Origin of the sequence: Ekhidna lutea (assembly GCF_900188325.1) — a bacterium.
Lineage (GTDB): Bacteria > Bacteroidota > Bacteroidia > Cytophagales > Cyclobacteriaceae > Ekhidna > Ekhidna lutea.
In genome coordinates this window covers 173,015-230,685 of record NZ_FZPD01000006.1, presented here as the reverse complement: position 1 = coordinate 230,685, position 57,671 = coordinate 173,015, and the positions used below count along the sequence as shown (strand labels likewise).

The 57,671-nt window shown below is 40.9% G+C and carries 53 protein-coding genes (2 of these 53 running past the window's edge); 23 read left to right on the top strand and 30 right to left on the bottom strand.

Annotation, left to right across the window (positions count from 1 at the left end; all coding sequences use genetic code 11):
- From CHB71_RS17510 to CHB71_RS17500, 3 genes are all read left to right on the top strand, one after another.
- Positions 1-556 carry the 3' portion of a LytR/AlgR family response regulator transcription factor gene (locus CHB71_RS17510; protein WP_089358253.1) on the top strand. The gene continues 140 nt to the left of window position 1, outside the view, so the window shows 556 of its 696 coding nt (coding positions 141-696); the start codon falls outside the window, past its left edge; the stop codon is at positions 554-556.
- A gap of 112 nt (positions 557-668) precedes the next feature.
- Positions 669-7,688 carry a T9SS type A sorting domain-containing protein gene (locus tag CHB71_RS17505; protein WP_089358252.1) on the top strand — a complete coding sequence of 2,340 codons (7,020 nt, stop codon included), beginning with the start codon at positions 669-671 and terminating at the stop codon, positions 7,686-7,688.
- Positions 7,689-7,767: 79 nt separating this feature from the next.
- Entirely contained in the window at positions 7,768-8,220 is a 453-nt protein-coding gene (locus tag CHB71_RS17500) for a methyltransferase family protein (RefSeq protein ID WP_089358251.1), read from the top strand.
- A gap of 190 nt (positions 8,221-8,410) precedes the next feature.
- Here the strand turns inward: CHB71_RS17500 and CHB71_RS17495 are convergent, their stop codons facing one another.
- The 5 genes from CHB71_RS17495 to CHB71_RS17475 form a co-directional block, all read right to left on the bottom strand.
- Complete coding sequence (locus tag CHB71_RS17495) at positions 8,411-9,073, bottom strand: CPBP family intramembrane glutamic endopeptidase (protein ID WP_089358287.1); 663 nt, start codon at positions 9,071-9,073, stop codon at positions 8,411-8,413.
- A 153-nt stretch (positions 9,074-9,226) separates the two neighbouring features.
- On the bottom strand, positions 9,227-9,967 hold the full coding sequence (locus CHB71_RS17490) for a LytTR family DNA-binding domain-containing protein (RefSeq protein WP_089358250.1): 741 nt from the start codon (positions 9,965-9,967) through the stop codon (positions 9,227-9,229).
- 290 nt (positions 9,968-10,257) lie between these two features.
- The gene (locus CHB71_RS17485) at positions 10,258-11,616 is read right to left on the bottom strand and encodes a M20/M25/M40 family metallo-hydrolase (protein ID WP_089358249.1); all 1,359 of its coding nucleotides are present in this window, start codon (positions 11,614-11,616) and stop codon (positions 10,258-10,260) included.
- 109 nt (positions 11,617-11,725) lie between these two features.
- A complete protein-coding gene (locus tag CHB71_RS17480) occupies positions 11,726-12,358 on the bottom strand; it encodes an alpha/beta hydrolase (protein ID WP_089358248.1) in 633 nt (210 codons plus the stop codon).
- 63 nt (positions 12,359-12,421) lie between these two features.
- The gene (locus CHB71_RS17475) at positions 12,422-13,663 is read right to left on the bottom strand and encodes a DUF819 family protein (RefSeq protein WP_089358247.1); all 1,242 of its coding nucleotides are present in this window, start codon (positions 13,661-13,663) and stop codon (positions 12,422-12,424) included.
- Positions 13,664-13,741: 78 nt separating this feature from the next.
- Here CHB71_RS17475 and CHB71_RS17470 point away from each other — a divergent pair, with 78 nt between their 5' ends.
- From CHB71_RS17470 to CHB71_RS17460, 3 genes are read left to right on the top strand one after another with little or no spacing between them, the layout of a single operon-like run.
- Complete coding sequence (locus tag CHB71_RS17470) at positions 13,742-13,885, top strand: 30S ribosomal protein THX (RefSeq protein ID WP_089358246.1); 144 nt, start codon at positions 13,742-13,744, stop codon at positions 13,883-13,885.
- A gap of 3 nt (positions 13,886-13,888) precedes the next feature.
- On the top strand, positions 13,889-14,572 hold the full coding sequence (locus tag CHB71_RS17465; RefSeq protein ID WP_089358245.1) for an outer membrane beta-barrel protein: 684 nt from the start codon (positions 13,889-13,891) through the stop codon (positions 14,570-14,572).
- Complete coding sequence (locus CHB71_RS17460) at positions 14,569-15,633, top strand: alkane 1-monooxygenase (protein ID WP_089358244.1); 1,065 nt, start codon at positions 14,569-14,571, stop codon at positions 15,631-15,633. Before CHB71_RS17465 ends, CHB71_RS17460 begins: the two co-directional genes overlap by 4 nt.
- Here CHB71_RS17460 and CHB71_RS17455 read toward each other — a convergent pair.
- Entirely contained in the window at positions 15,630-17,906 is a 2,277-nt protein-coding gene (locus tag CHB71_RS17455; RefSeq protein ID WP_089358243.1) for a DUF5916 domain-containing protein, read from the bottom strand. The two genes, CHB71_RS17460 and CHB71_RS17455, sit on opposite strands and share 4 nt — an antisense overlap.
- A complete protein-coding gene (locus tag CHB71_RS17450) occupies positions 17,893-18,309 on the bottom strand; it encodes a tellurite resistance TerB family protein (protein WP_089358242.1) in 417 nt (138 codons plus the stop codon). Before CHB71_RS17450 ends, CHB71_RS17455 begins: the two co-directional genes overlap by 14 nt.
- 256 nt (positions 18,310-18,565) lie before the next feature.
- Here CHB71_RS17450 and CHB71_RS17445 point away from each other — a divergent pair, with 256 nt between their 5' ends.
- The 9 genes from CHB71_RS17445 (at position 18,566) to CHB71_RS17405 (ending at position 26,869) form a co-directional block, all read left to right on the top strand.
- On the top strand, positions 18,566-19,945 hold the full coding sequence (locus CHB71_RS17445; RefSeq protein WP_089358241.1) for an anthranilate synthase component I family protein: 1,380 nt from the start codon (positions 18,566-18,568) through the stop codon (positions 19,943-19,945).
- Between the two features lie 96 nt (positions 19,946-20,041).
- Positions 20,042-20,614: an anthranilate synthase component II gene (locus tag CHB71_RS17440; protein WP_089358286.1), complete on the top strand. Its 573-nt coding sequence runs from the start codon at positions 20,042-20,044 to the stop codon at positions 20,612-20,614.
- Positions 20,611-21,603, top strand: coding sequence for an anthranilate phosphoribosyltransferase (trpD, locus tag CHB71_RS17435; RefSeq protein WP_089358240.1), 993 nt, complete (start codon positions 20,611-20,613; stop codon positions 21,601-21,603). The genes CHB71_RS17440 and trpD overlap by 4 nt, the downstream gene beginning before the upstream one ends.
- On the top strand, positions 21,603-22,394 hold the full coding sequence (trpC, locus tag CHB71_RS17430; protein ID WP_089358239.1) for an indole-3-glycerol phosphate synthase TrpC: 792 nt from the start codon (positions 21,603-21,605) through the stop codon (positions 22,392-22,394). Before trpD ends, trpC begins: the two co-directional genes overlap by 1 nt.
- Before the next feature lie 103 nt (positions 22,395-22,497).
- Complete coding sequence (locus CHB71_RS17425; protein WP_089358238.1) at positions 22,498-23,118, top strand: phosphoribosylanthranilate isomerase; 621 nt, start codon at positions 22,498-22,500, stop codon at positions 23,116-23,118.
- A complete protein-coding gene (trpB, locus tag CHB71_RS17420; RefSeq protein ID WP_089358237.1) occupies positions 23,115-24,299 on the top strand; it encodes a tryptophan synthase subunit beta in 1,185 nt (394 codons plus the stop codon). Before CHB71_RS17425 ends, trpB begins: the two co-directional genes overlap by 4 nt.
- A 3-nt stretch (positions 24,300-24,302) precedes the next feature.
- Positions 24,303-25,088, top strand: a complete 786-nt coding sequence (gene trpA / locus CHB71_RS17415) for a tryptophan synthase subunit alpha (RefSeq protein ID WP_317043996.1) — start codon at positions 24,303-24,305, stop codon at positions 25,086-25,088.
- Positions 25,089-25,136: 48 nt separating this feature from the next.
- Complete coding sequence (aroF, locus tag CHB71_RS17410; RefSeq protein WP_089358235.1) at positions 25,137-26,141, top strand: 3-deoxy-7-phosphoheptulonate synthase; 1,005 nt, start codon at positions 25,137-25,139, stop codon at positions 26,139-26,141.
- A gap of 2 nt (positions 26,142-26,143) precedes the next feature.
- Positions 26,144-26,869 carry a phenylalanine 4-monooxygenase gene (locus CHB71_RS17405; RefSeq protein WP_089358234.1) on the top strand — a complete coding sequence of 242 codons (726 nt, stop codon included), beginning with the start codon at positions 26,144-26,146 and terminating at the stop codon, positions 26,867-26,869.
- 349 nt (positions 26,870-27,218) lie between these two features.
- Here CHB71_RS17405 and CHB71_RS17400 read toward each other — a convergent pair whose 3' ends face one another.
- Positions 27,219-28,628, bottom strand: coding sequence for a M48 family metallopeptidase (locus CHB71_RS17400; RefSeq protein WP_089358233.1), 1,410 nt, complete (start codon positions 28,626-28,628; stop codon positions 27,219-27,221).
- A gap of 426 nt (positions 28,629-29,054) precedes the next feature.
- Between CHB71_RS17400 and CHB71_RS17395 the strand changes: the two genes are divergently transcribed.
- Positions 29,055-30,536, top strand: a complete 1,482-nt coding sequence (locus tag CHB71_RS17395) for a dihydrolipoyl dehydrogenase family protein (RefSeq protein ID WP_089358232.1) — start codon at positions 29,055-29,057, stop codon at positions 30,534-30,536.
- Between the two features lie 38 nt (positions 30,537-30,574).
- On the opposite strand, the gene CHB71_RS17390 is transcribed toward CHB71_RS17395, so the two are convergent.
- Positions 30,575-31,930, bottom strand: a complete 1,356-nt coding sequence (locus tag CHB71_RS17390) for a cell envelope integrity protein TolA (RefSeq protein ID WP_089358231.1) — start codon at positions 31,928-31,930, stop codon at positions 30,575-30,577.
- A gap of 318 nt (positions 31,931-32,248) precedes the next feature.
- On the opposite strand from CHB71_RS17390, the gene CHB71_RS17385 reads away from it, so the two are divergent.
- The gene (locus tag CHB71_RS17385; protein ID WP_089358230.1) at positions 32,249-33,289 is read left to right on the top strand and encodes an endonuclease/exonuclease/phosphatase family protein; all 1,041 of its coding nucleotides are present in this window, start codon (positions 32,249-32,251) and stop codon (positions 33,287-33,289) included.
- An 88-nt stretch (positions 33,290-33,377) separates the two neighbouring features.
- Here CHB71_RS17385 and CHB71_RS17380 read toward each other — a convergent pair whose 3' ends face one another.
- From CHB71_RS17380 to CHB71_RS17325, 12 genes are all read right to left on the bottom strand, one after another.
- A complete protein-coding gene (locus CHB71_RS17380) occupies positions 33,378-33,719 on the bottom strand; it encodes a hypothetical protein (protein WP_089358229.1) in 342 nt (113 codons plus the stop codon).
- A 111-nt stretch (positions 33,720-33,830) separates the two neighbouring features.
- Positions 33,831-34,670: an ABC transporter permease gene (locus CHB71_RS17375; RefSeq protein ID WP_089358228.1), complete on the bottom strand. Its 840-nt coding sequence runs from the start codon at positions 34,668-34,670 to the stop codon at positions 33,831-33,833.
- Positions 34,663-35,556 carry an ABC transporter ATP-binding protein gene (locus tag CHB71_RS17370; RefSeq protein WP_089358227.1) on the bottom strand — a complete coding sequence of 298 codons (894 nt, stop codon included), beginning with the start codon at positions 35,554-35,556 and terminating at the stop codon, positions 34,663-34,665. The genes CHB71_RS17375 and CHB71_RS17370 overlap by 8 nt, the downstream gene beginning before the upstream one ends.
- Positions 35,553-36,038: a hypothetical protein gene (locus tag CHB71_RS17365; protein WP_089358226.1), complete on the bottom strand. Its 486-nt coding sequence runs from the start codon at positions 36,036-36,038 to the stop codon at positions 35,553-35,555. The genes CHB71_RS17370 and CHB71_RS17365 overlap by 4 nt, the downstream gene beginning before the upstream one ends.
- A gap of 62 nt (positions 36,039-36,100) precedes the next feature.
- Positions 36,101-36,622: a DUF4252 domain-containing protein gene (locus tag CHB71_RS17360; RefSeq protein ID WP_089358225.1), complete on the bottom strand. Its 522-nt coding sequence runs from the start codon at positions 36,620-36,622 to the stop codon at positions 36,101-36,103.
- A 58-nt stretch (positions 36,623-36,680) separates the two neighbouring features.
- On the bottom strand, positions 36,681-37,097 hold the full coding sequence (locus CHB71_RS17355) for a hypothetical protein (RefSeq protein ID WP_089358224.1): 417 nt from the start codon (positions 37,095-37,097) through the stop codon (positions 36,681-36,683).
- On the bottom strand, positions 37,081-37,590 hold the full coding sequence (locus tag CHB71_RS17350) for an RNA polymerase sigma factor (protein WP_089358223.1): 510 nt from the start codon (positions 37,588-37,590) through the stop codon (positions 37,081-37,083). The genes CHB71_RS17355 and CHB71_RS17350 overlap by 17 nt, the downstream gene beginning before the upstream one ends.
- A 60-nt stretch (positions 37,591-37,650) precedes the next feature.
- The gene (locus CHB71_RS17345) at positions 37,651-38,061 is read right to left on the bottom strand and encodes a type II toxin-antitoxin system VapC family toxin (protein WP_089358222.1); all 411 of its coding nucleotides are present in this window, start codon (positions 38,059-38,061) and stop codon (positions 37,651-37,653) included.
- Complete coding sequence (locus tag CHB71_RS17340; RefSeq protein WP_089358221.1) at positions 38,042-38,311, bottom strand: ribbon-helix-helix domain-containing protein; 270 nt, start codon at positions 38,309-38,311, stop codon at positions 38,042-38,044. The genes CHB71_RS17345 and CHB71_RS17340 overlap by 20 nt, the downstream gene beginning before the upstream one ends.
- A 245-nt stretch (positions 38,312-38,556) precedes the next feature.
- A complete protein-coding gene (locus CHB71_RS17335) occupies positions 38,557-39,597 on the bottom strand; it encodes a VWA domain-containing protein (RefSeq protein WP_179213463.1) in 1,041 nt (346 codons plus the stop codon).
- 1 nt (position 39,598) lies between these two features.
- On the bottom strand, positions 39,599-40,855 hold the full coding sequence (locus CHB71_RS19050; RefSeq protein ID WP_245811346.1) for a hypothetical protein: 1,257 nt from the start codon (positions 40,853-40,855) through the stop codon (positions 39,599-39,601).
- Positions 40,836-41,720, bottom strand: a complete 885-nt coding sequence (locus CHB71_RS17325; protein ID WP_089358219.1) for a DUF58 domain-containing protein — start codon at positions 41,718-41,720, stop codon at positions 40,836-40,838. The genes CHB71_RS19050 and CHB71_RS17325 overlap by 20 nt, the downstream gene beginning before the upstream one ends.
- Positions 41,721-41,846: 126 nt before the next feature.
- On the opposite strand from CHB71_RS17325, the gene CHB71_RS17320 reads away from it, so the two are divergent.
- The 5 genes from CHB71_RS17320 to CHB71_RS17300 are packed head-to-tail and all read left to right on the top strand — an operon-like array spanning position 41,847 to position 46,765.
- Positions 41,847-42,188 carry a DUF4296 domain-containing protein gene (locus CHB71_RS17320; protein ID WP_317043994.1) on the top strand — a complete coding sequence of 114 codons (342 nt, stop codon included), beginning with the start codon at positions 41,847-41,849 and terminating at the stop codon, positions 42,186-42,188.
- On the top strand, positions 42,188-44,545 hold the full coding sequence (locus CHB71_RS17315) for an endonuclease MutS2 (RefSeq protein WP_089358217.1): 2,358 nt from the start codon (positions 42,188-42,190) through the stop codon (positions 44,543-44,545). The genes CHB71_RS17320 and CHB71_RS17315 overlap by 1 nt, the downstream gene beginning before the upstream one ends.
- On the top strand, positions 44,545-44,772 hold the full coding sequence (locus CHB71_RS17310; protein ID WP_089358216.1) for a cytochrome b5 domain-containing protein: 228 nt from the start codon (positions 44,545-44,547) through the stop codon (positions 44,770-44,772). The genes CHB71_RS17315 and CHB71_RS17310 overlap by 1 nt, the downstream gene beginning before the upstream one ends.
- Before the next feature lie 13 nt (positions 44,773-44,785).
- Positions 44,786-45,670, top strand: a complete 885-nt coding sequence (locus tag CHB71_RS17305) for a hypothetical protein (RefSeq protein WP_089358215.1) — start codon at positions 44,786-44,788, stop codon at positions 45,668-45,670.
- 6 nt (positions 45,671-45,676) lie between these two features.
- Positions 45,677-46,765 (top strand): DegT/DnrJ/EryC1/StrS family aminotransferase, encoded by a 1,089-nt coding sequence (locus tag CHB71_RS17300; protein ID WP_089358214.1) that lies wholly within the window; start codon positions 45,677-45,679, stop codon positions 46,763-46,765.
- Here the strand turns inward: CHB71_RS17300 and CHB71_RS17295 are convergent.
- Genes CHB71_RS17295 through CHB71_RS17265 form a run of 7 tightly spaced genes read right to left on the bottom strand, consistent with a single transcriptional unit; the run spans position 46,760 to position 53,287 of the window.
- The gene (locus CHB71_RS17295) at positions 46,760-47,728 is read right to left on the bottom strand and encodes a Gfo/Idh/MocA family protein (protein WP_089358213.1); all 969 of its coding nucleotides are present in this window, start codon (positions 47,726-47,728) and stop codon (positions 46,760-46,762) included. The genes CHB71_RS17300 and CHB71_RS17295 overlap by 6 nt on opposite strands.
- Positions 47,725-48,309 (bottom strand): acyltransferase, encoded by a 585-nt coding sequence (locus tag CHB71_RS17290; RefSeq protein ID WP_089358212.1) that lies wholly within the window; start codon positions 48,307-48,309, stop codon positions 47,725-47,727. The genes CHB71_RS17295 and CHB71_RS17290 overlap by 4 nt, the downstream gene beginning before the upstream one ends.
- Positions 48,310-48,354: 45 nt before the next feature.
- Entirely contained in the window at positions 48,355-49,044 is a 690-nt protein-coding gene (locus CHB71_RS17285) for an SGNH/GDSL hydrolase family protein (RefSeq protein WP_089358211.1), read from the bottom strand.
- A gap of 3 nt (positions 49,045-49,047) precedes the next feature.
- Positions 49,048-49,893, bottom strand: a complete 846-nt coding sequence (locus CHB71_RS17280; protein WP_089358210.1) for an FkbM family methyltransferase — start codon at positions 49,891-49,893, stop codon at positions 49,048-49,050.
- Positions 49,894-49,896: 3 nt separating this feature from the next.
- Positions 49,897-51,078 carry a glycoside hydrolase family protein gene (locus tag CHB71_RS17275; RefSeq protein WP_089358209.1) on the bottom strand — a complete coding sequence of 394 codons (1,182 nt, stop codon included), beginning with the start codon at positions 51,076-51,078 and terminating at the stop codon, positions 49,897-49,899.
- On the bottom strand, positions 51,075-51,926 hold the full coding sequence (locus CHB71_RS17270; RefSeq protein WP_089358208.1) for a sulfotransferase: 852 nt from the start codon (positions 51,924-51,926) through the stop codon (positions 51,075-51,077). The genes CHB71_RS17275 and CHB71_RS17270 overlap by 4 nt, the downstream gene beginning before the upstream one ends.
- Positions 51,923-53,287, bottom strand: a complete 1,365-nt coding sequence (locus CHB71_RS17265; RefSeq protein ID WP_089358207.1) for a polysaccharide deacetylase family protein — start codon at positions 53,285-53,287, stop codon at positions 51,923-51,925. Before CHB71_RS17265 ends, CHB71_RS17270 begins: the two co-directional genes overlap by 4 nt.
- A 51-nt stretch (positions 53,288-53,338) precedes the next feature.
- On the opposite strand from CHB71_RS17265, the gene CHB71_RS17260 reads away from it, so the two are divergent.
- A complete protein-coding gene (locus CHB71_RS17260) occupies positions 53,339-54,562 on the top strand; it encodes a glycosyltransferase family 4 protein (protein WP_144017478.1) in 1,224 nt (407 codons plus the stop codon).
- A gap of 5 nt (positions 54,563-54,567) precedes the next feature.
- Here the strand turns inward: CHB71_RS17260 and CHB71_RS17255 are convergent, their stop codons facing one another.
- Positions 54,568-56,043: a lipopolysaccharide biosynthesis protein gene (locus CHB71_RS17255; RefSeq protein WP_089358205.1), complete on the bottom strand. Its 1,476-nt coding sequence runs from the start codon at positions 56,041-56,043 to the stop codon at positions 54,568-54,570.
- On the bottom strand, positions 56,044-57,671 hold the 3' portion of the coding sequence (locus CHB71_RS17250; protein WP_089358204.1) for a YfhO family protein. 802 nt of this gene lie beyond the right edge of the window; the window shows 1,628 of its 2,430 coding nt (coding positions 803-2,430); the start codon falls outside the window, past its right edge — the gene reads right to left on this strand; it ends in the stop codon at positions 56,044-56,046.

The window sequence follows — 57,671 nt, the reverse complement described above, 5'->3', positions numbered from 1 at the left end:
TGCCCCTGATCTGGCTATTCTGGATGTCAATATTGATGGGACGATGGATGGCATTGAGCTGTCCAAACACCTCAAAGTACCATTCATTTTTTTGACCTCCTACTATGATCAAAAGACACTCGACCGAGCCAAACAAGTCAATCCCTCAGGGTATATCGTAAAGCCTTTCAATGAGCGAGACTTGATCGCCAATGTAGAGATCGCTCTATCGAGAAGGAAAGAAAAGCCAGCCGACTCAAAGGCACCTGAAAAATTGTTTCTGAAGAACGGACAGGAAATCATATCGGTGATGTCTTCTGATATCGTCTACGTGGAGGCATTTGATAACTATGCCAACGTCTTTACCGAAAAAGAGAAATTCATCATCAGCCATACGCTTAAAAGTGTGGAGGGAAAGCTTCTGCCCTTTGGATTTATGCGTGTTCATCGATCGTATCTCATCAACTTTGCGCATGTAGATTCCTTGTCCGAAGGGTACGTTTTCCTGAAAGGACACAAGGTACAGATTGGAAAATCGTATCGTAAAGACTTTATTGAAAGCCTCAGTATGCTTTAGGCTTACTCGGTATAAGTGTTCGTTCCCTAAAAAAATCAATCCCTTCACTAAATACCAGTTTTAGTCCTGACGACTCTTAGGCAACTTGATTACCAATCAAAAAAGTTGCCTTATGAAACGATTGTATTACTGCCTTTTTAGTTTTTTAGCCTTTCAGCTTTGTTTTGGCCAACCTTATGTTGACAAGTGGACAGCCAGCTACTCTGCTGCTGGGTCCTTTGAAATGACAGAGTCTGCCACCAGCTCGATAGGTGAAACGTATGTTTTAGGAACGCTGTTTACCGGGTCGGATTATGATGCCATTCTAGTCAAGTTTGACGAAGACGGGAATCATGACTGGACAAAAACCTACTCGTCTGGCTATGGAAGCTCCGAAGATTATGGAGCAGCCCTTTCTGTAGATTTGAATGACAATGTCTTTATTCTAATCAATATCAACCCGGATGATGCACAAAACTCGGCGGTGGCCAATGGCATTCTCATACAGAAGTACAATGCCAGTGGAACACTCCTGTCTGATTATGAAAGTGTAAATAATGCCACTGTCAAATTTGGAAATATTGGTTATGATATTGGTTTCATAGACCATCCATCCTACTCCGATATCTACATAACTACCTCTCGTGCTGCGAGTGGGGGCATGGGGCTTGAGGCTCGATTGTGGCGTTTTGATAGCTCGTTAAACTTTGAAGCTTCGACCAAATACGACACAAGTGATGATGATATTCCGGAACAACTGGTTTTTGCTGGTACACGAACATTTATGATCATTCGAAAATCAACATCTGTTCAGGTAGAAGGTTGGTTGGGTGATTTTGCATCAAATGCTGAAGCAACGGAAAATAGAAGCTATAGCATTGGTAGTTCAGTGGAAGAGATCATAGATGCCACATCCTATTATTCCAATACGGAACTGGTTGTACTGGCAAAGCTGACTTCAGGCAGCTACCGGTATCGAGTATTTGATATTTATGATTTTGACGGAATCTCAGGTGAGTTCACCAAAACCTTCACCAGCACCTACACACTCAATGACCTCACGGTTAACGACAACACACCCATGGATGTCTACGTCACAGGATCTAAGACCGTATCGGGTCATGAGGAGATGCTGCTCATGAAGTTAAATGCAACAGGAGTTATCCAGTATGAAAACCTGCTGTCAGCTACCCATGGGAGCAGTAGCTCGGCAGGGAAGACCATTTTCAAAGATGGAAGTACCCTGAAAATAGGAGGAAAGGTCGTAGAGTCGGGCACCAGTCATCCTGGATCGGCCAGCTTTGATACCGATGGAAATCAGACGGATGTTTCGCATTTTAACTCAGGGTCAAATACGATTCACCAAATGGTACAAGGGGCAAATGGGGAGAATATTTTAGTGGGCAGCAGCGGCAGCAGTACGTATGCCTATGCACAATGCTCCGGTCCACCAAGTGTTGATCTAGGAGAAGACATTGTTTCTACAGAAGGGCAAACCGAAACACTGGGGGCGTCCTTACCTATTGGCCAGTCTTACGAATGGTCGACTGGGGCTACCTCACGCACCATTCAGGTGACTACAGACGGCACGTATTCAGTGGCTGTCAGAAACAATCAAGGCTGCCCGGCCAGCGATGAAGTAAATGTGTCTTTTCTCGAGGCAGCACCAGTAGCACCAAAACTGCTGCAACCGGTGATCGTTGCTAATCATGGCACCAGTCCGGTGATTCAAATCAACTGGGCCAATGACGATGTAAAAGCAGTGAGTCATGCGTTGACGTATGAGGTTTCCTGGAATCCTGGCACCACATTCAATGCTTACAATGGCCCGAACACCTCGTACGATTTTACTGCGGCGAACCTCAGCGGGGATGAATACACGATGCGTGTCGCTTCCCGAAATAATGACAATGTAGAGTCCGGGGGCAAATTGCTTACGCTAAGACCCTGTAGTCTGTATGACATGAGTGCGCTTGAAACCTATGTCGGTGGATTCACACTAAATGGCCCATCCAGCTTCACAGATGCGGGAGGCACAGGTTCATTCAATTTGAGTGGTTACTCAGGCGGAGATGATGAGCTAGACTCTTTCTTCGAGTGGGTGCTGCCTGCCGGGTGGGAAGTCACCAATTACACCACCGTAAATGTGACTGTCGCTGTTCCGGCTGATGCCACCAGTGGGCAGGTAGGCGTGCGAATTGTTAATCCATGCACGGGAGAGACCACCTCCACAATTACCAAAGATGTGTACATCGTGCGGGATCAGACCATCACATTTAACCAGCCGTCAAACACCAAAGTAGGAGCAGCCGCCTTTGATTTGGGAGCTACAGCCAGTTCCGGCTTGGCAGTAAGCTACCAAGCAAATCCAACAGATATTTTGCAAATTGTAGATGGTATGGCCACCCCCCTAAAAGCCGGTACGGTCACCATTACAGCCAGTCAGTCTGGGGATGCCGAATGGAATGCCGCCCCCAATGTGGAGCGCACCCTCACGGTCAATAAAGGCGATGATGTTATTACATTCAACGCATTGGACAATGTGGTATGGAATGTGGCTGATTTTGATCTGGATAACTTAGCCTCTACAAAAAGTGGACGCCAAATCAGTTGGTCGGGTTCGGATGATTTGATCGCTGCGGTGCTTTCCCTTGGAAACGTGGATCCAAAGAAACCAGGAACCATCACTATAACCGCAAGTCTTGGTGGGAATAGTGATTGGAATGCTGCTTCGGATGTAGATCAAGCACTGACTGTAGAAAAAGCCAATCAGACCATTACTTTTTCGCCCGTTCCCAACAAACTAGTCACAGATGATGACTTTCAGATTTGGGATTATATCACCGTATCATCGGGCCTTAGCCCAACAGTAGTAAGTTCTCAAACTTCAGTCGCGGATATCACAGGATCGGTTCTGAATATTATAGGAGCTGGCACCACTACGCTCTCGGCTTCACAGGAAGGAGATGCGTATTACCATTCAGCCACTAGCCAAGCGCAATCTTTTACGGTCGATAAACTAAGTCAAACAATCACATTTGATCCGATTCCGGATAAAACGGTGCAAGATGCTGACTTTGATTTGACGGCCACAGCCAGTAGCAATCTGACAGTTACTTACATGAGTTCAAACACTGCAGTGGCGACAGTGACCGGCAGTACGGTGAGTATCGTGGGAGAAGGAACTACCACGATATCTGCAGATCAGGCAGGAGATGCTACCTATACTGCAGCACCCACGGTGAACAGATCGCTTACTGTGGGAGCGGGCGTCACGGTAACTTTTGATACGGGTTATCCCCAGTTTGACTATTTCTGCTGCGGTGCTTACAAGCTTTTTCTTCAGCTTACCGAAAATGGCAATGTGTACTATGTCGTAGAACCGGATGGTAGCTCAGAGCCAACGCCAGACCAAATCAAAAACGGAAACAATGCCAGTGGTTCGGCAGCATTTAAAAGCGGATCAGCATTCTCGCTGGAGGCTGGAGTTGAAAACAGTCAATCGCAAATCAGCGGGTTAGCAGAATCAACGGCCTATGATATATACCTGGCTGTGGCAGATGAAAGCTTTAACCTATCTCCGTTCGTGACCAAACTAGATGTGGTCACCGATGATCGTACCGCACCCGAGTGGAGTGGTACTTATCCTAAGATGGGCACCATTTCATCCCTGGAAGCAGAGGTACTGATCGATTTGAATGAGGAAACAGGTAAAGTGTACTATGCGGTTTTTGGCAGTAGCAGTACCACACGTTTTCCGGCAAATCTCAAAAACGGAAACAATTTTGGCGCGCTGGATGAGGGGTTTGTAGATGCCAGCGCAACCGGCTTTACACTCACGGGGCTGACCGAAGACCGTGAATACGATGTGTGGTTGGTTGCAGAAGATGCGAGTGAAAACCTTCAGCCTGTAGCAGTGAAGATTGATTTTACAACGATTGATGATATCGTTCCTGAATTTGTAAGTGGGTTTCCGACAATCTTGGCAATTGATGAGACAGTTGTAGATATTGAAGTGAAAATAAATGAAGGGGGCACCATTTATGGAGTAGCGCAACTTTCAGGAGAAACGGCACCCTCTTTTGCTCAGGTGAAAGCAGGAAATAATAGCGATGGTAGTCTGGCTATAAGCTCCAACTCATTGTCGCTGACCATGAACGAATTGGGCGTGCTTAGTCTTTCTGGCTTGACTTCAGAGGTAGCATACGACTTTTATGTGGTGGCAGAGGATGAACATTCGAACAGCAGCGGTACGCCGGTGAAGCTATTTGCTACTACTGCTGACCTAAAAGCACCGGCCATAACACCTACGTTCCTGACTGAAGTGTCTGTTACTTCTGAAGAAGCTACTTTTTCATTCTCCTTAGACGAGGCGGGCACCTTTTACTTCGTCTTGGACGGCAGCATCGTTACCAGTCCGTCACCAGCCCAGGTGAAAACGGGTAAAACGGAAACCGATCAGGCAGCTTTAATTTCCGGATCGAAGGTTGTGGCCACAGAAGGGGAGGTAGTAAGTTTTATGGTGACAGGGTTGAGTGCCGGGCAGGAGTATGAGCTGTTCTATGTAGCGGAGGATGACGTTGGGAATATTAGTTCGAGTACGCTCAGCAATACGTTTCAAACCGACAAGCTGGATCAGACGATCACGTTTGAAGCGCTAGCCAATAAAGTTTACGGAGATGTTGACTTTGATTTGACGGCCAGTAGCAGTTCCAACCTTGAGGTTACGTATGCCAGCTCCAACGAAAATGTGGCCATGGTAGATGGTTATACAGTAACTATTCTTGGTGCTGGAACCACCACCATTACTGCCATTCAGTCGGGTGATGATACGTATAATGCAGCGGCAAACGTGAGCCAAGATTTGATTGTGGAAAAGGCGAGTCAATCCATCATCTTTACACCACTTGAAGCCAAGTACATAGATGATCCAACGTTCGATCTTATAGCTACAGGTGGTAATTCCGGCAATCCGGTTACTTTCATCAGTTCAGATGAGAGTGTCGCGACTGTATCGGGAAGTACGGTGACGATTGTAGGCGCGGGTGCAACAACGATTACCGCAAGTCAGGCAGGGAATGACACTTATGAAGCTGCTACTGATGCAACTCAAGAATTGATAGTAGGCAAGCAAAGTCAAACGATCACTTTTGAGGCGATAGAATCCAAGTCCTTTGGAGATGCTGATTTTGAACTGGTCGCCACTGGAGGTGATTCCGGTAATCCGGTAACGTTCACCAGTTCAGAAGAGAGTGTCGCGACTGTATCGGGAAGTACGGTGACGATTGTAGGCGCGGGTGCAACAACGATTACTGCAAGTCAGGCAGGGAATGACACTTATGAAGCTGCGACTGATGCAACTCAAGAATTGATAGTAGGCAAGCAAAGTCAAACGATCACTCTTGAGGCGATAGAATCCAAGTCCTATGGAGACCCTGATTTTGAGCTGGTCGCCACCGGAGGTGATTCCGGCAATCCGGTAACGTTCACCAGTTCAGATGAGAGTGTCGCGACTGTATCGAGCAACACGGTGACAATCGTAGGCGCAGGCACAACAGCGATTACCGCAAGTCAGGCTGGAAATGACACTTATGAAGCTGCTACAGATGTCACTCAAGAGCTGATAGTAGGCAAGCAAAGTCAAACGATCAGTTTTGAAGCTATAGAATCCAAGACCTTTGGAGACGCTGATTTTGAACTGGTCGCCACAGGAGGTGATTCAGGTAACCCGGTAACGTTCATCAGTTCAGACGAGAGTGTTGCGATTGTTTCGGGAAGCATGGTGACGATTGTAGGCGCAGGCTCAACAGTGATTACCGCGAGTCAGGCAGGGAGTGATAACTATGAAGCTGCTACTGATGTAACTCAGGAGGTGATAGTTGGTAAACAAAGTCAAACGATCACTTTTGAAGCTATAGAACCCAAGACCTTTGGAGATACGGATTTTGAGCTGGTCGTCACAGGAGGTGATTCGGACAATTCGGTAACGTTCACCAGTTCAGATGAGAGTGTCGCGACTGTATCGGGAAGTACGGTGACGATTGTAGGTGCAGGTGCAACAACGATTACCGCAAGTCAGGCTGGAAATGACACTTATGAAACTGCTACAGATGTCACTCAAGAGCTGATAGTAGGCAAGCAAAGTCAAACGATCAGTTTTGAAGCTATAGAATCCAAGACCTTTGGAGACGCTGATTTTGAGTTGTTCGCCACCGGAGGTGATTCAGGTAATCCGATTACGTTCACCAGTTCAGACGAGGGTGTTACGATTGTATCGGGAAGCATGGTGACGATTGTAGGCGCAGGCACAACAACGATCACCGCAAGTCAGGTAGGTAATGATAACTATGAAGCTGCTACTGATGTAAATCAAGAGCTAATTGTAGGTAAACAAAGTCAAACGCTCAGTTTTGAGGCGATAGAATCCAAGACCTTTGGAGACCCTGATTTTGAGCTGGTTGCCACAGGAGGTGATTCCGGTAATCCGGTCGCGTTCATCAGTTCAGACGAGAGCGTAGCGACAGTTTCGGGAAGTATGGTAACGATTGTAGGTGCAGGCACAACAACGATCACCGCAAGTCAGGGTGGAGATGACACTTATGAAGCAGCTACGGATGTCACTCAAGAATTGATAGTAGGTAAGCAAAGTCAAACGATCAGTTTTGAAGCTATAGAAGCTAAGACCTTTGGCGATGCTGATTTTGAGCTGGTAGCTACTGGAGGTGATTCTGGCAACCCGATCACATTCACCAGTTCAGATGTAAGTGTTGCCACTATATCGGGAAGCATGGTGACGATTGTTGGTGCAGGAACAACAACGATCACAGCAAGCCAAGCTGGAAATGACAACTATGAGACAGCAGAGGATATATCGCAGGAGCTGGTGATTGAAGCTGAAGAAATTCCAACAGGCTTAAGTGAAAAGGTTGTTGTAACTATTTATCCGAATCCGGTGGCTAACAAGCTATTTATTGATGGTCAAAATTTAGAATCAGTTGAATTATACACACTAGGCGGTGTTCGGATAAAATCATGGGATTTAGTATCCGGAAATACAGCAATCAGTTTCGGTGAAATTGAGCAGGGGTTGTACCTGATTCAGATCACAGATCGGTCTAAAAAACAAGTGCTTAAACGAATTGTGAAAAAATAACTAAGGCAGCTTTAGCTGAGGCTATGGCTAAAGGCCACTCGAGGAGTGGCCTTTTTTTGTGTTTTACTATCTTCCCTTTATGAAACTAAAAATACCTCCGGTAATCATTTTCTTTCTCAGCCTAGGCATCATGTTTGGGGTTTATTACCTCACAGCTGAAGTGGTTTACTCTTTTCAATACCAAACGATGCTTTCGAGAATTTTTCTCGGTATAGGCGTCCTATGTGCCTTTTCCGGTATCATTTCTTTCCGGATGAAAGGCACAACTGTAGATCCTTTGCGCCCGGAGAAAGCATCTTCGCTAGTCACACGAGGCATCTATCAGTACACCAGAAATCCGATGTACCTGGGGATGGGGCTGGTATTAATAGGTGGTTGGATTCGGATTGGCAGTCCGATTGCTGTGATAGGCATCCTGTTTTTCTTTTGGTATATGACCATATTTCAGATCAAACCGGAAGAAGCTTCCCTAACCAAAATCTTTGGCAAAGACTATGAAGATTATTGCACGAAAGTGAGGAGGTGGTTTTGATTAGTGACTGAGCCTTGAAGGTAAAAACTGCCTCACGCAAAAGATAGTTGAAAGTTTTTCACTGACTTTGGAATAGTTCAATGGGGTGAATCTAAAGGCTGTTACCTGTTCGCCTTTTTTCCATTAGCTTGCTTATAGACGATAGTGTTTGTTGACAATTGCCTTATTCATGAGATTATTGCTAATATCATTACGCCAAACCAAAGTAAATACATATTAAAGCAATGGTGTCAAAAATACCATGTACAGCAATAACAAACCACAAATCGTATTTACGTAAGTAGAAAATCAGGGCCAAGAGAGCTCCTACAGTTCCTGTAACAAGTTGCCCTGTAATCCCCTGCTGGCTATGCATAAAACCAAAAAAGCAAGCAAATAGGATAATGTTAAGCATAATACTGGCTTTGCTATCACCAAAGAATTTCACGAATTGTCGCATAAAATAACCGCGAAAGATTATTTCTTCTCCAAACCCCGCAGTAAGCCATACTATCGGTAAAGCAATTAAACAGGCAGCAAGGTTTCCTTCCAATTGATCAAAATTAGAATAATCTATAGGAGCCCCAGTAAGTATCGTAATTCCAGGAACTAATACAAAGGCATACAATGCAAAGAGCCCTAATGCAACTATTGGAGCCATCACGAAGATGTTTTTGAAATTGAAATTTTCACGTTTAAAGCCAAGGGCTGAAAATGGCTTTCCTTTATATTCTATATAATTAGCTATAATGATTAGTACAGAAATAATGATATTCTCTATGATCATTCTTTCCATTGGTCCAAACCATAAAAAGCAAATGATAGAAACAGTGATTAATGGTATTAATATTTGTCGTAAGGTGATTTTGTTCATTGTCCTTTGTTTTTTGATTTGAAACAAAGGTGAATCAAAAATCTGCTCAATTGACACATTAAGTATGTTTTGGTACAAAAGTGCCACTTTTAGGTATAAAGATTCTACCGTAAAATCGACTGGTAGGAAAGCCCCGATTTTAGGTACAAAAAACTATGCAGACAGAAGTTCCTTATTGAAAGTTTTGGAAACGGGAAGCTCTATTTCGGTCAGGTATATGGTGTTTGAGTCTTTCCATGACTTGAAATGAGTGGGGTTGATGAGGTGTGAGCGGTGTACTTGCAATAAGAAATTAAATTCCGCTTTTAAGTTCCTTAATGAGGTGCGAATGAGTTTGGAATGGAGCGTATTGCTTTGGGTGTAGAAGATCTCGACATAGTTTTGTGCATTGGATACACAGATCAATTCTGCCTTCTTAATTTTTAATATATCTAGTTTATTATCTCCCTTTATGGTCAGGGTGTCCTCCTTTTCAGGTATTAGTTTGATAAGGTAGCTTCTGGCAATGGCCAGGATAGTTAGGTTTACAATTGCCGCCCTCAACATGATTTCGGTGTTCCATTCAAGGAAAGTATAGCCACCATTAATTATTGGGCTTTTATACAGCGCAAATGTGCCGATAGTATGAATGATGTAAAAAAATAATAGCGTGCTAACTTCAAGGCCAACAGACCATCTCTGGATTTTTTCAAAAATTGCCTTTTGGATCACAGCTATAAGTCCATAGGTTATGAACGCGATCAAATTGAATCCTATGCTGGACCGAATCCAAAAAATGAACCCAGTTGTTTGATCACTAAAGGGTTTCACCATATACATGAAGAGGAAACCCCATAGGGCAAAGAATAAACCTACCAGTAAATGGTATTTGATAGATGGATTCAGTTTATTCATTTGAACTACTGGTCATTTTTATTCGGTTTTAGATTAAACTTTTGCTGTATAGGAATTTCGTTAAAAGAATAGATGTATGCTTAGTTGTAGTGTTTAGTATTTTTTATTTCGATTAGAGGCTATTTTATCGGTTGTTGTCAACCTTAACATTAACGCCACTAGTGGCGTTTAGCTACCTTATACATTTTGACGCGCTTTTTTATAACTAATTGATTCACAATTATAAAAGCGTTTTTTGTAGTATATGAACAGCACTCGATAATCGTAAGGTCTATTTCAAATATACGCTTCTATTTCAACCCTTCCTGATCCAACAGATACATCATCGCACCCATGCTTGCAGCCCCGAGCTCGAGCTCTCGCTGGTCTACGACTTCAAACACATCCGCAGGTGTGTGATGATAAATAAAGTATCGTTGAGTGCTTGGCCGTAATCCAATGAGTAAGGTGCCCTGTGGACTTAAGGGACCAATATCTGCTCCACCACCATTTTGTGTAAAATCCCATACCCGGTAAGGGGTAAAGTAATCCCTCCATTTTTTTACCTGATCTTTTTGCTCGTCTGTGCCGGACATTGAGAAACCCAGCGGCTGAAAGCCTCCGGAATCAGACTCCAAAGCAGCAATGTGCTTTTCATTTTTTTCTTTCGCTACCCGTGCATATTCACGTCCACCTCTCAAGCCATTTTCTTCATTCATCCACATCACCGCACGAAGTGTTCGTTTGGGAGTGATTCCCAGCGCTTTAAACAATCGAACGGCCTCAATGGCCTGCATACAACCTGCACCATCATCGTGTGCTCCTTCGCCCACATCCCATGAGTCCAGGTGACCACCAACTGCAATAATTTCATCGGGAAACTCAGAACCACGTAACTCTCCAATGACATTGTAAGAAAGAACATCGGGTAGCTGTTTGCAGTGAGTCTCTATATACACCTTCAGTTTTTGTTCCTTTAATACCTGACTTAGTTTATCAGCGTCGTTGGTACTGATTGCAACGGCCGGTATTTGATTAATGAGCGGTTTGTAACGAAGTGATCCGGTATGAGGTATATCATCCTGCCGGTTGGTTACCGAACGAATAATGATAGCTTTTGCGCCGAATTTAGCTGCTTCAGAAGCGCCGGATGACCGCTGAATAACAGCCCCTCCATATGCACCGAAGGTATTAATGATAGTAGGGTCCATCTCGCCATTGTAGAACACAATTTTTCCTTCCACTTTTTTCCCCAGCTCATTGACTTCATCGATCCCGCTGACTTCAATCACCTCTGCCAGGATGCCATCCGAACCGGTTCCAACAGAATTGCCCAGAGCAAGCGCATTCATTTCAAAAGTCCCATGCTTTTCTGAGTTGATTGCCCGTACGACCTCTTTCTTACCTCTTACCCAGTGAGGCACCATCACCGGTTGTAAATACACCGTATCAAAACCGTATGACTCCATGAGTTGCCTGGTGTATTCCACGGCTGCAGCAGCTTCAGGAGATCCTGAAAGACGATTACCTATGTCTTTACACAACACACGTAGGTTTTCATACACATGCCCATCCGTGAGTGTTTCATCATAAATCTTCTTGATCATCTCTTCATGCTGCGAAAAAGAAAGTGTCGGGAGCAGTAGCAGGAGGGTTATTAAATTTTTCATGGATAGAAAATTAGAAAATATGTTCGATCAATTACGACAACCTTTTGATGAAATGTGAATTCCTTCTTTGAAGGGAGGGAGGGCGAGGTTGAGTGATTGAAGTGTGCTATCACAGTTCGGCCACAATCTCCGAAACCACCCTATGCCCACCATCATACCAATGAAGTTCCGGTTCGCGATTCATTGCTGTTTTTAAGACGTTGCTTTGATTTTCAATCATCTCTTCTTTGAAGTACTTGTCTTCCCTGCTTGTGTAGTAGTGTATCCCCTCATTGCCCTTGAGGTACTTCCAGTCATTCGGATCTGTATCGGGTGGAAACGTACCTGCCCAGATAATCATTTGCTCAAATGGAATTTTTGCATGAGCCGCATACCTGCCCATAGTGGCAGTGCCTTGTGAGAAACCGAAATAGATCAATCCTTTATTTGAAAGATCAAATTGATTTAGAACGGAATCAATGTAAGAATACTGATTATCGATCTCGGTTAACCGGTCTTCTTTCGTCATCCAGGACGCACCTACTCTTCCGTATACACCATCAAGATAATACTTAGAGAGTCCCTGGGGAGCAATGATGAAGTTCTTCTCCGGATCCAGCCCTTCAAATTTTTTGATGAAGTACTCAGCCAATTGACCATATCCGTGGAAAACAAGCCATATTCGCTCGGTCTTTTCTGTCAACTCATTGAGGGTGTAGTAGGAAGCTTTTACAGTTACGTCTATGTGATGTTGTTCTGCCATCTTGAATTTAATTACGATACAAACCCCTCATTTGAGGGGATTTAAGGACGGGTTAAGAGTCAATTACCCTGCCACCATCTGCATCATTAATCCACATAAGTATGCTCCGTACGTACCCAGCACATATCCTAATACAGCCATTAAAACCCCTACAGGCGCTAGTGACGGATGAAACTCTGAAGCGATGACGGGAGCTGAAGCTGCCCCTCCAACATTCGCTGTGCTACCCACTGCAATGAAGAAGTAAGGTGCTTTGATCAGTTTAGCCACAATAGCTAATAGGAGCACATGAAATAGAATCCAGGTAATACCGAGGAAGAAATACCCTGGGTTTGAAAAAATAGCCAGGATGTCCATATTCATACCAATGGCGGCTACAAGAATGTAGATAAATGCACGTCCAATTCTGGAAGCACCAACACCTTCTAATTCACGGACTTTTGTGAAAGAAAGGATCACTCCCAGGGTTGTGGCAATTACCACAATCCAGAAAAAGCCTGAAGTAAGACTGTATTGTTCTAAAGCAGGATACTGCTTTAGGTACGGCACTATCAGGTCACTACAGAAATGCGCAAAACCTGTACAGGCAAACCCGATCATCAACACCTTCATCAAGTCTGTGAGATTAGGAATTTTGGAAACACTAGCCTGGTAGTTTTCCATTTTTACCTTTAAGGATTCAATAGCAGAAGAATCAGCCTTTAGCTTCCGGTCTATTAGTTTGGTAACCGCAACACCTGCAATCAAAACTCCAAGCCAGGCATTCCCTACGATGATATCTACCGTAACCATCGTTGAAAACAGTTCATCACTCACTTCAAAAACCTCTTTCATGGTTGCTTGATTGGCGCCACCCCCAATCCAGGACCCTGCAATAGTGGTCATACCACGCCATACTTCGTTTGGAGCAACTCCACCTACCAGGTCAGGAGCTATTTGAGAGAAGATCAAGATCGTAAGAGGACCTCCGATCATGATTCCAACCGTACCGGTCACGAACATGATGACTGCCTTCGAACCCAATTTAGCAATTTCTTTTAAGTCCACACTGATGGTCAGTAAAACCAAACTGGCAGGCAATAGGTATCTGGAGGAAACAAAGTAGAGATTTGATTGAGATGGATCTATGAGACCTACTGCCTTCATGAGGGAGGGAAGGAAATAGCATACCAGCAAAGCCGGAACGTAACTGTAGAATTTTTTCCAGCCGGGATGATCTAATGCAGAGGTGTAAAATACAGCCCCAAGCATGAGCATTAGTATTCCAAAAATTACGGCATCATTTGTGATAATAGGTTGGTCCATGTTGTTGTGATTAAACTTCAAGGATAATCATTTCCTTTGAGTATCCCTGATTCTTTTATTTTTGAAAAAAATACAATTATGGGAAAAGGAGATAAAAAAACCAGAAGAGGTAAAATATCAAAAGGCACTTATGGCGTAACCAGACCCAGAAGTGCCAACAAAAAGACCGCTGAACAACCGACTAAAAAGTCAACAGCAAAGAAATCAACTAAAAAGAAGTAGTAAATGAGGGTAGTATGGCTGATCTGCACTTTGTGTCTTGTGCACACAGGTGTTGCTCAAAAAACATATGTGGGGGTTAAGGCAGGTGGCCATGTTTCAACGGCTTTTATTGAACACACTATTTTCAATTTAAACCACAATTCTACTTTCCTTCCGGGAACCAATGGCGGGATATTTATCAAATACTTGCCCAAAGCAGGCAATTCATTTCTGAATTCAGGAATTCAGGTTGGAGCGAATTATGTTCAGAAGGGTTGGAAGCAGACTTTCTTCACGGATGAGCCCAACTACAAGGCTCGAATGAACTACCTCGAGATTCCTCTGGAAGGGATTGGGTATTTTGGTGGTGAAAACAAATACTTCATTTCAGCGGGATTCTATGCAGAATTTTTGATGAGCTATTCATTGGACCCTGAACCCGATTCTGAAAACAGGGGAGGAGCCGACTTCTATACCTATGAAAAGGATCGCGATCGTGAGTTTGGTTATGGCGGCAGAATTGGAGGAGGATTGTTTAGAGATTTATCAATCGGAACGTTCCAATTAGAAGGATTTTTTAGTTACAGTTTCAGTAATTTTATAGATGCTGGAGATCTAACAACGGAAACACCGGACCTTTCAAATCATTGGATGGTAGGGTTTACAGTTGGTTATATGATTTCCCTCAATAAAAAGGAAACTGAATGAATAAAATTCGTGCATTAAAGTATATGAACGTGTTGATTTTGCCACTTTTGGCTATTGTCAGTTTCAACACACACGGATGGCTTACGTACCTACCTCTCATCGAGGCGTTTGCGTTCATCCCTTTACTCGAACTCACATTTAAACCCAATCCGGCAAATTTTTCCAAGGAAAGAGAGGAGGAACGAAAGAATGATTCCATTTACGACTGGCAGCTCTATATTATGGTGCCAATTCAGTTCCTAATATTAGGAATGTTCTTTATTTCCATGAGTGAGCCCGGCCTGACCCTTGTTGATCAAATAGGCCGAATTACCGCTATGGGGCTTATGTGTGGTGTTATTGGAATAAATGTAGCACATGAGTTGGGTCATAGAAACACATGGTATGAACAGCTGATGGCTAAAGCTTTGCTCCTTACTTCATTATATATGCACTTTTTCATTGAGCATAATCGAGGACATCACAAACATGTGAGTACCAAAGAAGATCCATCCTCAGCCCGATATGGAGAAATGCTCTACACATTCTGGGTTCGATCTGTTGTTTTTGCTTACCTCTCAGCATGGAAACTTGAAGCTAAAAGATTGAAAAAAAAGGGGGTGTCACCATTTTCAATTCACAATGAAATGTTGAGGTTCCAAATCATACAAGTGGCTTTTACACTAGGCATTGGGCTTCTATTTGGGTGGATTGTAATGGGCTATTTCATTGCTGCCGCAATCATGGGCTTTTTACTGCTTGAGACAGTAAATTATATTGAACATTATGGACTGGAGAGAAACAAAAAAGGTGATGTGTATGAGCGTGTAATGCCTCACCATTCATGGAATTCAGATCATAAACTTGGACGTATCATCTTGTTTGAATTGTCACGTCATTCGGATCATCATTATATAGCAAGTAGAAAATATCAAATCTTGCGACACATTGATGAAAGCCCACAAATGCCAACAGGCTATCCCGGAATGATGATTTTGGCAATATTTCCGCCACTTTGGTTTGCTATAATGAACCCTCGTATTAAGCAAATTCAACAGCAAGGATTGGCACAGGCGGCCTAGAGGTTAAGCCAGTAGTTGACTTTGAAAACGATGGCCCTGTTCCTTGTCTGGAATCCATCCGTTATATAATTGTCAGTGTAAACAAGAAAGATATCAGAAACTGGCTTGAACCGCCACTGGAATCTTGAATTATGTCCCAGGTTTTCGCGCTGTGAATTATACTGGATGAAAGTAGTGAAAAACACTTTGTTACTCAGCGTTAAGTCAAACCGCGGACCTATCAGGAATAAGTCAGCATCATTGTAAGGAGCTGGTAAATTAACCTTATTATACTCGCCATTTAATTGTATTTGCATGACGGGTGGTAATCTGAAAGTGAGTCCAAGCTCGGCATTAAATCGTTTCCCATTGAAAAATCCGCCGTTACTTACAGAAGCTCTTACAATGAAATTTTTTCTTCTATCGGTTCGGTAGAATATTCTGTAGCGATACCAACTATGACGTGTGTTTTCCTCAAGTTCTCGCCCATCAGATCCTGATGGATCGAATGAAGAGGTCAATGAAACAAAATCCCATCCTGAACCAATCTCTAGATATGAGGTATTTAGAAATGATATTCGATACTCGAATCCGGCATCATTATCTAGTCTTTCCCAATCGTTTGTGAGAACACCTCCAAAACCAATTCCTGGTCCATGTCGCTGCACAATACTACCTTCTGCTGGAAATATATTAAACTCGGTACCTGCACCGTAATTTGTAACTCCAGGTCGGGGTACAAATCCCACTTCTGCATTGTGATTTTCTCCTATTCGCTGAAAATTAACCCGAGCCCCAAAAGTGGGTTTTTGATATCTCAGGAAAGCACCAGTAGCATACTTTTCGTCAGAACTAACACCAGGATCCAATGACCTGTGATAAAAAAAATCTCCTTCCCAGCTATTGTCGATGTTGGCAAGATTGTAATCAAGGCCAAAAACATAATTGTATTCAGATAAGGTGACCAGCGTATCCTTCGGGTTCAGTTCATTTCCAAACTGATCTTGAAGATCACCCGTATTTGCTAGGGTGGTTGAATCGTACGTTACAGCGGATTCACCTAAATTATTCCTGCCAACGAAAATTGCGCTTAAACGAGAACGACTAAATATTTGCCTTTCCAATACAGCGACGGAGTAATTTTGAGCAGGAGAAATTTCTTCAGAAGTCTCATCTCTATTGGTCATCATGTTAAGGGCGCCAACTCGCCACTTACTGCCAATTTTACCACTAAGTCTGGCTCCTGCAATGATTGGGACATTCCTCCTTGTATCACCAGATCCCTGAATGCCAATTCTTCGTGAAAAGAAAGGCCTGCTTCTAAAAAATCCTCCATCAGCAAAAAGGTCTTGATTCTCAAGAAAAAACTGTCTTCTTTCTGGAAAGAATAGCTCAAAGCGCTGAAGATTTGTTACCTGCTGATCAACTTCTACCTGGGAAAAGTCCGGGTTGAATGTGAGGTCCACATTTATTGAGCTGGATACAGCTACCTTGGCATCAAATCCTCCATCAAGTTTGTATTCAGCAGGCTCGCCTTCTTCATGATCTTTTCCAGCACTGGAAGCTATATAGGGTATTACCGTAACATTTGGTCCTGCTGGTTTGGGAGGTTCATCCCAATTCAACCGACCTGAAAAAGTCATATTACTCATACGATACCCTTGAGGCACCTGAATCCAAGCGGTTCGCTCATTACGTTTTAGGTTATTTCTTAATACCTGAAGGTTCCATTCAGGTGTATTGTTATATCGAATGGTTTTAAATGGAATAGAAATTTCAGCAGACCAGTAGTTTTCACCTTTGGATACGGCACTGTACCATTTGTTATCCCAGTCGTCTCTAACGTCACCACCAAGTAATACTAATCCTTCTCGTTGCACATTGTTAGGTGTCACCTGAAAGGAAAAGCCATTGGTTTTATCATCATAAGGATCCAGGTAGAAGGCCACATTGTCATTGGAACTCCAATCAAAATCTCTTCTTCTGGTCGTTGAAATATCGTCTCCTTCTAAATAATCATAGCAAATCACACCTATAATGATCGACTTGTCTGTGTAAGTGATCATAAATTGGGTGCTGTCTAATGCAGGCTGATTGTCTGTTGGGAATGTTTGATAAAAGCCTCCAGCTCTAGGAAGTTGTTTCCAAATTGCCTCATCGAGACGGCCATCGAGCTCAATAAACTCATCAGTAGATTCAATATAATAATCTACGCCATCAGGTTGATTTTGAGCCCACCCACAAACAAATGCCAATAAGAAAGAAAGTGTAAGTGCTTTTTTAGTTCTGTTCATCCAAAGGGATTAGATGCTGGTCAGCGATTGACCGCAAGAAATTTTTGTTTGAATTGATACTTGGATCTTTATAGATATAAGCAGAAAGATCCGCAATCACGCCAGGCTTATATCCCAAATTCAAAGCCAGCTTTTCACAAAATTTAATCTCGTTCGAATGAACCTTACCATCTGCTTTCATCATTCTAATGATGTTAAATAGATAATTAAACTTTTCATCAGGTGGTAAATCCTTCAGTTTTGGTATAGGTCTGGGGTTGTTAACTATCTCAGCAGTTTTCTCCTCAGGAATACCCAAACCATCAGCTATAAACATGATCAGTCGATATTCCTCTTCAGCTACTACATTATCAGCTTTGGATAGGTGAGCCAGTATACTTATTTGTTCTTCGTGCGATAACATGGCGGAAATTTAGTTTAAAATCATTAATAGCTGGAATGAGTTACACAACTGGTTAAAAAAAAGTTTAGATTTTTTATTTCATTCTTGTTTTTTAAAACTAAATACAATTAGCTTAGCGACCATAATGATTACGACAAAAACATATTGGTGGTGGCATGTAGACAATTTTGATTGTTGACGAGCCACTGCTGTGTTTAAAAATATATAAACCCTGACAGTTTCGTCAGGGTTTTTTTGTTTCTAAGCATTGATAAAAATGAAAATATATACACGAGAACATAAGATTTTGGCGGATACAATCACTCCGGTGAGTATTTTTTTAAAACTGCGAGACAGATTTGCCAATTCTTTCCTACTGGAAAGCTCGGATTATCATGGAGCAGAAAATAGTTTTTCGTATATCTGTTGTTCCCCATTGGCTCATATTAAAGTAAGCAAAGGAGAAGTTGATAAGATGCTTCCCGGCAGAAAATCTGAGAAGTACCCTTTAAAGGACCTGAAATTAGAAATAGATAAATTCGCAGGATCATTCAGTTCAGAAGATACCAATGGTTTTATCAGATCGGGTTTATTTGGCTACTTTAATTATGATGCCAAGGCAGAATTTGGAGATTTAAAAATCAAGCAAGCTGATGATTCAATACCAGTTGCTCAGTATCATCTTTTTCAATTCATTATAGCACTTGACCACTTCAAAAATGAATGTCACATAATAGAAGCCTTTTTAGATCAGCCGGATGATGTGTTATTCGAGGAGGTAAAATCTCTGATTCAGCAGCGAAACATTCCCGGATATCCCTTTAGTACACAAGGAAAAGCAATATCAAACAAGTCGGATGAAGAGTATCTGGATATGGTAAAAAAAGGAATTCATCATTGTCATGTAGGTGATGTCTTCCAGGTCGTATTATCCAGAAACTTCAAAATACCTTATCAAGGCGATGATTTCCAAGTATATAGGACCCTGCGGTCAGTTAATCCATCACCATACTTATTCTATTTCGATTATGGTAGCTTCAGGGTTTTTGGTTCATCACCAGAAGCTCAGATTGTATTAAAGGATGGTAAGGCAGAAATCCATCCAATAGCAGGTACTTTCCGACGAACAGGTAACGATAAAGCTGACTCAGAACTAGCTGAAAAGCTTATAAATGATCCAAAAGAGGATTCAGAGCACGTGATGTTGGTCGACCTTGCTAGAAACGACCTGAGTCGAAGTTGTGATAATGTTAAGGTAGAAACCTACAAAGAGGTTCAGTATTATTCTCATGTCATTCACCTTGTTTCTAAGGTGACTGGAGAAATAAAAAAGGGTGCTTCGTTCATGGACATTGTTGCTGAAACATTCCCGGCTGGGACACTCTCAGGAGCGCCAAAAATCAGGGCAATGGAAATCATAGAGGAAAACGAAAATACACCCAGAGGTTTTTATGGAGGAGCGGTTGGGTTTATGGATTTTAAGGGAAACTTCAACCATGCGATTATGATCCGAAGTTTTCTGAGTCAAAACAACACTTTGAAGTTTCAGGCGGGAGCTGGAGTAGTTGCCCAATCTAAACCGGAAAACGAATTACAGGAAGTGTTTAATAAAGTAGGTGCATTGGAACATGCGATTAAGGAGGCGGAAAATCTGTGATTGAGAAATAACTATGAAAAATATAAATACATTTTCAGGTGAAAATTCCCCCTTTGAAGGGGGGTGCGATAGACAAAGAGAGGGAGGGGGATGTCAATGAAGAAAGTACTAATCATAGATAACTACGATTCCTTTACCTACAACCTGGTGCATATTCTTCGAGAGTTAGGTGTTGCGGAAGACATGCGAATCGTTCGAAATGATCAATTTGAATTAAGCGAAGTAGAAAATTACAGTCATGTACTTCTGTCGCCAGGCCCGGGCTTGCCTAAAGATGCCGGACTCATGCCGAATGTGATTGCGAAATATGCATCCACTAAAAACATATTGGGCGTTTGTCTTGGGCACCAGGGGATAGGAGAGGCATTTGGAGCTACGCTCTTGAATCTACCGAAGGTTTATCATGGCATGGTTACCCCGATTGAATTGAGAGCAAACGATCAACTTTTCGAGGGTCTACCGGCATCATTTAATGTCTGCAGGTATCATTCTTGGGTCGTGGATAAAGAGAGCCTTCCGGATGAATTGGAGGTGACAAGTGTAGCTGAAAATGGCAATATCATGTCTTTTAAGCATAAGGAATATAATGTTCGGGGTGTACAATTCCACCCGGAATCCATTATGACAGAGCATGGGAAACAGCTGATGAAAAACTGGGTGGAACTATGAAAGAAATACTAAACAGATTAATAAACAACCAAATACTGTCGCGAGATGAGGCGAAGGAAGTCTTGACAGGTCTTGCGACCGGACAGTATAATAACAGCCAGATTGCCTCATTTCTCACTGTTTATCTTATGAGACCTATCAGAGTAGAAGAGCTGGAGGGTTTTAGAGATGCGATGCTCGATTTATGCAATCCGGTTGATCTGGAAGGATATAACGCTATTGATGTTTGCGGAACGGGCGGTGATGGTAAGAATACATTTAATATCTCAACGATTTCTTCCTTCATCGTCGCAGGAGCGGGTGTGAATGTGGCCAAGCATGGCAACTATGGTGTGTCATCGGTTAGTGGGTCATCCAATGTGCTTGAACATCTGGGCGCAAAGTTTTCGGGAGATTCGGATCAAATGAAAAAATCGATGGATGCATCAGGCATATGTTTTATGCATGCTCCACTATTTCACCCAGCCATGAAAAATGTTGGGCCTATTCGGAAGGAACTAGGGGTGAAAACCTTTTTCAACATGCTTGGTCCGATGGTTAATCCTTCCTTTCCGCCCAATCAATTGGTAGGAGTTTTCAGTCTGGAACTGGCACGATTGTACGGCTATTTATATCAAAATACAGACAAAAATTTCTCTATCGTCCATTCACTCGATGGATACGATGAAATTTCATTGACAAGTGAATTTAAGCTCATTTCCAATGGTACTGAAAAATTGGTTGCTCCCGATGATATGGGGTTTGATACGCTGCATCAGGATCAACTTCATGGAGGAGAAACAGTGGAGGAAGCGGCAAACATTTTCAATAAGATTTTATCCGGGGAAGGAACAATAGCCCAAAATCATGCCGTGCTGGCAAATGCTGGTTTGGCTATTTCCACTGTAAAACAAAGCACATTTGAAGAAGGAGTAAATGAAGCAAGAATTTCATTGGAAAGTGGAAAAGCCCTAAAATCATTTAAAAACTTTTTAAGCATCAATAGTTAATGGATATCCTGTCTGAAATAGTAGCGAATAAGCGAAAGGAAGTAGAGGCGAGTAAGGAGCTTTACCCGGTAAAATTGCTCGAAAAAAGCATGTACTTTGACGGTAAACCGGTTTCACTAAAAAAATACCTCCAAAGAGAGGATAAATCGGGAATTATCGCCGAGATAAAACGGAAATCTCCCTCGAAGGGGATGATCAACGCACATGTCTCGGTTGAGCGCACTTCTATTGGTTACATGCAGGCGGGTGCTTCCGGTTTGTCTGTGCTCACAGATAAAGACTACTTCGGAGGTTCTCCGGAGGATTTGAAAGTAGCCAGATCATTCAATTTTTGTCCTATTCTCCGCAAGGACTTTATGATTGATGAATATCAGGTCATCGAAGCAAAATCTTTAGGAGCGGATGTTATCCTTTTGATTGCTGCTGTCCTCGATAAGAAAGAGATCGAGAAGCTGGGAAAATTGGCTCAGGGATTAGGTATGGAAGTGCTACTTGAGGTTCATAATGAAGAAGAACTCGAGAGAAGTATTACCGACAAGGTTGATTTGATCGGTGTGAATAATCGAAACCTCAAAACCTTTGAAACTGATGTGAAGACCTCAATGGATTTGGTTGAGAAGATCCCTGCGGATTTTGTGAAGGTTTCTGAGAGTGGATTGGCTGATCCGGAAATAATCAAAGAATTAAAGAAGGAAGGATTCGAAGGGTTTCTCATGGGTGAGACTTTCATGAAAAATGGACGACCTGAAAAGGCTGCAAAGGAGTTTATAAAACAATTGGAAATTGAATAAAATATTAAACACCCCTGTAATCCCCTAAAGGGGATATTCCCCCTTTGAAGGGGGGTGCGAGAGGGTGAGCGTGGGAGGGGGATGTTATAAAAATTTTACAATAATGAATAACCTAAAACTAAAAGTCTGTGGTATGCGCGACCCTGAAAATATCAGTGGGTTGCTTGACCTTAGGCCTGATTTTATTGGATTTATTTTCTATCCAAAATCACCCAGGTATGTGGATGAAATGGATGGGGATTTCGTCATGCGTATTCCATTGAGCATTCATAAGGTTGGTGTTTTTGTGAATGAAAGCCTGGAAAATATTGTCACTCTGGCAGATAAATATGGATTGGAGTACATACAGCTTCATGGGGATGAGGATTTGGATTTCGCTAAGGCAATAAGGGAGAAGGGTCTTAAAGTCATCAAAGTGTTTCGGGTGATGGATACAATCCCCTTCGTAGCTAAACAGTATGAAGGTATTGCTGATTATTTTCTTTTTGATACCCAATCAATGAACTACGGCGGCTCAGGGCGTCACTTCGACTGGAACATCCTGCGTACTTATAATATCAATGTTCCCTTTCTCTTGAGTGGTGGAGTACAGCTTGAAGACATTGATCAGATTAAGGAAATGAATATCGAAAAACTGGTGGGCGTGGATGTCAATAGCCGGTTTGAGGTGGAACCCGCTTTGAAAGACATTGAGAAGTTAAAGTTATTAAAGGAGGCACTATGAGTAGGTTCAATGTGGATGAAAAAGGATACTACGGGCAATTTGGAGGTGCCTATATCCCTGAGATGCTCTACCCCAATGTGGAAGAGCTGAGGCAGAATTACTTACAGATTATTGAATCCGATGATTTTAAAGGCGAATTCGATCAGTTGCTTAAAACTTATGTGGGACGACCAACACCCTTATACTTTGCTTCAAGGCTTTCTGAAAAGCACAATACCAAAATTTACCTCAAACGTGAAGATTTATGTCACACCGGAGCGCATAAGGTTAACAACACCATAGGTCAGATTCTTTTGGCCAAGCGATTGGGTAAATCAAGGATCATTGCCGAGACCGGAGCGGGGCAGCACGGGGTAGCTACTGCCACTGTTTGTGCGCTAATGGGTATGGAATGTGTGGTGTACATGGGGGAGATTGATATGGCCAGGCAAAAGCCCAATGTGGAACGAATGAAAATATTAGGTGCCGAAGTAAGGCCGGCATCTTCCGGTAGCAAGACCCTCAAGGATGCAACAAATGAAGCGATGCGTCACTGGATTAACAATCCAGATGATACGCATTATATCATCGGCTCTGTTGTTGGCCCACACCCATATCCGGATATGGTGGCCCGTTTCCAGTCGGTCATCAGTGCAGAGATTCAAAGCCAGCTTCAGGAAGTAGAAGGAAGAAACGCACCTGATCATGTGATTGCCTGTGTCGGGGGAGGTAGCAATGCGGCAGGGGCTTTTTATCATTTTCTGGATGACGAATCAGTTAACCTGATTGCCTCGGAAGCAGCCGGAGAAGGTGTGGCGTCCGGAAGATCCGCGGCTACAACCACGCTAGGTAAACCGGGTGTGCTTCATGGAAGCAAGACCATTCTGATGCAAACAGATGATGGGCAGGTTGTGGAACCTTATAGCATTTCAGCGGGGTTGGATTATCCGGGCATTGGACCTATGCATGCGCATCTATTTGATGCGGGTAGAGCTGAATTTTACAGCATCACTGATGAAGAGGCGATGATTGCAGGCATAGAGCTTAGCAAACTGGAAGGAATCATTCCGGCAATTGAATCAGCACACGCATTGGCTGTTTTGGAGAATAGAAGGTTTGAGCGAGACGAAGTTGTGGTTCTAAACCTTTCAGGGAGAGGTGATAAAGACCTGGAAACATACATCAAATGGGGTAAATACTGAGAAATGGAGAAGTTGACGGTAATGAATAGAATAGACCATGTATTTATTGAAAGGAATGACACCCTAAATGTGTACTTCACAGCTGGATATCCTGTATTGGACGATACCATTAGTGTCGCACGATCTCTTGAAGAGGCAGGAGCAGATATGCTGGAAATAGGTATTCCTTTTTCTGATCCGGTCGCTGATGGCCCAACCATCCAGGAGAGCTCTCAGCAGGCTTTGGAGAATGGAATGACCATCGAGGTGCTTTTCGGACAATTAAAGAGCCTCAGAGAACATGTGACGATTCCGGTTTTACTTATGGGGTATGTGAACCCAATCATACAGTATGGAATCGAAAGATTCTGTGATAAATGTGCAGAAGTTGGAATAGATGGAGTGATTGTACCCGATTTACCCATGCAGGAATACCTTGACCATTATGAAGCTAACTTTAAAGAGAAAGGGATTCACAATATTTTCCTCATAAGTCCCAATACTACCGAAACTCGTATTCGGGAGATTGATGAAAACTCCAGTGGTTTTATCTATGTGGTTTCATCCTCAAGCATTACTGGTGCTAAAACTGGTGTGCAAGAAGGTCAACTAGCCTATTATCAACGGATACAGGAAATGAAACTCAAAAACCGAAGATTGATTGGCTTTGGCATTTCTGATAAGGAGACCTACCAGACGGCATGCAAGTATGCCGATGGAGCCATAATAGGAAGTGCATTTATCAAACAATTGAAAAATGATGCTTCAGATAGTGCTATAAAAGAATTTGTAAAAGGAATTAAAAAATAAGCTCGGTTTTCTCTGTGAATTACTCAGGAATCTTAGCGATTAATTAAAATGATCATACAATTAGAAAACGGTGTAAATGGCGAGGTACTCAGTTCAGTAGAGCAAGAGCTTAAGTCATTGAAATACAAGACGACTCACGTCAAAACGCAGTACGGGAGCTATCTTATTGGGACAGGTAAGAGGCAGTTTGATATACGAAAAATAGGACACCTTAAAGGAATCAAAGATATCCATGTTGTATCGGATGATTATAAGCTGGTTTCGGCCAAATGGAAAGTGAACCCAACGGTGATCGACCTGGGTGATGATGTCAAAATAGGAGGAGGTCATTTTGCATTGATGGCCGGACCTTGCAGCATTGAGGGAGAGGAGAATATCATGGATACCATCAATTTGCTTAAAGCCAATGATATCAAAATCATGCGTGGAGGTGTGTATAAACCACGAAGTTCCCCCTACTCATTCAGAGGATTGGGAATTGATGGGTTGAAACTGTGGCACCAACTCGCACGAGAAAATGGGATCAAGATCGTCTCTGAGGTGATGCAGGTTTCCCAGATAGAAGCAATGCATGATTATGTAGATATGTTTCAGGTAGGTGCCCGAAACACACAGAATTACAATCTGTTGGATGAATTAGGTAGGGTAGATAAACCGGTGATGATCAAACGGGGAATATCAGGAACCATCGATGAGTTGTTACATAGTGCTGAGTATGTATTCTCAGGCGGCAATGAACGCTTGCTTTTATGTGAGCGTGGGATTCGCACCTATGAGAAAGCATCCAGAAACACTTTTGACATCAATGCAATTCCTATCCTTAAAGAGAAATCACACCTTCCGGTGATCGCAGATCCATCTCATGGAATTGGAATCAGAGACCATGTAGGTCCTGTAGCAATGGCATCAGCTGTTGCAGGTGCAGATGGGATCATCTTTGAAACACATTGCAGGCCGGAGGAGGCGTTTTCTGATGGGCAGCAAACCTTAGACTTTAATGAAGCGAATCAACTGATAGAAAAATTGAGAGTATTAAATAGCATGGCGAATTAGATATGAGGCAGATTTACGACAACTACACACAGGAGGATTTTGAGGTTTGGAAGATTTTGTTTGATCGGCAGATGAAGCAATTTCCAACCCATGCATGTGATGCTTATAAAAAAGGGTTAAAGATTGCAGACTTTGAGACGGGGCTGATACCTGATTTTAAGGAAACAAACCAGATTCTTCAAGACACTACCGGCTGGCAGCTGGCCGTGGTGCCGGGGATTGTGCCTGATTATACTTTCTTTGAACTGATGGCTAACAAGCGATTTCCAGCCACAACATGGTTAAGGAAAATGAAAGAGCTGGATTACCTGGAAGAGCCGGATATGTTTCACGATGTGTTTGCGCATGTGCCCCTACTTACCAATCAGCATTTTGTCAACTTCCTGGAGGAGCTTAGTAAGATTGGGCTGGAGTATGTGGGAAATGATTACGCCATTCAGCTGCTTTCAAGAGTGTACTGGTTTACCGTAGAGTTTGGATTGATTCAGGAAAAAGAGGGGCTAAGAATATATGGGGCCGGCATTCTCTCCTCAGCGGGCGAAACCAAATTTTCACTAAGCGAGGAGCCTCCTAAACATAAGTTCAGCATCGAGCATATGCTTGAGACCGGTTATAGAAAAGATGTATTTCAAACCGAGTATTTTATCACGGAATCATACGAACAGTTATATAATTCTATTCCGGAGATAAAAAAGCTAATGCAGGAGAAGTTGGCAGCTATAGCATAATGTGCATAACCTGGTGGAAAACCAGGGTAAAAGTTGTTGAAAACTAGAAGGTTACAAAGTTTGGAGATGTAAAATTATGGTCTACATTAGTATCATCAAACAAGGGATAGGAAACTGAAACAAATGTTTCCAGTCAGGCAAAGGGAAGTTGATTTTAAGTTTGGCTTGGATCAACGAAGTTTGAATGACTGCTTTGAAGAAGCGGTTTTGGAGGCAACTCCAGAAAGCGCATTGAAGGGGAATCCGAACAGTAGTTTGAAATATTGCAGTTGCTACGGCAGTTGCAGTATTGAAAGGGTGAAGATCAATCTGATTCTTCGCCCTTTTTGTTATTATCCTGGTTTAAGAACTAATCCGCGTCTGAATATTTGTTTAAACTTTCTCCCGAAAAAGTCTTCCTGAATTTTTTTCTCAGCTCTTTATCCTCCGAAAACCTGTTAGTGATTAATAAGATGTTGTGCAGCACTCTGTAATGATCAGGGTTTTGCGGATCAAAGTTTTTCTTGACATAGAGGTATGAAATTTCAGCCGCCTCAGCAACCGTCAGATTGTAGAGAAAATAGTTGAGCGCTTTGGTTTCATCGGGATAATGATCGATGTTAATCCTTATTACACCAGGTAATATTTTATCGTTTTTAGCGAGGGCTATTTCATAGAGCATCCTTCCGATCTCAAAATCAAAGTAGCTCTTGTTGTCGGCTTGTGCTTTGAGCTGCAAGGCATGATGTATACCTAAATCATAAAATTTTGTTTCATAAAAACAATCGACAAGATTGTTATGCGAAACACTTTTTAAGTTTGATGGGATTGGCGTGGACGTTCTAGGTGCCGTATTCATCGTTTCAGCTATTATCCTTTGTACCCTAAGGTCTAGATCGGGATGTGTTTCAATCGAATCATTATTTAGTAAGTGCCTGAATAAATCATCGGCTTGCAAAGCTTTTCTTGGTGTTAACCATCGCTTCTTGAAAGGGATCTCCTTGAAGATGAATGCATCAAAAAGTGATGTTTTTAAAGGATAAATCGGATGGTAGGCAGATTTTAACTTTTTGAGTGCTTCAATGGAGGCATGCACACTGTAACCGCTATTTTTTAACATGAGTAATGCAAGTGAATCTGCTTCTAGTTCATTACCTCTACTTTTCATAAACATTGTGCTGAACCAATATTGCACATATTCCAAGTCTTCAAGCGTCATGGTTCCTTCCGGAATCTTTTTGATTCTTCGTTCAACAGATCTTGTGGATGCTCTTCGCAGGTGACTGTCAATCCGCTTTCTTAGGTGATTTAAATGATAATGTGCTCGTTCATGCGCAAGTATAAATGCGATCATATCCTCACTTTCTGCTTGAGCGATAAGTCCCAGGTTAATAGATACCGTACCTTCTCCGTAGGAAATTGCATTTTGCAAACCATCTCTCGCGATAAGCAGTTTTTTGATCTTTTTTACCTCCGGGTTATGAATGGTGAGTTTTTCATTGATCTCATCGATGTATGCCTGGATCTCATCGTCATTGATGAATTTTTCGTTTTCAACCAGATTAATAAGATAATCGGTGGTTTGATCGTAAACCGAAGCATAATCACTTGAAGTGGGGATGCGCTGCTCTTTTATTTCTTCATCTTTCTGATCTTTCAAATCCCGGATTAGTTCGGTTGATCCTTTATCAAAGACAGTCAGACTTGGGTAATTAACCTGTTGAGCTTGAATAGAAAATGTAACCAGGGTCATCACCAGACTTTGGGCAATCCTTTTCATTAACCAGTACAATATGTGAATAACTAGGTGGAAAACTATGGTAAAACTTGTTGAAAACTAAGCACTTACAATTTTTGAAGATGTAAAGTTATACTCTACATTAGTATCATCAAACAAGGGATAGGAAACTGAAACTCACGTTTCCAATCAGACAAAGGGAAGTTGATTTTAAGTTTGGCTTGGATCAGCGAAGTTTGAATGATTGTTGAAGAAAAGCGAATCAAAAGGCAACTTTTGAAGGCGCATCCGAAGGGAGTCCGAACAGTAGTTTGAAATATTGCAGTTGCTTCGGCAGTTGCAGTATTAGAAGGGCGAAAATCAGTCAATGATTCTTCGCCCTTTTTGCTTTTTCACCCCTCCGTATTTCTTCTGATATATTTAAATCAACCAAATCCTTATCTTTAGGGAAAACAATCGCCTAGCCAAATGAAGAAATTTGACGTCTGTGTCATCGGTGGCGGCCCTGCAGGATATGCTGCAGCTATGCGAGCCATCGATTTCGGTAAAAGTGTAGCCCTAATTGAAAAAGATAAATTAGGAGGTGCAGGAATCCATCAAGGTGCACTTTGGAGCAAAACATGGTGGGAAATCTCCCGAGAAGCTCGAATGATAAACGTGCATGGAAATGCCCTCAATGTAGGGAGCACCGAGTTCAGCTATGAGAAAGTAAAAGGAGAAGTTGCACAGGCGGTAGATCAGCGTGTGAATCTGCTCACACATCACATGCAGAACATCAACCTGGGTTTGGGTGGTGATCTGTTTGAATATATTCACGGAACAGGCCGGGTGACAAGTAAGAATACCGTGGAAGTTTCCGGAAACGGTCAGGATCAATGCCTGGAGGCTCAGTACATCATTTTAGCGACTGGAAGTGTGCCTCGAAAATTACCGCACCTTCCTATAGATGAAGAAATTGTCTTTACCTCCGATGGACTTAGTAACCTTACCCACTTCCCCAAGTCAATTGTGATTGTGGGTGCCGGGGTGATTGGATGTGAGTTTGCAACCATATTTTCCAATTTTGGACACACCAAGGTTCACTTAATTGATAAAGGAGATCGGATTCTACCATTCGAAGATGAAGACGTTGTTAAGGTGATAGAGAAAAATCTTGAAGCAAAAGGGGTTTTAATTCATAGAAACTCCAAACTGATAGAGATGAGAGTGGAGGAAGAAGAGGTTGTATACATTCTTGAATATACAGATGGGAACAAAGAAAGTTTCAGGGTAGAAAAGGGATTGATTTCTATTGGTCGCGTTCCGCAGTATGATAAGTTATTGGATGATAGCCTTGGGGTAGAGATAGATGATCGTGGAATTAAAGATGACCTGACCCAAACATCTGTGTCAAATATTTATGCGGTTGGAGATATTACCGCAGATATATCCCTGGTAAATGTTGGTGAATTGGAGGGACGCTATGCGGTGGAACGCATTTTTGGCAAGCCGGAACAGCCACTGATTTATAAGAATATATCCACAATAATGTTCCTTGATCCAGAAGTAGCAGGGGTAGGAATGAATGAAATACAGGCAAAGCAAGCAGGCTTGCAGTACAAAATGGTCAGCTTGAACTACGAGACCATCTCCCGTGCTACGGCTATGCGAAACACGCAGGGCTTTATCAAGGTCCTGGTGACAAATGATGATGAGATGAACATTCTGGGTATGCGTGTGGTAGGAGAGCATGCCTCCAGTGCTATTCAGGCAGTTGCCCTTTTGATTTCACAAGACAACAGTATCAAAGAATTGGCAGAACTGATTCACCCACACCCATCCATTATTGAAGGCATTCAAGAATGTGGGCGTATTTTGATGGGAAAGCCACTATTCAAGCCTAGAGTGCTTAGAAATGCAATTAGATGCCAGGTTTGGGATGGAAATGAGTATCAGGATTTGGTTGAGTAGGGTCGTCTTCATTTAAAAAGGGGCAAAAGCCCCTTCGTTTAGTTAGAGAAATTCGAGTTATCTGTTGTCAGTTGTTTTGCCATAGCGGCACCTATCAATGACTCCAGTGGTGTTCCTCCGGAATCTTCCCCTCCGATAATCATCGTTTGTGGGAAGGTGAGTTTAGACAGCTCGGCTGCTACTCCAACAGAAGTTTTGTATTGCCACTCCGCCCTTTCCTGAGGTGTAAGTCCCGCGATTACAAGCTTCGCATTTTCATATGCTTTCGCATCGGCAGACACTTTCTTTTGCTGTGCTTTCAGCCGCTCTGTTTCCAGGGCTATAGCAGCCAACTCCTTGTTTGTGCGCTCTTGTTTCAGCTTCGTTTCTATAGCAATCAGTTGCTTAACCTGCTCTTTCTCCTGAGCCACACGTTCCCCGGCTTTATCTCGCTCTCCTTCGGCAATGATACGTGCCTGTGCCGCCTTGGCAGTCTCTACCTTTTGCTGCTCAATCTGACGTTTTGCAGACTCATCTCGTTGCGCCTCCAATCGCTGCTTAAAGATTGGTTCCAACACCACGTCATCCACAATTACCTGAGATACTATGATGTTGTTCTCGGTCAACTCGTGAGGAATCCGCTTTGGAAGCCCATTTTCCAATACTTTTTCCACCGTGTAGCTTGTGCGTATCTCTTTGATGGCACGGTCGGTATTTGTTTTTTGGACCTCATTAAATACCGTATCTTTGTGCTCAATCTTGATGACCGCATACGCTCCATCTTTTAGCTGTTCGTCTAGCGTTTGTCGGAAACTTTGTGCCTCGCCGGATATGTAATCCTGTGCAGCATACATGTAACCGGTGTTGTTCGTTTGCTCTCTGATAGTTGGGATCAACGTGTTTTGTACGAGGTTGTCCATCGTACGGTACTTGATAGCAAGTGTGATGAAGTCCTCTTCTACGGTTGGTAGCTGAAACCTTCCGGAGATTTTTACTTCTGCAGTTACCTGATCAATAAATCGGATAGGGATCGGCTTCATTAAGCCTTCTATGTCCTTAACTTCATCGTCCGGATCAGTCACTTTCACATCTATATACTTTTGCCACGGTACTACCTTAGCAAAGCCCCGAAATTTAATACCCTGATTCATAACCACATCACTGTGACCTGTCGGGTAGACCAGGAAGTACTGATAGCCTGGTTCAGCCCAGAAAAACAAGTATGGAAGCATTGCAACCATAAATCCAGTCCCCGCAATAAAAAGTGATATTTTCTTTGTAAACATCAGGAAGAAGGGTGGAGCTTTTCTCCTGATAAGGACGCCATCCTCAAATTGATCCTGGTCGCTCAATTGCGGCCGGAGATAGAACATAAACAAACCAAATAGAATAATAAGAATACCAAGTAAGATCATAGGTTTTCAAATTTTAATGGTGAAACATAATTTTAATCATTCGTATAGTTGCATTTACAAATACACATAATATTTAACGCATTTATAATTGATTGGGTTACGATAACAGTAGAATAATTTTGAGTACTAAGTATTAGTAGAAATAAAATGCAATAAATATTAAATAATACAGTTCATAATATTATTTAAATAATTATAATCAGAATATTCAGAATTATATCACGTTGATTTTTGATCTCTTTTACTAAAATATCAATGATGGTGTAGTTGCATGAGCGAATGTATTAGCTTTTGTGAAAGGTATGTTATCTTAACAGCATGAAGCTTATTCTGCTCATTTTAAGTATCATATTTATTATTGGTTCATTCGCAACCTTATCTAAAAGGGCTGAATGGTGGATCAGGGCTTTTGATTTCCCTTACCTTCAGTTTGCCGTGCTGGGACTATGGTGCACGATTGAGTGGCTGTTGTTTCATTTTCCCCAAGGTTGGATTGATGGTATTATTTGTAGTTTGACCATGACCTTTTTTGCCTATCGATTGATCGTCATTTGGCCTTATACTTCACTTAAACGCCCACCTTTGCCAAAAAGTAAAGACTCGAATCCAATCAGTATTCTTTCAGCGAATGTATTGATGACCAATGATGATTTTGACGGTTTTTTAAAGCTTCAAAAGAGAGCGGAACCGGATATTTTGCTGCTAGTGGAAGTAAATGAGATATGGAAGGAGCATATTCATCCAACACTTTCAAAGGAATACAAGTATCAAGTGCTTCATCCGTTGGACAATACGTATGGCATGATGCTCTATTCGAAATTACCTTTACAGGATTCTGAAGTCAAATTCTTAGTGGAGAAGGATGTTCCCTCTATTCACACCAAGTTAAAGCACCCCTCAGGTGAGTTGATGCAATTTTATGGGCTTCATCCAAGGCCCCCTGCTCCGGGAGAGAACGATGAATCTACTCCAAGGGATGCAGAGCTTGTAATAGTAGGAAGGATGGCGCGGGAAACTAGCTTGCCGGTTATCGTTGCAGGTGATATGAATGATGTCGCATGGTCTCATACCACTCGTCTATTCATGCGGGTAAGTGGATTACTGGACCCTCGAATGGGACGTGGCTTTTATAATACTTTTCATGCAGAACGTCCGCTTCTACGCTGGCCTTTAGACCATATTTTCCTTAGCCATCATTTTAGAATAAAGAAATTAAAACGTCTCGATAATTTTAATTCCGATCACTTTCCTATTCTGGCTGAAGTCACGCTAAATCCATCAGCACATGCTTTGGCCTCTAAAGAACATGCAGACAGGGAGGATAAAGAAGAGGCGAAGGAAATTTTAGCAAGCTTGTGATGCGCACGGAATATGTTTTAAACAAAAAAAGCGCATCAGCCAATAGGTGACGCGCTTTTTACCTTTTTAACAACCTAACTAACCTAAACTATTGTATTGTAAAACCAAACACTTTTTCCTCTGAGTCAGTGTTCAATACTAACGTATAAGTACCCTCATTTAGATTCGTGATCTGGGATAAATCAACTTTTTCATCGCTGATTTTATCCTCTTTTTCATTGAGGTATACTTTAATATCTTCTTTGTTAGGATTAGTTACCCATATTTTAGTTCCTTTAGTGAATACGGGTTGACCGCTTTCTATAGCAACGGCCTCATCGCTAAATACAACAGCTACTTCATTTGGCTGTGTATTTTCCATTGTGGTAGTATAGGAAACAACAAAGTTGAATGAGACTACCGATACGAGTATTAATACAAACTTGATCATAACCTGCTTTCTTTACTTATTCTAACACAAACAACGTGAAAAACCCTCACTTGGTATGAAGGTTTTAGTTAAGAAGTGTAAAAATGTAGGTGAAACGCAGAATACTGTCGTTCAGGATTTTAAGTCTCTTTTGTTGAGAATCCAGGTAATAAAAGTAAGGTAAATGAATGCCCAAATGACAGGAATAATCCACTCAAACCATAGTGGTCCTTCTTTAATTTCCTGAAAAATATATCTTGCAAAGGGACTTTCGTAGAATTTACCACACAGTTTCTCAATCGAGTAAATCGGAAAAAACTTTACGATTCCTTCGGTATAGTCTTTCGTGAATGGAGCAAATTCTAAAATGGCTGTGATGATTGGCTCAAACACCATGCTATATAGGAATATTAGTACAATGGCAAAACCAGCCTTTTTTATAACCATAGCTACACTGAACGCAAATAGGCTGAAAACAACAAGTTGCATGAAATAGGCAACAAGGTGTTCCATATTGCTGAATACATATTTCAGATCGGTTACATGCGAGTACATAAAACCCGCAATCAATCCTGAGGTGAACAGCACCAATGTGCAAACGCCAGCCAGAAACAGAATTAGCGATAGTTTTGATAGCAGAAACTCTCTTTTACTTATACCATCGATAATATTTTGTCTTAATGTGTTGTAAGACAGCTCATTATTCACAGAAACAATAATGATAAAAGAGATGAGAATTTTAACAAATGATCCTAGCCAGGTAGCATTATGCCAAATGTCCGGAAAGTCATAAATGGGTAAAATGGTTGGGTCTATCCCCTCTATATCAATTTCCTTGCTTTGGAGCCACTCCAGGAAAAATATTCCTCCATTGGTTATAATCAGTTGAGCCAAAAGATAGAGGCCAAAAAGGATCCAGAATACCTTGTAGTGCTTAAGTTTAAGCCATTCGAGAGTAAAAGCTCTAATCATTTTCCTTGAGGATTTTTAAGAATTCTTGTTCGAGTGATTTTGATTGCGGGATCAGCTTTTTAAGTGCAATGCCCTGATCAAAGCAAAAGCGATTGAGATGATCCGAAGATTGGCCTTCCTTTAAAAATGCTTTTAAAGATCCATTTTCCTTTTCTAATTTTTCCAGCCCTTCAAACTTTGATACTGTAGTGGTAAGCTGATCTAAATCAGTTGATGAAATTTCAACTACATTGGTTTCTCCTAGTATTTCATGTACGGATCCTTCATGCAGTTTCACACCTTTTCTGAGGATGCAGAAATCAGTGCATACCTTTTGCACTTCATCCAGCAGGTGACTTGCCATGATGATGGTTTTACCTTGTGCCGCAATGTCTCTAATCAGCTGTCGTACTTCAGCGATTCCTTCAGGATCCAATCCATTTGTGGGTTCATCCAGCATAAGTACAGGAGGGTCGGAGAGGAGGGCAGCAGCAAGTGAAAGACGTTGCTTCATACCCAGACTGAAATTTTTGAATTTGTCATTCCTGCGCTCGAAGAGGTTGACTTGCTTCAGGATGTTATCAATATTGGAAGTGCCGCATTTTTTTATGTGGGCCACAATGCGGAGGTTCTGTACAGCAGTCAAATAACTATAGAAGCATGGTGTCTCCAGGATAGCGCCTATTTTCTGACGAGCTGCTACATTTTCAACTCCTCCAAACCACTCGAAGCTACCACTCGAAGGTGCTACTACCTCGAGTATCATTCCTAGTGTAGTCGTTTTTCCACTGCCATTTGGCCCCAATATGCCATAAACCTGACCTTCTTCAATGGTGAGGTCTAGCTGATCTACGGCTGTTAGCTTGCCGAATTTCTTCGTGAGCTTATTGATTTTTAATACACTCATTTGAATTGTTCAGTTATCATAGGTAACAAATCGTCGCTTTGAAAGCTTTGTATTAGTTCGGGGATTTTGGCAAAAGGAATAGATCCGCGCAGATAGAAACACATGGCATTGTCTTCCGTCGCAATAATACCTACGTACTCTTCGCCTTTACCTATCACTTTGATTTTCTGTTGGCCATATAGGCTGATGTACTCTTCATAGCCTAATTTTTCATAATCTGCCATAAACTGGCCATATGATTTACTAGCCAAAGTTGCAGAATCAAGGGTGTAGATCAATACTTTGTCAATATCATTGACAAGCTCGTTGAATTTTGGTTCTTGCGCGAGGTTAATCATACGAAGTGTGCTTGGATAAAAGCATAATGGGTTCATCCAGCGTGTGGTCCTTCGTGGTTCTGCAAACTCTTTAATGATAGCCTCTTGAGCAAAAAGAGACATGGAGAGCGTGAAGGTTGAAATTAGTAGTGAAAGTTTTTTCATAAAGGAGTAAAATAAAAGGCAGGATAGGGTAATCCCACACCTGCCTTTGTCAACTAACTGTCTTAATCAATTGCTTCATCCAGGTTTTCGAGATATTTCAACTGATTTACGCGCATGAGGCTGGCAAGTTTTGAGATTTGTTTCAGGTCTATCTCTCCATAGATACTTACAATCGCGAATTTCTCTTTGCCTCCGGCAACCAGGATAAGTTCTTCAATAACCCCTCCTTTTTCACGGATAGAGATTTTTACATTTTCCTCAGCATCTTTCACCGTCATTAATTCTTCAAATCCTGCTTTTTCTACATCTGCAACAGCACCATCATACATTGCTTTAGGACTGGATACTTTTTCACTGGCTACTACTTTCATGCCTTTAAGCTTACTGGTAATATCGTAGAAAAGCTGCTCGTCTTCTTCACTTCCTTCCATTTCCGCAAAGAGTGAAAACATTTTGCTGCTGACAGACACTTTGGTGAAGGTCTCGTCATCTTCATATTTATCCATGTACTTGGTTACTACTTGCTGGCTATATGCCAGGCCGGCTATGGATAAAATCATTATTGAGAATACTAACTTTTTCATATCATCTTTTTTTAAATGGTCTTAAATTGAAGGTTTCGGTTTTCTGAATTAAAGTGCTTCAAGAATCTTCTTGAAGTTCTTCTTTAGCCTTATTAAACTTCGTCAGCTTTAGGGTGTGGTTTTGGCCTTCCTGAAGTTGACCGCCTATCATCATTAAAGCTTCTTTAGTAGCCTGGAATGCTTTTTCAGGATCTTCTATAGCAAAAGGATCTTTCTGTGCATCGTTGAAAACCAACACTGCTGTGATAATCCCTATAGTAATAGTAGCTGCAGCTGAAAGCCAGGCTTTCTTTTTATTGACCCCTTTGGCTTTACTAAACCTTATCTCTTTTTGTTTGGCGAGATACCGAAAATAGTGACCTTCATTAGTGAGAGCTGGATTAGATTTAAAGTGAGCCTTGATCACTTGTTCCTCTTCCAGACTTGTCTCTCCATTCCAGTACTTTTCCAGTAGTTTATCAATTTGCGATCCCATAAGCGTCTATTTTTTGCATTGCTTCTTTTACTTTTTTTCGAGCCCTATGAATATTGACTTTTACATCACTTTCAGTAAGCCCGCATGTTTCAGCTATATCCTGATAGCTCATGTCTTCCACTTCACGAAGATGAAAGACTTCCTGCTGCTTAACCGGTAGCTCTTTTAAAACCTTCCTCATCAAAGACATAAAATCATTGGTGATTGCCTGTTCTTCCACCGGGTCTGAATGTCGCATATTTACCACCTTTTCATCCAGGTCTGCATATCGGTTTCTTCGCAAGATCTCGATGCATCGGTTTCTGACAATACGAAAAGCCCACGCGTTGACTTTTTCTACTTTGTCCAGATCCTTACGAATACTCCAGATTTTCGTGAGGCAGTCCTGCACGATATCCTTTGCCGTTTCCGGTTCACGTACGATCGATAACGCGTATCTGTACATGCCATCACTGGCGGGAAGGATTTCTTTATGGTATAGATTGTGTGACATTCAGCAAGATGATGTGGAAGCCGAATGAAAAGTTACAGAAGAATTGAAATAAAAATCTGACTACTTGAAAATGTTCGTTAGATATTTATTTCGAACGTCTCGATAAATGTAAAAATCTGAATCTATTGATATGATCTCATTATATCCGGAGAGTTCCGATACTACGACTAATGATGCATCTGCCAGGTCCATCGGAACATCACTGAACTTATCAGTCAGTTGCTTGATGCGTCCTATATGTGCTTCTTTTAACTCAAAAATTCGTAATCCACCCCGATCAATCCATTCAAGTAATGCAGATTGAGCTTTAATACTAAAGTCCAACATGTGAGATGCTTCCGTAATGACAGGCCAGGTGGTCCATAAATACCCTTCGTAGCTTTCCAGAAAGCGGACAGCTTTCAAGTGATATTTATCGGATCGATCAAAAAGAGCAATAATCGGACCTGCATCAATGAGTGTGTTTCTCATGAAGCTTAGATTTTATTTTGCTTTTATAGGTTACAGAGTGGTCCGCTTGTCCACTTTTAGCTGTGCCGAATAGATCACTCCCTAGAGCAAAAGGAAGTTGCTTTGATTGTTCTTTATTGAAATACATGGCTAATGCTTCTTTAACTATAGCAGATTTAGAAGAACCATGCTGTTGGCTATATTCAGTCAATTTTTGGCTGGTGTCATGATCTAACCGAACATTTAGCATATTTTCTTTCTTACCTCTCATTGTAATACAAATGTAATACAAATATTTAAATCCTAGAATCAGAGCTATTTCCTCTTTTTTCTAACCCAATAGCCGATCAGCAGTACGACGATAAGTATGGGTATTAAATACCAACCTTTATAGAGGCTATCATATTCGATTGGCTCAGGATCATCCAAAAGAAGCAATAAGTAAAAAAGTAAATGCATTTCAATCCATTTGATTCATGTATGAAGTTACAAACAGGTCGATAGATAGCAAAAAAACTAGTCTGTTATTACATTGGTTACGAAAGTGGATTTGGTAAGTAGCCAAAGTAAAAAGAATACAGCCGCCCATTTCAAATAGACATAATAGAAATCTGTAGTGTCTTTGTAGCGTGTTTCCTTTATTTCGGCTTTTTCTAATCGGTCTATTTCATCAAATACCTGAACCAACGCTTCTTTATCAGATACACGGTAAAATTTACCGTTACCGATTTTCGCAATTTCTCTCAGTGCAGTTTCGTCAAAGGTATTTTCAACCATTCTTGGCCGACCGAAAAAGTCCGTTCCAAAAGGTACTTTGCCCTCCCTTCCGATTGCTATTACATACATTTTGATGTTATAAGCATTGGCCAGATTGGCGGCTGTGATGGGGTCGACATTTCCAGCTGTATTGTCGCCATCACTTAGCAGGATCATCACCTTAGATTCCGAGTTAGATTCACGAAGAAAATTAATGCCTGATGTAATGGCATTACCAATAGCAGTGCCTCTACTTTCAATTTTATCAAAGTCAATATCTTCTATTAATTCATAGAGAAGCCCGTAATCGGTTGTTAACGGACATGAAGGGAGGGCATCTCCTGAGAAGATCACCAATCCAATTCTGTCCTGAAATCTTCCCGCAACGAAGTTTCTCGCTACTTCCTTTGCCGCCTCTAATCGGTTGGGAAGAAAATCCATGATTTGCATGGATTCGGAAATGTCAATATTCAGAACGATATCAATTCCTTCACTCCATTGTTCTACCTGCTCGTTGGTTGTCTGAGGCCTTGCCAGGCTAGTCATAATCAATAAAAGGCTGATGATGAAGAACACAGGTGGTATAAACCGGAGGTACGTGATGGGGTCACTTTTAAGATCTTTTTTGGTTAGCGCTACCGGCAGTTTTTGGCTAAACTGGTTAACAATAAGCCATCTGAGAATAAAAATGAACGGAATAATTAGCATGGCATAAAACCAAACCGGATTAGCCCAATCGAAGCTTTGAAGCTTAGAAGGAGAAAACCAATCGAGTGAAAACCACGAGATTTTTGAGACCATACTAATTCGAATTTTCTTTTAATATTTCTGCAGTCACGTCCTTACCTCCTTTTAAATTCACGTAAAGTGAGTGAGGTGTGTATATGAAGCCCCACGGTATACCCCACCAGCCTAGAAAAAAAGTAATCAGTGTGTATGGGAGTCCTTTAATTACTCCATTTTCATCATTACTTATGAATTTAACCTTGCTTGACCTTCTGAATGAAAAGACTATTATTGATATGGTATAATAGTAAATTACGAATTTGCCTCCATGCCTCAGCTCTTCATTCAGCTGGTCTAGAGTGAGTCCAAACTGGGTGATTTTTGTTGCCGCTATTTCAGTTTCTTCATCTTTTGTCTTGGGAATGGTATCAGTTTGATTTTGCTTTATTTTATTATATGCTTCATTGTATCGATGTTGTGAAAATTCTTCCAATTGTTGGAAATCCTGAAATACGAATTCATTAACCTTACGTCCATATACCATTCTATCCACATTTTGTAGTGGATTTTTTAATTCTGACGTGAATTCATAATCGAGGATTTCCTTAGTGGTAAGAATTGTAAAGGGTATTTTTTCCAGCCTCTCATGATACTTCTTCCAAAGAAATAGCGCCCTTTCAGCTGTTGATGGTTCAGGGTCTGTTTTTAATTTCCTTATGTATGTAGCAAATATGTCAGCATATTGGGCGTATTCATTATGTAATTTTTTCAGTTTCAACCAGCGTAAAATCTTCTTACCAAATGCTAAAAGAATGATGATGGTCAAAATGATCAATCCGCCAATGATATAATACATGAGTGGATAGTTGAATTGGGTATCCACTAACTGATAGTCAAGGTTTGTTTTCAGCTTGGTAGTATCTGTCACCATTGGTGCCAATTCGGTCAGGTAAATTGAATCGATCGGGGTGTTGATTATGGTAGAATCATTACCTTTTAAGATAGCAACTGGCAGATTGAGGTATTGTACCTTATCTATTTCAAATGACTGAATTGTATACACGGTTGAATCAAATGCTAAACCTTCTTTTACTTGAGTCGGATAGTAGATTTTACTACTAAATTCAAAGGGTGCAAATGAGTATAAACTATCTGGAAATACCATTTCCAAATCAGGCGGATAGCTTGCTGAAACCCAGTAGTTTACATCTTGACCAATGAGCAGGCTGTCCTCTACAAATCCACCCTTCACAGTAATTTCCTGCGCTCCCAGATTGATGGAGCTCAAAAGGACAATGATAGAGATCAAGTATTTACCTCGTCTTTCTTGCATTGCTTCTGTTTCTGTGTCTGAATAGTTTGATGAGTTTAGGTACATAATCATCCTCTGTACCAATAGAGACATAATTCACATCATTTCTCCTGCAGAAATCTTCGAGCGACTCCTTATTCTTACCATGTGTTTTGTCTACTGCATTTTTGAACTCTTTGGATGAAGTATTTAGCCATACTGTTTTGCCAGATTCCTTTTCATAGAGAGGGACAATGCCTAAATGTGGAACTGCAGATTCTCTTTTATCTGATATATGTACTACAACCAGGTCATGTTTACGAGCTAAACCACGCATCGAATGTGTGAAGTTTTCATCTATGAAATCAGAAATAATGAAAACGATGGCTTTCTTATTTAAGAGGTTTAATGTGTATTTGATGCCTTCGTCCAGATTGGTTTTTCTGGATTTAGCCTTAAGGGAAAACATGCGATTAATTATTTCATATGCATGTTTGATGGTTTTACTAGGCTTAACATAGTCTTCCACCTGATCTGAATAGCATAACAGACCAACCTTGCTTCCCTCACGAATGGCAGAAAGTGCCAGCAAACCCGTCATCTCTTTCGCCAGATCAATTTTTTGACGTTTGTCTTTTCCGATTTCCTGGGAGGCAGAAACATCCAATAAGAAAAATACTGTTTGTTCTTTTTCTTCAATGAAGGTTTTCATGAAGGTACCATGTCCTTTTGCTGTTACCTTCCAGTCAATGTTACGGACATCATCTCCCCATTGATACGGGCGTACATCGTCAAATTCCAGACCTGACCCTTTAAAAATGGAATGGAAATCTCCTTGCATTTGCGAGTTAATCGCCTTGCGAATGCGAATTTCGTACCGTCTAAGCCTTTTGAGGATATCCTTCATGTTGAGTTTATTGCTTTATCAAGTTTGGCATTAATATGGCATCATTGATAATTGCATAGCATTGTATGATCTTTGCTATTGATCTAAACAATCTTTGACCTTCAAAATTATATTTTCACACATATATTGACTGATTTGAGAAGTATTTTTTTAACCGTTCTTGTAATAGTTTGTTCTTGTACAGGATCAAACGTACCTGAAGACCTAATAAATAGGGAGAAGATGGTAAAAGTGATGACTGAAATTCATCTTTTGGAGAGTAAAATCTCTAACCTTTACCTTGCAGATGGTGATTCTATTCAGGTCGTTTATGATCATTATGAAAAGCTTCTTTTTCAGGATTTAGGAATCACACAGGATCAATACGAACGAAGTTTTAATTACTACGTGGACAATCCGAATGAGTTCGAAAAAATCTATACAACAGTAGTGGATTCTTTAATGGAAAAGGAGAAAAGATTTAAGTAGTGAAGGTATATCCGCAGGATATTGAAGATAAACTTGGTTTTGATCAGATTAGGGAGCATCTGATTCGTTTTTGTCAAAGCAGACGAGGGGAGGAGCTGGCTGAAAAAGCAAAGCCTACCGAGAGATTCGAGGTATTATTAAAGTGGCTGACTCAAGCTAAAGAGATGATTCGCTTGAAGTCGAGCTCTGAGAATGTTCTATTCGAATTTCCTGATATAGATGAATACCTGATTCAGGTAAAGGTTCCGGGATCATTTTTAGATCCTGAACACTTCCATGAGCTAAAACGAGGAGTCAATACCCTTACCTCGTGGATTTCATTCTTTCAAAAGAAAGGAAACGAATATTCAGAGCTTTTGACTTTATCCAGTCACATAGAAATTGATCCGAATCTTGCCATTCACATAGAAAAAACCATTGATGAAAGAGGAGAGGTAAAGGATTCAGCTTCAAAGGAACTTTCAGAAATACGGACTAAGATTTCAAAGTCTGAACGTGCCGTCCGATCGGCTATTCAAAAAGTGCTAAAACGTGCAAAAGAAGATCAGTTTACGGAGGAAGACAGTACGTTGACCGTGCGTGATGGTAGATTGGTTATTCCGATTAAAGCAGAGCATAAGAAACGAATTCAGGGGTTTGTACATGATGAATCAGCCACTGGACAGACGGTCTATCTGGAACCTGGAGAAGTATTGGAATTGAATAATCAGGTCCGAGAGTTAAAATATGCAGAAAAGCGTGAGGTAATTCGCATTTTGATTGAGCTGTCGGATCATGTAAGAGCCAATCTGCCAAATCTGCAAAAAGGAGCTGACTTAATTGAAAAACTTGATTTTATTCATGCCAAAGCACTCCTTAGCGATTTAATTAATGGGATTGTTCCGGAAATTGAGAAGTCTTCAAAGTTTGCCCTGATAAATGCTGTCCATCCATTGTTGTATTTATCCCATAAGGGTAGTGGTAAACCGGTTATACCATTGAACTTGTCTCTGGATCAGGAGAAAAGGATACTGATAATTTCTGGCCCCAATGCGGGCGGTAAATCAGTAGCGTTAAAGACTGTAGGGCTATTGCAGTATATGCTCCAAACAGGTCTTCCAGTACCCATAAGTGAGGAAAGTAAAATGGGCATATTTTCTTCTATTTTCATTGATATTGGCGACACTCAATCACTAGAGGACGATCTCAGTACCTACAGCTCGCACTTGACCTCAATGAATTACTTTCTTGAGCACACCAATAAGAAATCACTTTTTCTGATTGATGAGTTTGGAAAAGGCACTGAGCCACAGTTTGGTGGAGCTATCGCAGAGTCCGTTCTTAATGAGTTAAATCAGAAAAGAGCTTTTGGAATTATTACCACTCATTATCAAAATCTCAAAAAGATTGGGGATGAAACTCCGGGGTTAATCAACGGCGCAATGAAATATGATCTGGATGCGCTTGAACCCCTGTTTGAGCTTGAAGTAGGAAAGCCGGGTAGTTCATTTGCATTTGAAATTGCTGGTAAGATTGGGCTGCCGAATCAGATCATTGCTTCAGCACGGAAAAAGATAGGGAGTTCACACGTAGCTTATGATCAGCTTTTGAACCAGCTGGAAAAGGAAAAGGCAAAGTTTGAAAAGCAAACAAAAAAGCTGGAAAAAGATCAAGCGGATATCCATAAGGTAAGGAAGGATTATGAGGAGCTTAGAAAGATGCTTGAAGAAGATAAAGCTCGTATCATCAAAGAGGCAAAAAAGGAAGCAAGTCACATTTTAGCAAACGCAAATAAAGATGTGGAACGAACCATCCGAGAAATAAAGGAAAGTAAAGCGTCAAAAGAACGGACCAAGGCCGCCAGAGAAAAACTGGATAGGAAAAAAACTCATTATAAAGAACAAGACAAAAGGAAACCAAATCCGTTAAAAGAAGGAGATGTGGTTAAATTAATTGGACAGGAAACGGCCGGTACGATTCAAAAGATAAAAGGAAAGCAGGCAGAGGTGCTATTTGGAGCATTGAAGTCAATCGTATCTATTGACAACCTTCAAAAAGCAAATGATGCCCCACAGGTCAGCTATCAAAAGAAGGTCAAGCAAATGGGTATCAACCTGACAGATAAAATGGCCAATTTTGATCATGAAATCAGTATTCGTGGAATGAGAGCAGATGAGGCTATAAGCAGGGTGGAGTCCTTTATTGATGAAGCGCTGCTGGTTGGTGTCGATGAGATCAGAATTGTACATGGAAAAGGGCATGGTGTTTTGAGAGAAATTGTAAGAAATATAACTAAAGGTCACCCAGGCATTTCAAGTGTGGAGGATGAGCATGCGGATCGGGGAGGTGCAGGAATCTCAATCATTAAGCTTCAATAATGGAATTTACCAGGCATCAATTGGCCCTTCGAAACGGTAACGAGCGGGAAGAAATCTGGATCGCCTATAAAGGAGTCATTTATGATGTGACGAACTCCAAAATGTGGAGAAATGGCAAACATTATGAGCATTGGGCCGGTCAGGATTTGACGGATGAACTCCAGGATGCACCTCACGATACAAAAGTTTTTGAGAAATTGCAGGTGGTAGGTCGATTAGTACATTAATTAAAAAGACCCTATGAAAATAGTCCATGTCGGGTTTCCCAAAACCGCTTCCACTTTTTTACAATGGAGGGTTTTCCCTTTGCTACAAGGAATAAACTACATTGACTATCGTACTTGCAGGGAGGTTTTTCAGCCAATCATTTACTCCGATGTACTGGATTACTCCATTGACGAGATAAAAAGCGCCCTTTCTCAGAGCACTGGGAATACACTTTATTCTTTTGAATCACTCACCGGATCTCCATTTTACTATAAGGGTCTGGGGAGGTCAAATATTGCAAAAACACTGAAGAAACTTGGGTTTGACAAGGTGATCATTACCATTAGAAGTCAGGAAAAAGCCATCGATTCATATTATCGACAGTATGTTGTTCAGGGAGGTACCCTCAGCTTTCGTAATTGGTTGGATATCGATAATCATAGGCCTTTACCTCAAAAATATTTTCATAGAGGTTATCTCCAATATGATAAGCTAGTCGATGTATACGCTTCTGAGTTTGGAAGGGAAAACATTCTTTTGCTGACTCAGGAATCCTTACATGAAGACCAACAATCATTCATCCAAAAAATATCCCAGTTTACAAAGACTACTTATCAAACATCTGAAGCAAAAAGAAAGGCAAATGAGTCGTTATCAAATTTAGGCATCTCCATTCTTCGCCTGGTGAATCACTTTACGTTTAGCAGCGTTCGACCATTTCATTTAATCTCAAAAAGAATTTCAAATCGATTAGTTTGGAAGATATTTGCTATCATTTTAGATCCTTACTTATTCCGTCTCTTTTCTAGTCGATCATCCTATGTTTCAAAGTACGGGCTGGAGAAGCGAATTCAAGAATATTATAAAGGGTCTAATGAAAGCCTGAAAAAAAATTGGGGAATAGATTTTAATAACTAACATTTTATGAGTGTTCCATACGCAGATCTAACGGCACAATATTTATCAATTAAGTCTGAAATAGATAAAGCAATACAGGATTGCATAGATCAAACTGCTTTCATAGGCGGTTCAGTCATAAAGGAATTTGAGGAAGATTTTGCTCAATATGCTGGTGCTAATTTTTGTGTGGGATGTGCCAATGGTACAGATGCCATAGAAATTGCATTAAAAGCCCTGGGCGTTGGTCCAGGCGATGAAGTCTTAGTGCCCGCACTTACCTGGATAAGTACTGCAGGAGCTGTTAATAATATTGGAGCAGAACCCGTTTTTGTAGATGTTTTGGAGGATCAGCGCACCATCGATCCAGCTTTAATCGAAGCTAAGATCACCGACCGCACAAAGGCGATCATTCCTGTGCATTTATATGGGCTCCCTGCCCGTATGAGTGAAATTATGCAGATTGCGAACAAGCATGGTCTTAAAGTAATTGAAGATAGTGCTCAAGCTCATGGTGCTGAAATTGATGGGAAAAGGATTGGATCATTTGGCCAAATAGCAACATATAGTTTTTACCCCGGAAAGAACCTGGGAGCATATGGTGATGCGGGTGGGATTACAACCAATGATGAGGAATTGGCCAAAACGTGCAAAATGATCACCAATCATGGTCAACTTAAAAAACATAACCATCAAATTATTGGCAGAAATAGCAGGTTGGATACTATTCAGGCAGCTATTTTGAAAGCCAAACTACCACACCTGGGAGAATGGACTGAAAAGCGAATTGCACACGCGAAAAAATATTTTCAATTGTTATCCGCTGTAAAGACACCTGCAATTCCAGAAGGGTACAAACACGTGTTTCATGTATTTGCCATTCAGTCTCAAACGAGGGATGAGGTCAAAGAACTACTTGATCAGGCAGGAGTAGGTAATGCTGTTCACTACCCTAACCCATTACCACTGGTACCATCTTATGCTTACAAAGGACATCAGTCTGGTGAATTTCCCGTTTCTGAGAAACTTTGCGCTGAGATTCTGAGCATTCCAATGTTTGCAGAGATGACAGAAACACAAATTGAAGAAGTAGCCTCAATTATCAATCAACTATGAGATATTAAAAGGGTGGGGGCTCTGAGGTTCTTTTGATAATGGATGGTATTCGCCGCTGAAGCCTTCGGGTTTCTGATTACGAATGTCATAAACAATATCAATTGCAGTTTTAGCTTCACTGATTTTGAAACCATTGCCTTCCAGGATGTTTTGGTAGCTCAAAGTATGAAGATCAGTGAACCCTCCACTGAATTCGAATTCTTCCTCACCGATTTTCAGTGAACGATAGGTTGTCTTGCCTTCTTTTTTAGCCTGCTCAGGTAGTAATTGAGCGTTGATACTTAAGAACCATCGGACGTTTGCATTTTCCAGCTCAAGAAATCCGGAAGAGCGATCATGTGAATTGATATGAACCGTATTTTTTTTCACACCGCCAAAAATCCATGTTAGCATATCAAAGAAATGAATACCGATGTTAGTGCTTATTCCTCCGCTCTTGCTATCATCTCCTTTCCAACTTGTGAAATACCAATGTCCTCTGCTGGTGAGGTAGGTTAGGTCTATGTCCCAGATTTTCCCGGGATTGGCAGCAATTTTCTTTTTCAATTCAATTACGGCAGGATGTAACCTTAACTGGAGGATGGTATGTATCCTTTGGCCGGATTCCTTTTCAATCTCAAGAAGGGAATCAATATTCCATGGATTGAGTACAAGTGGTTTTTCGCAGATAGCATCTGCTCCACTTCGTAATGCGAATCGCATATGTGCATCGTGTAAATAGTTTGGCGAGCAAATGCTGACATAATCAATGCCTGTTCCCTTACGACGCAATTTGTCAATGTGTCGATCAAAACGTTCAAACTCTGTAAAGAAATCAGTGCTGGGAAAATAACTATCGATAATTCCAACACTGTCGTTAGGATCGAGCGCTGCAACCAAATCATTGTCGGTTTCTTTTATGGCCTTCATATGACGTGGGGCGATGTATCCTGCAGCACCTATTAAAGCAAATCGCTTTTTCATAATTTCTTTACTTGATCGTTTTCCAGTTTGTATGTATTTCCTTCCTCTTCGCAGAAGCACTCATTACTTTTTGTGAAATCCAAGCGAGCACCAGTTTCACTCATCCATCCAATCTGCTTTCCCGGATTACCCACAATCAACGCATATGGCTTCACCTCTTTGGTAACCACACTTCCGGCACCAATGAATGAGTGTGCTCCTATTTCATTTCCGCAGATGATAGTGGCATTGGCACCAATTGAAGCACCTTTTCTTACGGTAGTTTTTAAGAATTCATTTTTTCTATTGACAGAGCTACGCGGATTGTGCACATTGGTAAACACTGCAGAAGGACCGATAAAAACATCATCCTCACAAATGACACCATCATAGATAGATACATTATTTTGAATCTTTACCCCATTTCCAATCTTCACACCAGACATAATAAATACATTTTGCCCCAGGTTGCAATGACTACCAATTTCAGCATTGGGCATGATGTGAGTGAAATGCCACACCTTGGTGTCATCTCCAATTTTGCAGCCATCATCAATGACAGCTGTTTCATGTGCAAAGTAATTTTTATCAGACGATTTCATCAATGCTCAAATGTGATAATAATAAGTGAAATTGGCGCAATTAACTCATATTTCATTTATAATCGAAACCAATTTGTTTGCTACAATTTCATGACCGGATTTATTGAAGTGCACACCATCGGGGTAATGTTGATCACTTCTGAGGTCATCTAAATCCACTATGGTCTGGCTATGCTTATTCACTACTTTCTGAATTGCTTCGTTGAATTTCTTTTGACTCTTTATTGTCCCGGGTAATTGTTTTTCAACCCGATTGTTCGCTAAGTTAATAGGCATAGCAATGATTTTGGCATTGGTATCCTTGAGTATCATGCTGAATAGGTGATCGTACGATTTCTCAAATCTTTTAAGTGATACCCATGATCGTGATCCTCTCAATTTTGATAGAGGAGCCCTGATTTTTGAAAACACTCCGCGATAAATGAGTTTGAAGAATTTGGTTAAAATATTATCTACTTTTCTATTGGAGAGCCGATAGAACCATAGCGGAACTTCACGAATAGTGGAATCAACCACTCCAACATGAATAATATATATATTAGGAAAGCAATTGATAACCTGATCACTCATTTTGAGCCAGTTGGTAATAGTTGTAGCACCTAATGAGATATTTTCAATGGTTGTAGACGGATCCAGTTTTTCTCGCAACCAATAAGTATAATTTTTATTCTCCGGCTGATTTTCAGGAGGCCTAACTCTCAGTGCTACGGAATTTCCCAGGATTGTGATCTTCATACCTCAATTTAATTGAGCGTAAACAAATTTTCTATTGAGGGTTTTAGTTGTATAGTCTCTGGCTTCCAGAAGTAGGCGTATTTCCTGAGCAATGTTGCGCTCCTCTTTATCGTAACGAGCAGCTATTGCCAGATGCTTAGGTTCAAATTTACTCAGCCCTTCCAATGCTTCGTATTCTGCACCATTTAGTTGGATCAACATAAAGTCTACCTGATCAACATTTGTATCCTGAAGTATTTGATCCAGTGTATTTACCTCAATTGAAAGTGCTTCTGAGTTGTTATATGAAATATCTATACTGCCGGATTGAAAATCAGTTGATTTCCTTTGAAAAGTTTTGTGGTCATTCTCATTCCATACGCCCTTTGGAACGACGATTACATTCTCTAGTTTATTTGCGGCGATATTTTTCTCCAAATACTTGAGGTTTGAAGGAATTGGCTCGATAGCCACGATTTTACCACTCGTCCCAACCTTATCAGCAAGGTAAAGTGTGTAGTACCCACGAAATGCACCCATTTCAGCGATAACGTCCCCTTCTTTCACGTTATAGAAGGCTTCTTTAGCCGGACCTCCCCATTTAAGATTGCCCTCCATGTACCTGATCACGATATCCAAAGCAATTTGGAAGCATTGAAAAGGGAGCTTCTTTCGAGTGCCAGATGATAGAAAGAGTTTGTAAAATTTTCTTTCTTTTGAAGTCGACTCAGGTCCAAAGAATATCCTCCCATTTTCCAGTTTGATAAATGGATCACCTTCCTTATCAACCCCTGCTTCAAGGATTTTTAATTGTTTGATCTTTGAACAGGTAGCAAACTTCTGGTATACGTAGCGAATAATTTTAAACATGAATTAGCGTGTCAGTAACATGGAGCCTGCAAAAAACATCCAGGCATCTCCCCATCGAATGTAATCGGTTCTGTCTTTGGAACCATTTTTAAAGATGCGATAATAATAAGATCCTGAATCAAACATATGCTCGACTGTCCATTTAAAAAGGTTTTCTGCTTGATTCCAATACTTCGTATCAATTTCGGATAAATGAGCAAACGTGATTACACTCTGAGCGCAGCACTGTATGTCAATTGGAAACTTCTTTTTGTCTGTTAGACGTGGGATGCCTTGATTATCGAATAGTTTATTTTCGTAATAACTAATCGCCTTTTCAAGTTGGGTTTGATACGAGAATTGGTCACCTAAATTTTTCTTTAAAAGCACGCTCCCTTCAAGGTTGTACCCTGTATGGTAGTTGTCAATTTTACTTGGCTTATTGTCCGGCAAGGTGTCATAAAACCATGATCCATCTGGGTTTATATTAGAGAATGTAAAATTAGCAGCTGAAATCGATCGTTCAAGAAATCTATTTTCACCGGTAGTCTTCCAGAGTGTCGAAAGAAACCCGCTAGCCATCATATTGGGATTATGTACTTTTCGTTTGTCTATGGTTGTATAGGCAAAGCAGGTTTGATTATCACGATCATATGATAGCGGCATTTCTTCTATAAAAAAATTACCAATTTCAATAGCCATATCTAGGAACGATTGCTTTTTAGTTGTGCCGTAGGCATCTAAAAACATCTTTCCCACCTGTGATGTAACAGTTGTTCGTGGGGTGTATGCAGGAATGATTTGTTGCGAAAACCAATCATAGGGTTGACCCCAACACGAATGCTTGAATCCTTTGGATTTTTGTTGGATTACTCGCTCAATTAGGGCTTCAGCCTCAGTTAGATACTCTTCATTTTTAGTGTTTTGAAATAATCGAAGTAATCCACGTATAACGAATGCATTACTTTGAGCAAAATCGTTCTTTTTTACGCCGTATAATTTTCTTAGTGCTGGAGCGAAGTTCTCTAAAAGTAAATTGTGTGGATACTTGATATACTTTCCATAAGATAGCCCTTGGCAAAGCTTATTCATCCTAAGAAAGTAAGGCCTGGAGGTGATATCACAGAGATCATAGCTCTTATAAGCGTTTTGTTTTAAAAAGCTTAGCTGCTTTTCAAGTATTTCTACTATGGCGGACTGATTCATAGCTGATATTGATACTTCGAGCTTAGTTCCCCACAAATAGTTTGCAATTTCTTTCTATCCGAATCATCCCAGTTTGGATAACTTGGAAAAGTGTGACTCTTCTGAACATTTTTCTTGATCGAAAGTGCTTTTTTTAATGTTTTTTGAGGGATATTCAAACCGAGAAAGTCGATCAGTTTCACAAGATTATTATAATCTCGGTGGGTAAAATCATAGCTGAAAGAACGGTTTGGATATTGGTTTTTAAATGACTCAATGAAACTATTGGTTTCATTCCAAACCCAGGCAATCTTTTCAAGAGTAGTATAGTTTCCCCAATCTTTTTCATTATCAGAAGTAATTAGCTTAGCCGTGGCGGTCTCATTTGACTCAAACCATCCACGATTTAGGCCCGAAGTGACAAAATCTCCGGGGTGTCTGTAGAGATGAACAAATTTTGCCTTGGGGAAAAGCTCGGCCAGAGCGAAAGCAAAGAAGGTAATATGGTTATTGGTCTCGACATAGCTTTTTTCTGACTTGTATGCATACCTGAGATATTGTTCACGTCCCGCAAAAAGTAGATTCTTCGCTATTTCCAAATTGTTCTTATCACCCAAAACCGAGAGCTTGTGCATAAATCTGTTTTGGGTTGATAGGTTGGGGGTGGGGTCATGAAATACCGCTGTATTTTTGTCTTTGCTAAGTAGGTGCGTAAACCACTCCGTCCCACAACGACCGGTTGATAGAAAAAAAACAGGCTCTTTTACTAGTGAGGGATTGACAAACAGCTCTTCTGAACTAATCTTCCTTTTCGGTCTTCCAAATTGCGAGAACCAATAGATGTGATTGATGAATTGATTGATTTTCATGACGTCATATTCGCTAGTTTACTTAGAACTTCTTTACCGGTAATCCCCTCGGCTTTGTGATCTTCTATCAACTTTAATATCTGTTCATATGTTGTTGTCACTTTTGGATAGAGTGTCTCATCAAAAAATGAATTATGCCAAAGTAGCGTAATTATTCCATTGTGTTTTTCAACCTCATGTAAAAGCTTTTCAATTGATGTAAGAGCCTCATTGGGTGCATCCAACTTTCGATAGCTAAATAAAGTGACATCCATGACCATCAATGGAAATTGCCATACGTCAATCGCGCGTTGATTCTCAAAATCATAGGGTTTGAATGGCAAACAAAATGAATTTCGAAAGCCTTCTCTTTCAGCAAAACCAAAGCTGGAATCGTATTTCAAGCCCGATTGCTCATGGATTTTAAATGTCTTCAGAGGATCTAACCACAGCCGATGCTGTCTCCCACCTGATATGTCAACTTTAGATGAATCCATCAATCTACTTATTTCATCAACCAGCATATCAGAATCATTGGCTGTCTTGGTGGTTCCATGAATTCCTATTTCATGCTTATGGTTTTTCAGTTTTTTGAATAATGAAACCAGCCTCTTTTCATCAAAGCTATATCTTGAACCACCCGTATTATCCTTATCAAGGAAATAATACGAAGCTTTGATATTGTGCCTGGATTCAATGTTGTGGAGGTATTCAAAATTCCAGTATGGATTTGGACGCCACGGATTTATAAAGTGAAAGGCAGAAGTTATTGTTGATTTTAAAAGACTTAAAAACGAATGTTCAGATTTCACCAATCCAAGTAGCTCTTTGATCTTATATCCAAGATGTGGCCACCCATACTTATCAATCACATCTATATCATGAGAAAGAAGGAGACCAAACGTTTCAAAGAGCTTTCTTTTTGTAATCTTAGGCTTATTATGATGGGAAAGGAAAGCATTGATGCCATTGAAAATAAACTCAAAATATTCATTAACAATTGGCCTGTCAATGATGCCAATTTGCTTTTGAATGGATCCATCGAACATCACACGTCCCCACGGATCGCGTTTTGTATTCACATAACATTCATCATAGCAGCTGAGCAAGTAAAATGAGGATTTAAGCAGATCATGATGAAAGATAAGATTTCCATGCTCATCTAATGAGAAGATGTCACTCTCGGTTGATCCAAACAGTACAGGTAACTCATTTATTGTTGAAACATCCAGTTTCTCTGTATTGGGAATGAAAATGATTTTGTTGGTATGATCGGAAGACTCCCCATAAATGAAATGATCTTTCAGTATTGATGTATCCATGACCAATTCCAGGTGCTGGAACACATAAGCTAACTCATGCTCATTAAGCGATCTATTCATTCGGTTAGTGTATTTGCCTTTTGGTTTTTGAAATCAGAAAAAATGTGAAACTTGCGGCATTACAAAAATAGCCAAGCAGATCGTATGAAGATTGGGATGGTCGTTGATAATGAGTATCACTCAGATGTACGGGTTAAAAGAGAGGTCCGTCTACTGAAGGAACTGGGATATACGCTTTACGTATTGTGTCTTACGTTTGATCGTCATTATTCATACAAGGAGGATGATGCAGAAATTGTGTCCATCTACCTTCCCAGAAAGCTAAAGGATGTTCTGTATTTTTTCATGAATTCATTTCCATTTTATGAATGGTGGTGGAAAAGGAAAGTGAGACGATTCGTTAGCCAAAATGCACTTGACGTAATACATACACACGATTTGTACATGTCCAAATGTGTGAAAAAAGGAATAAAAGCATCAGGAAGGGGCATTCCGATGATTCTTGATCTTCATGAGAATTACCCCTATGCAATCCAAAGTTATAAATGGACTCAGGGAACCCTAAGATCAGCACTGGTTAGACCTAAAAGCTGGATAAGGAAAGAGGGCAGGCATTTAAGCTATGCTGAGAAAATCATTGTTTTAAGTGAGGATTTTAAACAGTCACTACTCAATCGGTATTCATTTTTAGATGAGAAAGATCTGATTGTTTTTCCTAATGTTGTTGATACTCAATCATTTGACGGCTATCCGATTTCTGATGTGAATGCTGAGTTACCTCAAAAACCGCGATTACTTTATTTTGGTATGGTTGCCAGCAGACGAGGTATTTTTAGAACACTTCAAAGCTGTGAGAAATTACTACATGATGGAATTGATTTTAGTTTGATAATCATTGGTCCTGTGGATGCAGGTGATAAAGAGTTGTTTTTTAAGGAAATTAGTAAGCCCGTTTTCGAAAATCATCTCATTTATAAGCCTTGGATCGATCTATCAGAGCTGCCCTCATACCTATATGCTTGTGATATTGCTCTTGCTCCTTTTGACAAAAACCCTCAGCATGAATCAGGGATCGCCAACAAGATTTTTCAATACATGTATGGTAAGCTACCAATCGTTGCTTCTAATTGTAAGCCTCAGCAAGAGTTAATTGAAAAATATGAGCTAGGCGAGGTGTTCGCTACCGATGATGAGCTCACGGAGAAGCTTAAGCTGCTCATTGAAAATGAAGAAATGAGACAGAAGATGGGGAAAAAAGCATATGATGTATTAATGACTGCATTCCATCAGGATGCATTTATGCCTCAGTTTAAAGAGTTATATGAGGGACTTTAGTGGACTTATCTAAACCCAGCTTTACCCAGAATTACCTTCCATATGTTTTCTAATTCACGAGAAGGTTTTGCAACAATTACGTATAGAAAGTAGATCATTGTTATCCCTATGCTTCTCAAGAAGATATCGAGGATTGGTGAATCCAGATACGAAAACTGGTGATTAATAAAAAGGACAATTGCAATTAAGAATATAGACGGTAGGGTCCACTTGGAAAATGGGGAAAAGTTGAATTTAGCTTTGATATAAAAGAACTTAATCAGGTTAAAAAGAAGGAAAGTGAGTACTGAGGCATATGCAGCACCTTCAATTCCGTATGAAGGAATAAGAACTAAGTTTAATGCCACGGTCATTATGGCTAATACAGCTATCAGGAGAATATTTACCCGGTAATGGTCAGACATGACGATAATTTCTCCATTCGTGCTGAACACCATATTTATCAGCTTAGCGAAACCTATAATATAAACGATGGATAACCCAGCACTATAAATCTCCCCATTAGGCATGAGAGCGTATATGCTGGGTAAGTTGATTACAATTCCCAGAAAAATAAATGACCCTATAATAAGTTGATTGATGGAAGCCTTCTTATAATCCTCATGGATTTTATCCAACCGTTTAGCTTTAAAATCCTCTACCATAATTGGTTGAGTAATCTGAGCGATGTACTTACGAGGCATTTCGATTACAACAGCCATGAAAATAGCTGTTGTATATATAGCATTGGCCTCCAGACCAATGTATTTGGAAATCATAATCTGATCGATTTGTAAGACTGCTATTGACCCCAATCCACTTAATAACGCATACCTGGAGTAGGTGAAAAACTCTTTTGAATTGGCCTCTTTGATATCTTTTTTAGAAACATTGAAAGAAACTCTTCTCAGCACAAAAAAGAGGATGATGAATGAGATAAAAAGGTAGATATAGTATTGAAATCGAAGGAAATCTCCCAACGAAATAATCGAGAAACCAACAAGGATTACAGTTACTGATTGCAGTAACTTGTAGAGCGTCTCCCGCACAAAGCTAGGCGTAGAAATATCTTTTTTAGCTTTTAGAATTGACTCTAGTAGGCCATAAAATCCCATAAGTCCAATCAAAACCAATATCAGCCAGAGGTAGTCATTGATTGCATTTGCGTTTTCCTGATAAAATGAAGTAAGCGTTGGTTTTAAAATGAAGGCTAGCACTGCCAGTATGCCGAATAGGAGCAAAAAAATCCCAAGACCTATGAGAATTAGCGCGGTTACCTGTTTATCATCTTTGCGGGGAAAAAATCGGATGAAGGCGCTTCTCAACCCAAATAATGGTAGAGGAGCAAAAAATGCGGCTGTACTTAATATGGTGCGATAAAGCCCAATCTCATCAGGAGTGAGATATTTAGGCATCAAAATAACCACATTGAGATATCCGATCCCAACCCCTAAATAGGCCGCAATCGAAGACCAAAAGCTTTGTCGAATTACAATTCCCACCTATTGAAGAGAATGTCTGATTTCAAGTCCGGCTGTAGCAATAAAAATTAATAAGATCACACAGCTGAAGATCAAGGTGATCGTATTACCGGTGTAGTAGGTTTCAGGTTTAAATTCAAACACAACCTCATGAGAACCCTCTGGGATCGCAAGTGCTCTGAGCACATAATTGGCCCTTAAGATATCTACTTCCTGGCCATCGATAGAAGCTTCCCAGCCTTCCGGATAATAAATTTCTGAAAACACACCTAATGCTTGTCCGCCGCTAATATCTGCTGAATAGACAACACGGTTTGGCGTCTTTTCTGATAGAGTAATAATGCCTGAACCTGAGATTTGTGGGATATCAAATTTGGTTTGATCGATAAGTGCTTCATTTTTGGTGTTGATCGAGCAAACGCTGCTTATTTCTTCATCGGGGGAATTAACAGGGGTTACTTTAGATACAGTCCATGCATTCCCATTCGCATATCTATTGGGAAAAACAGCATTTTGTTGTGTCCCTGCGAAGAGAAATTTCGTATTGAGCATATTCAATGCTTGCAGACCCGAGAAGTCAAGCGATTGAGACTGTAGCTTTTGATAAGCACTTTGTAATTCACCCTGAAGGCAATAGTCGACCAAATCCTGATATCTCCTGATTTTTGCGCCATGATAGCCGCCAATCGATTCGTGATAGTAAGAAGTTCTGTTTTCGTTGAATGGATTTTGAAGGTTCAATACTCGTTCACCTGCTGATGTTTGGCTAGCAATAGCATTATCAGCTTCAGTCATTGCGAAAAAGTCCCTTGATGGATTTTTTACAAATTTTTCTTCTCCAAGGAATCGCTTTGAAAGTGAAAAGCTATCAATAAATACAATGATTAGAAGGCCTATAAGTACCTGACTTACTTTTACTTTTTTCTTGAAAAGTGCCCAAACCAAGACAGCAAATGACACCACAAACATCATGGCTCTAAGGGCATCCTTTATCAGCAGCGATCGCCGGTCTTCGCGAATTGCATCAATGAACCAATCAGGAAGCTGAGCATCAACTGCCCCTCTAAAACCGAGTGCACCTGAAAAAAGTAATAAGGCAAGCAGGAATCCACCACCAATACCGAAAAGGATGAAAGTCTTTTTTTTCAGCTCAGCATTCCATTCTGAGCTAACAAGTCTTTCCAGCGCCACGAATCCCAGTAGATTCATTGCGAAAATGGTGATGATAATTGTAAAGGTCACGGATCTGAACTTGTTATATCCCGGGAGGTAATCAAACAATAAATTATTGAAGCCTTCAAAATTTTTCCCCCAGCTCATCATTATGCCCAGCACCACAAGCGAGATCAGCCATACTTTGTGCTTTTTGGAAATAATTAAAATTCCCAAAATAAAGAGGATAACTGTCAGTGTGCCAGCATAATATGGAGCTGTTAGTGGTTGGTCGCCCCAATACGTGGGAATGGCTTTGACTTGTTGTGCAATCTGCGTCCGGTTATAGCCAGCGCTTTCAAGCGCTTCAGCCACGGCTGATTTTGTAGAAAGTTCCTGTTGGGAAGAGCCCCCGAAGATATTGGGAACAAAAAGAAAGAAGGGCTCGGCAATGCCATTGCTATACCTGAATGCATATTCTCGATCCAATCCGGACG

What these genes read in the sequence shown, in the direction of transcription:
- CHB71_RS17505 (WP_089358252.1), top strand. Translation starts at nt 669, where the DNA reads ATGAAACGATTGTATTACTGCCTTTTTAGTTTTTTAGCCTTTCAGCTT.
- CHB71_RS17500 (WP_089358251.1), top strand. Translation starts at nt 7,768, where the DNA reads ATGAAACTAAAAATACCTCCGGTAATCATTTTCTTTCTCAGCCTAGGC.
- CHB71_RS17495 (WP_089358287.1), bottom strand. Translation starts at nt 9,073, where the DNA reads ATGAACAAAATCACCTTACGACAAATATTAATACCATTAATCACTGTT.
- CHB71_RS17490 (WP_089358250.1), bottom strand. Translation starts at nt 9,967, where the DNA reads ATGAATAAACTGAATCCATCTATCAAATACCATTTACTGGTAGGTTTA.
- CHB71_RS17485 (WP_089358249.1), bottom strand. Translation starts at nt 11,616, where the DNA reads ATGAAAAATTTAATAACCCTCCTGCTACTGCTCCCGACACTTTCTTTT.
- CHB71_RS17480 (WP_089358248.1), bottom strand. Translation starts at nt 12,358, where the DNA reads ATGGCAGAACAACATCACATAGACGTAACTGTAAAAGCTTCCTACTAC.
- CHB71_RS17475 (WP_089358247.1), bottom strand. Translation starts at nt 13,663, where the DNA reads ATGGACCAACCTATTATCACAAATGATGCCGTAATTTTTGGAATACTA.
- CHB71_RS17470 (WP_089358246.1), top strand. Translation starts at nt 13,742, where the DNA reads ATGGGAAAAGGAGATAAAAAAACCAGAAGAGGTAAAATATCAAAAGGC.
- CHB71_RS17465 (WP_089358245.1), top strand. Translation starts at nt 13,889, where the DNA reads ATGAGGGTAGTATGGCTGATCTGCACTTTGTGTCTTGTGCACACAGGT.
- CHB71_RS17460 (WP_089358244.1), top strand. Translation starts at nt 14,569, where the DNA reads ATGAATAAAATTCGTGCATTAAAGTATATGAACGTGTTGATTTTGCCA.
- CHB71_RS17455 (WP_089358243.1), bottom strand. Translation starts at nt 17,906, where the DNA reads ATGAACAGAACTAAAAAAGCACTTACACTTTCTTTCTTATTGGCATTT.
- CHB71_RS17450 (WP_089358242.1), bottom strand. Translation starts at nt 18,309, where the DNA reads ATGTTATCGCACGAAGAACAAATAAGTATACTGGCTCACCTATCCAAA.
- CHB71_RS17445 (WP_089358241.1), top strand. Translation starts at nt 18,566, where the DNA reads ATGAAAATATATACACGAGAACATAAGATTTTGGCGGATACAATCACT.
- CHB71_RS17440 (WP_089358286.1), top strand. Translation starts at nt 20,042, where the DNA reads ATGAAGAAAGTACTAATCATAGATAACTACGATTCCTTTACCTACAAC.
- trpD (WP_089358240.1), top strand. Translation starts at nt 20,611, where the DNA reads ATGAAAGAAATACTAAACAGATTAATAAACAACCAAATACTGTCGCGA.
- trpC (WP_089358239.1), top strand. Translation starts at nt 21,603, where the DNA reads ATGGATATCCTGTCTGAAATAGTAGCGAATAAGCGAAAGGAAGTAGAG.
- CHB71_RS17425 (WP_089358238.1), top strand. Translation starts at nt 22,498, where the DNA reads ATGAATAACCTAAAACTAAAAGTCTGTGGTATGCGCGACCCTGAAAAT.
- trpB (WP_089358237.1), top strand. Translation starts at nt 23,115, where the DNA reads ATGAGTAGGTTCAATGTGGATGAAAAAGGATACTACGGGCAATTTGGA.
- trpA (WP_317043996.1), top strand. Translation starts at nt 24,303, where the DNA reads ATGGAGAAGTTGACGGTAATGAATAGAATAGACCATGTATTTATTGAA.
- aroF (WP_089358235.1), top strand. Translation starts at nt 25,137, where the DNA reads ATGATCATACAATTAGAAAACGGTGTAAATGGCGAGGTACTCAGTTCA.
- CHB71_RS17405 (WP_089358234.1), top strand. Translation starts at nt 26,144, where the DNA reads ATGAGGCAGATTTACGACAACTACACACAGGAGGATTTTGAGGTTTGG.
- CHB71_RS17400 (WP_089358233.1), bottom strand. Translation starts at nt 28,628, where the DNA reads ATGAAAAGGATTGCCCAAAGTCTGGTGATGACCCTGGTTACATTTTCT.
- CHB71_RS17395 (WP_089358232.1), top strand. Translation starts at nt 29,055, where the DNA reads ATGAAGAAATTTGACGTCTGTGTCATCGGTGGCGGCCCTGCAGGATAT.
- CHB71_RS17390 (WP_089358231.1), bottom strand. Translation starts at nt 31,930, where the DNA reads ATGATCTTACTTGGTATTCTTATTATTCTATTTGGTTTGTTTATGTTC.
- CHB71_RS17385 (WP_089358230.1), top strand. Translation starts at nt 32,249, where the DNA reads ATGAAGCTTATTCTGCTCATTTTAAGTATCATATTTATTATTGGTTCA.
- CHB71_RS17380 (WP_089358229.1), bottom strand. Translation starts at nt 33,719, where the DNA reads ATGATCAAGTTTGTATTAATACTCGTATCGGTAGTCTCATTCAACTTT.
- CHB71_RS17375 (WP_089358228.1), bottom strand. Translation starts at nt 34,670, where the DNA reads ATGATTAGAGCTTTTACTCTCGAATGGCTTAAACTTAAGCACTACAAG.
- CHB71_RS17370 (WP_089358227.1), bottom strand. Translation starts at nt 35,556, where the DNA reads ATGAGTGTATTAAAAATCAATAAGCTCACGAAGAAATTCGGCAAGCTA.
- CHB71_RS17365 (WP_089358226.1), bottom strand. Translation starts at nt 36,038, where the DNA reads ATGAAAAAACTTTCACTACTAATTTCAACCTTCACGCTCTCCATGTCT.
- CHB71_RS17360 (WP_089358225.1), bottom strand. Translation starts at nt 36,622, where the DNA reads ATGAAAAAGTTAGTATTCTCAATAATGATTTTATCCATAGCCGGCCTG.
- CHB71_RS17355 (WP_089358224.1), bottom strand. Translation starts at nt 37,097, where the DNA reads ATGGGATCGCAAATTGATAAACTACTGGAAAAGTACTGGAATGGAGAG.
- CHB71_RS17350 (WP_089358223.1), bottom strand. Translation starts at nt 37,590, where the DNA reads ATGTCACACAATCTATACCATAAAGAAATCCTTCCCGCCAGTGATGGC.
- CHB71_RS17345 (WP_089358222.1), bottom strand. Translation starts at nt 38,061, where the DNA reads ATGAGAAACACACTCATTGATGCAGGTCCGATTATTGCTCTTTTTGAT.
- CHB71_RS17340 (WP_089358221.1), bottom strand. Translation starts at nt 38,311, where the DNA reads ATGAGAGGTAAGAAAGAAAATATGCTAAATGTTCGGTTAGATCATGAC.
- CHB71_RS17335 (WP_179213463.1), bottom strand. Translation starts at nt 39,597, where the DNA reads ATGGTCTCAAAAATCTCGTGGTTTTCACTCGATTGGTTTTCTCCTTCT.
- CHB71_RS19050 (WP_245811346.1), bottom strand. Translation starts at nt 40,855, where the DNA reads ATGCAAGAAAGACGAGGTAAATACTTGATCTCTATCATTGTCCTTTTG.
- CHB71_RS17325 (WP_089358219.1), bottom strand. Translation starts at nt 41,720, where the DNA reads ATGAAGGATATCCTCAAAAGGCTTAGACGGTACGAAATTCGCATTCGC.
- CHB71_RS17310 (WP_089358216.1), top strand. Translation starts at nt 44,545, where the DNA reads ATGGAATTTACCAGGCATCAATTGGCCCTTCGAAACGGTAACGAGCGG.
- CHB71_RS17305 (WP_089358215.1), top strand. Translation starts at nt 44,786, where the DNA reads ATGAAAATAGTCCATGTCGGGTTTCCCAAAACCGCTTCCACTTTTTTA.
- CHB71_RS17300 (WP_089358214.1), top strand. Translation starts at nt 45,677, where the DNA reads ATGAGTGTTCCATACGCAGATCTAACGGCACAATATTTATCAATTAAG.
- CHB71_RS17295 (WP_089358213.1), bottom strand. Translation starts at nt 47,728, where the DNA reads ATGAAAAAGCGATTTGCTTTAATAGGTGCTGCAGGATACATCGCCCCA.
- CHB71_RS17290 (WP_089358212.1), bottom strand. Translation starts at nt 48,309, where the DNA reads ATGAAATCGTCTGATAAAAATTACTTTGCACATGAAACAGCTGTCATT.
- CHB71_RS17285 (WP_089358211.1), bottom strand. Translation starts at nt 49,044, where the DNA reads ATGAAGATCACAATCCTGGGAAATTCCGTAGCACTGAGAGTTAGGCCT.
- CHB71_RS17280 (WP_089358210.1), bottom strand. Translation starts at nt 49,893, where the DNA reads ATGTTTAAAATTATTCGCTACGTATACCAGAAGTTTGCTACCTGTTCA.
- CHB71_RS17275 (WP_089358209.1), bottom strand. Translation starts at nt 51,078, where the DNA reads ATGAATCAGTCCGCCATAGTAGAAATACTTGAAAAGCAGCTAAGCTTT.
- CHB71_RS17270 (WP_089358208.1), bottom strand. Translation starts at nt 51,926, where the DNA reads ATGAAAATCAATCAATTCATCAATCACATCTATTGGTTCTCGCAATTT.
- CHB71_RS17265 (WP_089358207.1), bottom strand. Translation starts at nt 53,287, where the DNA reads ATGAATAGATCGCTTAATGAGCATGAGTTAGCTTATGTGTTCCAGCAC.